Genomic DNA, 41,003 nt, shown 5'->3' with positions numbered 1-41,003 from the left:
CATCTCTTTCATTGCTTACTAAAGACGTGACCGGACTCTTTCGAGTCTTTTACGTGAAGGTAGCAGGTGCGAAGCTGCTGGGAATTAGGATTCCCTTTCTAGATGACCAGTTCAGGTCGCGCGAACTTAAGTACAATTATCGAAATTCACGCCATATCTTAAAGTTTGCCAATCAGTTTTTAGAATTTGCCAATAATGCTAGGCATCATGGCCGGCATTTTCCCGAACCAAGCGATCCTAAATATGCTGTTGAAGAAGGTGAGCAAGTGCGCTTACTAGAATACCCTTCATCGGAGTTAGCTTTAGAGTTTTTAGACTCTTTTGATTTGCCAGTAAACTCATCTGGAGAGGGACAGGGTGAAAGGTATTTTCTTCAGCAGTCAGCAAACCAGGTGAAAGTCCTTTGGACTAATCCAGATGGAAACCAACGGAGACTAGAAATTTTAAATGCAGAAAAAGCTAAAGGACGCGAGTTTGAAGCTTGCGTAGCTTTTCGGATATTTGAGAATAATGGGACATCTCAATTAGAAGAGAGTTTTCAATGGTACACATTGCTAACGCGCCCTCGCTCTCGCTTATTAGTGGTAGCAACTACAGAAGAAATAGAGAGAATTGGTAGGAGGTACTTTGAATGTTGCCAAACTATTGATGCTATTGATGCGGAACAAGCTGCTAATTGGATTACTGAATTTGCGAGTGGTGTTGACGTAAGCCTGCTCAAAGATAACCCTCAAGAAACTCAAGAAAAGTTGCTGAAAGGCTGTGACAATGGGCCTCCATACTTAGATACTTATTTTGTTTTAAATTTAGCTAAAGTTGAAAGTGAAAGTCTTTACGAATGGGAGCAAAAAGCAATCAAGAGATTGCAGAAGTATTACAATGATTTGCCAAAGGAATTAGAAAATAATACTGATTGCACTAACTCTTTAAAAGAGGAGTTAAAAAATGTTACGAGTGAGAATATTTCTCTACGCTGTTTGCTGTTACGGGCAATGAACTGTTCTTGGCAAGCAGTTGAGGAAGCGTCTGGTTTTCAACATAGTAATGAGAAGGAATATAAACGTTTAGTAGAAAGTATTGCCAAAGATTTAGAACACAAAAATTTAGTCTATGAAGCAGCGCGAGTCCGTGAGAAAATAGGGAAACCTATACCAAAACATTTTCCTTTTTCTGACAAAATAGCCAATCGTTCTGGCTCTTTGGTATCGTTACTATGTCAGGCTATGCTCGATCGCCCTTTTCCAGATGCGTTAGACAAATAGACTGAAATAATTTATTGTGAAGTGACTGTAATAGAGGTAAGTTTTGAAAATGCAAAATGATTTTGAAATAGCCGGTCAACTCGATCTTCTCTCGAAAAAGATTAGTGAGGGTATCACAGGAGCTAATAAGGTGCTTGAGCAAGTAAGAAAAGTTGAGCTAGATGTATCCAGTGCGGAAAAGGCAAAAGCGGAAATAGCAAAAGTTATTGAGGTAGAGATATCCCGTGCGACAAGTGAATTTGAGCTAGAGATATCCCGTGCGACAAGCGAATTTGAGCTAGAGATATCCCGTGCGACAAGTGAAGTTCAACCAGAGATATCCCGTGCGGAAACAGCGAAAGCAGAAATCGCAAAAGTTATAGAGGTGGGGATATCCCGTGCGAAAAGTGAAGCTCTGACGCAATTAGAAGAAATTCGTGAGCTAACTGAACAGAATGAGAGTACATACAATAAATTTTTGCAAGAAAAACTAGAGTTAAATAAGCTTTATACATTATTTGAGTCTTTAATCAAGGAAATAGGGGGAGCTGCGGGTTTAAAAGAGCTGCGCCGCGAGCTTCAGGAAGGGCGCGAGGTGGCGTTTAAACTTGAGACATATCATCAGCAAGAAAACCAGAAACTGTTGTTAGAAAAAATGGCTCAACAGCAACAGCAATTTATCAGGCAAGGAAAACTGGAGCAAGAAAACCAGAAACTGTTGTTAGAAAAAATGGGTCAACAGCAACAGCAATTGATCGGGGAAGGAAAACTGGCAATTTTGATAGTCTCAGTGTCGGTTTTGTTAATTTCACTGATTAAGTGATAGTAACTGTCGGCATTTTTCCAACAGATATCTAGTAATTAAGATACTTTAGTCCAAAATATTTTACAATAGTTGTGTATTAATTGAGTTTGTATAGGTTAAAGTCGTGGCTATAAAAATTGGTTTGCTAGGTTTGGGTACGGTTGGCGCGGGAACTGCAGAGATTTTGCTCTCCCGAGACGATCGCCATTCGCTGTTGCAGGAATTGGAAATTTATCGGGTGGGAGTGCGCGATATTTCTCGAACTCGGTCTTTACAATTGCCAGAAAATGTGCTGACAACTGACCTAGAGGCGATCGCCACTGACCCGGAAATTGATATTGTAGTAGAACTGATTGGCGGATTGGAACCGGCGCGATCGCTCATTCTGAAAGCTATTGCTAGCGGCAAACACGTCGTCACCGCCAACAAAGCAGTTATCGCCCGCTACGGTAGTGAAATCTTCGATGCGGCCAACGAAAAAGGCGTTTACGTGATGTTAGAAGCTGCTGTGGGCGGTGGCATTCCGGTCATTCAAACCCTCAAACAATCTTTAGGTGCAAACCGCATCAAAACTGTGACGGGCATTGTTAACGGCACAACTAATTACATCCTGACGCGGATGCAGAGTGAAGGTGCAGACTTTGCCGAAGTGCTGGCGGACGCTCAGCAATTAGGTTATGCTGAAGCTGACCCTACGGCGGATGTGGATGGATTGGATGCGGCTGATAAAATTGCTATTTTAGCCTCGCTAGCTTTTGGCGGACGCATCAAATTAGCAGATATTCACTGCGAAGGTATCAGACAAGTTAGTGCGGCTGATATTGACTATGCCGACAAGCTAGGATTTGTGATTAAGTTGTTGGCTATTGCTGAAGAAAAAAGCCAAAGAAAAGAGCAAAACGGGGATGAAGAAGGCGAACTGCTTTCTATTCGGGTGCATCCTACTTTTGTGTCGAAGACTCATCCGCTGGCGAGTGTCAACGGTGTTTACAATGCAATTTTAGTCGAAGGAGAGCCGATCGGGCAATTGATGCTGTACGGGCGCGGTGCGGGGGCGGGCCCCACAGCTAGCGCGGTGGTATCGGATATTTTGAATGTGGCGGCAATCCTGAAAACCGAAACTGTTCCGATTCCCCATCCTTTGCTGAGTTGCTCTCATCAACATTACTGCAAAATTGCTCCAATGCAGGAACTTGTGACTCGCTTTTACGCCCGTTTTTTGACGGGGGATAGTCCGGGGGTAATTGGTAAACTCGGGACTTGTTTTGGCGATCGCAAAGTTAGCTTAGAATCAATTGTGCAAACGGGGATTCACGGCAATTTAGCAGAAATTGTGGTGGTGACTCACGATGTTCGGGAAGGGGATTTTCAGCAAGCGCTTGATGAAATTCGGGCGATGGAAGCAGTCGATAGTATTGCTAGCACGCTGCGAGTTTTGTAATGATTTCACAAGGTTCGATTGTTCGGACTTTAGTCCTTCTTTTTCTGAGGATTAAAGCACAATTAACTAGCCGTAGGGTGCGTCAGTTGGAAAAAAATAAATTTTTGGTAGCAACCTGAAGACTGACGCACCCTACAAACTACTACAATTAACTAGCCGTAGCGTGCGTCAGTTGGAAAAAAATAAATTTTTGGTAGCAACCTGAAGACTGACGCACCCTACAAACTACTACAATTAACTAGCCGTAGGGTGCGTCAGTTGGAAAAAAATAAATTTTTGGTAGCAACCTGAAGACTGACGCACCCTACAAACTACTACAATTAACTAGCCGTAGCGTGCGTCAGTTGGAAAAAACTCAAATTTTTGGTAGCAACCTGAAGACTGACGCACCCTACAAACTGCGAGTTTTGTAAGGATTTCACAAGGTTCGATCGTTCGGACTTTAGTCCGCAAGAAGAAGGACTAAAGTCCGAACAATCGAACCTTTTTTAGATTGTTTTTAGTTTAGTATGGATCGATGAAATTGGATTTTGTAGATCGCCCTACAGGAAGGCACTTGCTAGATTACATCTACGAAAAGTTTGCCAAACCCCAACTGCACGATACTTTCAAACCCACCAATCCCTCAATTTATGTTCGGCACGGAGAGGGGCAAGTTGTTGATGGAAATTATACGGTAGAAAAAGTCTTTGAAGACTCTCGTACTGGTTTTTATGCAGAAAGTCGGCTTCGGGTTTCTGGCAATAATCCGGCGGTGCTGGTGATTCGCGGATACGGTTCGTGGTATCCTTTCGATCGCGTTTTGGAAGATACGCCAGATGTATTTATCGCCAAAGTAGAACGCCAGTTAAAATCGGCGGAAACTTCAGGTGCTATTGATTGGATTAAGCAGCAATTTACCAGCGGAAATCCAGCAGATGTAATCGGAGAAAGTTTGGGCGGCAAAGTTGCTCAGCAAATTGCAGCAAAATACCCGGATTATATTAGCTCCACTGTTACTTTTAATTCTTTGGGCGTTTCGGAAAAGTTAGCTGAAACTTCCACCGCTAAGAATGTTTTTCACTACTTTACTTTAGGCGAAAGGTATGCTTTCTGGGCAAATGAAGGTGATTACATTCCGGGAAAGATTTTTGTGATTTCTGGGAAAGGGAAAAACTGTTGTTATAAAGTAGAAGAGGCGATCGTCCGAACGGCTCATTTTGAACGCAAGTTTCGCAAAAGACGAGTCCTGCTGCTAATATTGGCTCAGTGGCTGTTGTTAAATCGGCATAATGCGATCGTCCTCAACAAGAAAAAGCCGATAGTCGTTGAGATCGATCGCGCGCAACTCCAAATTTTCCGAAAAAGCCGCTTTGTTTAAACTCACACAGAATTGCTTCAGCTAGCAGATGGCTGATTTTCCCGCGCTGCGGCGGCGAGTACGAGACAAAGTGCTGCGATCGCTTTTTCCCATTCTTCCTTAACTGCGGGGGGTTGAACCTCATCGAAGGCGCTAACTAAGCGAGGAATCGATCGATCTAATGCCTGTCTGGGAATTGATTTGTGCAATTCAACTAAACGAGTTAAACTTTCTTCATTGTTCAAAAAACCCACTACCCATTTTGTGGTATGTTCTGGACTATCTGGGACATTTTTAATTCCCAATTCTGTTTGCAACCAATCATAAAAAGCTGGTAGTTTTTGGGATAATACAGTTCTAGCAGTAGGCAAACTTTCTTTAAGCAAAGCAGTATCAAGACTTCCCAAGAGTTGATTGAATTCCGGTAAATCCAGCAAACTGGTTAATGGAAGTGAAAGCAGGGCTTCGGAAGCATCAGGGGATAAATTTAAAGTCCGCGAAAATGTTGGCAACATTGGAAAGTCTCTCAGAAAGATGATGCTTTCACTATGCCAGTAACGCACTGCAATGAATATGAGCTACCTCATATTAGCTGAATAGGTTCGATCGTTCGGACTTTAGTCCTTCTTTGTTGCGGACTAAAGTCCGAACGATCGAACCTATATAGGAAGCTATATTTGAATATTTTAAACAAATTCTCCTTTCGCCACCATCACTACTTTACCTCCCACCAAAACTTCTATTTCTTCATGATTTTTTTGAGCTTTCAACAACAGCAGTGAAGGTCTACCAATTTCATAACCTTGTTCGACTCTCACATCAATTTTTGCTTCCCCGCAATCAGCATATTGTACCAAATATCCAGCCAAACAGCCATTGGCACTCCCCGTCGCCGGATCTTCGGGAATTCCTAAGGAATGGGCGAAAACTCGGACGTTCAAATCATTAATGTCGCTGTAAGTTTCTGGGCAGAATATCAAAATTTCTTTGGCTTCGGTGGTATTAATTAGTTCAAAATATTTATCTAAGTTGACTTGAGCTTTTTTGACGGCTGCGAGGGTTTTTAACGGTACAATGATAAACGGCACTCCCGTAGAAACTTCTTGAATAGGGAATCTAGAATCTATTTCATCTACTTCTAAATTCAGCACGCCTGCGAGAGTTTCGGTTGGCAAAACTTGACCTAATCTTGGCGGGTTTTGTCGCATCCATAAAATATCTGCGAATTCGTTGCGATAATTAAAAGTAACTGGAATTTGACCCACGGCTAAATTGAGAATTACTCGATCGACCTTTTCGCCAATTATCTCTTGCTGCAACACAAACGCAGTCCCCAAAGTCGGATGACCGGCAAACGGCAATTCCTTCTTGGGCGTGAAGATACGCACGTCGTAGCCGTTATTTCGCGGCTCGGGCGATCGAATAAACGTGGTTTCCGAATAATTGATTTCCTTCGCTATCAGTAGCATTTCTGCCTCTGAGAGTTCGGCAACTCCCGCACCACAAAATACAGCTAGCTGATTGCCAGCATATTTTGACTCGGCAAACACGTCAACTATATAAAAATTCATAATTTTCTCCTTTAATCATAGTTTGCAGTCAGGACTTTGGTCATTGCGATCGCTTCGCTTCCCTCGCAATGACTACAAAAATGGTTTGTAGTCAGGATTTTATATTTATTGGTGTCCGCTTAAGACTAAAACCATTTTGATCTCTCGTTTGTAGCCGAGGCCCGATCCCCCTAAATCCCCCTTAAGAAGGGGGACTTTGATAACTTCCAGTCCCCCCTTAAGAATGGCGACTTTGATAACTTCCAGTCCCCCCTTAAGAATGGCGACTTTGAGAAGACTCCAGTCCCCCCCTTCTTAAGGGGGGGCTAGGGGGGATCGGACCGAATCCTCATAACTTGCTACTTCAAACAGCGAATTGCCTGCAACATTCCCCTGGCTTTATTCAGAGTTTCTTCATATTCCATTTCTGGGTTAGAATCAGCCACCAAACCAGCACCGGCTTGCACAGAAACCGAATGTTTATCACCACCTAAAGAACGAACAACCATAGTCCGAATCGCGATCGCACTATTCAACTGTCCCTCAAAATCATAATACCCGTAAACCCCAGAATACGGGCCACGACGGCAACCTTCCAACTCGTGCACAATTTCCATCGCCCGAATCTTCGGAGCACCGCTAACCGTACCCGCAGGAAAACCAGCTTTCAACAAATCCCAAGCCGTTTTATCCTCAGCCAATTCTCCGATTACATTGCTCACAATGTGCATCACATGAGAATAACGCTCAATTCCCATCAATTCATCAACTTTGACAGTACCGCTGCGGCAAACTCTGCCTAAATCATTTCTGCCCAAATCAACTAACATCACGTGTTCCGCAATTTCTTTCGGATCTTGCAGCAATTGAGCCGCCAAAGCATCATCTTCTTGAGGAGTTTGGCCGCGGCGGCGCGTACCCGCAATCGGCCGCAAAGTTGCGATCTTTTTGCCATCAGCAGTATTTTCTGCCTTCACCATAATCTCTGGACTAGAACCGATAATCTGCCAATCTCCGAAATTAAAATAAGCCATGTACGGCGAAGGATTGATCAAGCGCAAAGAACGGTAAAGTGCAAAAGGATCGCCGCTGTATTCAGCCTCCAGCCGCTGGGAAATCACAACCTGAAAAATATCTCCCGCTTTGATATAATCCTTAGCTTTTAAGACATTGGCACAATATTTTTCAGGTGTAATATTGCTGGTGTAAGCCAATTCTGTATTGTCTGTTGTGGGAGGGGCATCTTGTGTGGAACGGGCATCTTGCCCGTTGCCGGGAGGAGTCCATTTTATCAGAGTTGATTGCTGGGAAAGCGGCGATTGCAGCTTGTTGACTAACTGAGAAACACGATCGCACGCTTGGCCGTAAGCATCAGCCAAATCAACGCCAACCTCCCGCAAATCCGCATAAGCCACAGCCCAAATTTTCCGTTTCACCTGGTCAAAAATCAGCAAATTGTCAACCTGCATCCACAACCCATCCGGCAAATCTTTGTCTCCAGCCGGATACACAGGAACTCGCGGTTCTATCCACTTAATTAACTCATAACCCCAAAAACCGAATAACCCGCCAATTCCTGACGGCAACTGTGGCAATTTCACCGGTTTGTAGGGTTCCAAACACTCAGTCAAAACCGCAAACGGATCGCCCGTAAATACTTTTTGGGAACCGTCGCGGTAAACTTGAGTTGTACGATCGCCCCTAGCCTCCAAAATCCACAGCGGATCGCACCCTAAGAAACTATAACGCCCGAGTTTCTCCCCACCTTCCACCGACTCCAGCAAAAAACTGTAAGGTTGACCGGCACACACCCGATACCACGCTGACACCGGCGTATCCAAATCAGCAACCCATTCTTGATACACGGGGACAAAATTGCCTTGTTTCGCCAGTGAAGAGAATTGTGAGAAATCGGGAAACATCATATATATATAACTTAGCTATACAATCAATAAACAAAAGACGGAAACCAGCATCCCTCGGGCGATTGGTACTCGCCAACAGCCATCACCGCCATCGGCTTGACGGCGCGCAGCCCTTGTTGCAAACACCAGCGAAACAAACTTCCATACCTCAGCGGCAAGTGAAAAGCTAGCACTTCATCGGAACTGTACGCAGCAGCCCCCAACAGCAAAACCTGCATATCTGCCTCGGTTTTGGCGGCGCTGTGACCCAAAGTGGACACCGCACAAGTATAAGCCACAATCCGACCTTGCTGGTACGCAACTAACGGACAATAATTATTTAGGGCGTATTCAATGTCGGAAGTTCGATCGCACCCACACAGTTTTTCGCACAAAGCCACACATTCGCCCACATCCTCTCTAGCCATCGGCCGCACCTCAAACCCTGACTGTGGCGGGCTGTGAAACTTCCCCTCCATTAACACGAAAGGTTCCTTCACCTCAAAACCCAGAGAGGCGTAAAGCGACAGCGCAGCCAGATTAAAAGATTCTTGCACCAAACGGATGCCCAGAGCGTCCTGTCCCCGTTCCAGCAAAGCTTTCATGATTTGCCGTCCCGTCCCTTTTCCTTGAAAAGTGCGATCGACACTCACAGGGCCAATCCCGCGAATCGGGTTGCGTTCGTCCATAAAACCGCAGCCGACAACCGCACCGTCACTCTCGGCTACGATGCCAAAAAATGACGGGCTGTCGATCAAAATATCGGTAATTTCTGTGGCAAAATCCAGTGTGGGAAAATCTGTCGGGAACTGATGGCGATCGGAAATACCTTTAAAAGCTTCATAATTAATGCGAGCGCAAACATCGATATCCCGATGAGTTGCTCGCCTGATTACCAGATTCATGGTTAATCTAATTATTAATTTTTATTAAATTTTAATTGTATTTGAAGTTTGCAGTGGCGATTGGGCGATCGAGAAAAAGCTTCTGCCGTCCAAGCGCTACTACAAACTAAAAAATGCAGGCTGAGCTTTTCAGGAAATACTACCCGAAAACAGCTCAGCAATTCGCTAAAAACCTAAACTTCGTAGGTCTTTTTACCGGTAAACTTCACCTTGATCGGATCGGGATTGCTGCCAATATTGCGGTCAATCTTACCGTTGTAAGGACGACCTTCGTTCACCTTCTCGGGGAACACGCCATCCTTGGGATGCAGGTACTCATTAGAACCGTCGGGAAACACGCGGTAAATTTTGTAGTTCGAGATTTTGAATTTCGCCCGCAGTTGCTGGCCGCCCAAAGCGATGCACTGCTCCTTCCGGGGCAGATACAGCAAGTTGTCGCCTTGACGCATAATTGCAGCGCCACCCGTCGGCATTTCAAACACCTGCTCCTTGGGGCTAGTCCAAGTGATAGCATACTTCTCTTCAACTAGCGCCTTGGTCAGCAAGCCGCCGGTGCTGCCGCCGAAGATTGGGGGTTGTCCAGTCAGTTCTTCTGCCATAGATATATCCAAAGGATTTTTAGGGCATCCTATCATCCAGACTGCACGCTGTTCTCGAAATTGTAAGGAAAATTAACAGTTTGTTGGCGATCGATCTTTTCTGATAATTGCTAATTAGTATTTAATAATTGATAATTGGTAACTTTCACCCAACGCCAGAAAACAGAATAAACAAGCAGGAATCAATAAAAAAGCAGCATAAAAAACAGCTTTTCGTTGGGTGGTTGTGGCGCACCTTACCCCCCTAAGTTAAGAACAGGCTCTCCGGCCTGTTCCACAAAATCGACTTCTTCCTTCTTGCTTCGGCTATAAGTCCTAAGTCAAGAACCAATTAGGATCGTAGCCGCGCGGAATTTTACTCAAAGCAGTCCAAGTTTGTCTGTTGACAATCCCCTCAGCCGGAATCCCAAAGCTTTTTTGAAATGCCCCAACAGCAGTCTCCGTCAAACTATAAAATTTGCCGTCAATTTTGCCGTTGTAGTGCTGGGAAACCGTAAGAACTTGCTGAACAGTAGTGACTGCTTCCCCAGAACTGCCGAATCTGAGTACCGGCATATTAACTGGAGAGTTGGTATAAAGCCCCTGCCAAGTCAGCGGCCCGACAATGCCGTCCGGCGACAAAAAAACCCGAAACTGAAACAGCTTCACAGCAAATTCAACTGCTTTGTTAAAAATTCCTGCTTCAGGCTGCCGATAAACCCGCAACTTGGTTAGCAGTTGTTCGAGTTCCAATACCGCTTGACCTTGAGAACCTAATTGCAGTTGCGGATTGTTGGCGATACCTTCGCTATAATTCATCTGAGTTGTAAGTGACATAATCAATTTCGTAACCTCTAGGTTGGAGTATTCTATTTGCAAATAAGTTTTTCCGGGCGAAACATTTGCATTCTCAACTTTTCGCGAATCAACACTGGCGCCTGCTGTGTCTCAACAGATTCGATCGACTTTTACCATCTCAAGACCTATGCACCTTCTGACTTAATTCTCGCAAGCTATCCCTAGCGCCAAACCCTAAATTTTGCCTAAACACTGGGTTTGACATAGCAAGCGCGTCCTGAATCTGCTTCGATACTTTCAATCCTAAAGCCGAACACCGCCCGACCGCATCACCTGTAAGGTCGATCTGATAGGGTGAGGGTTGAGGGTGAGAAGATGGGCGCAGGCGAGGTGGGTTCTGCGCTGAAAACTTTTCTGCGTTAAGTAGCTTTTGGGGTGCGGATACATTAGACTTCATGCAAAAATAGTTAGGATCGACTAGAAGCCATCCCACAAAAATCTTTTTTTCTTGTGGGACCTTGTTCTGAGCATCGTCCCAAAATTTGATTAAAAGCGCGATCGACTTGTAGGGTGCGTCAGACTGGGTTATTGAACGATTATCGAGGATTGGGGTCTGACGCACCCGCTCTTGACTACTTAGTAGGATCGTGAATTAAATAATTTACACATCCCACAAGAACAATAAAAATGGTAAGTTATTTAATTCTCATGCCTGGTGCGTAAGTCGTGAAAAAGAGTTTTTAGGTAAGTAATTTCCCCAGGGTGCATCCAACAGCGAGAGTTTACACGTAAGTAAAGTGTCCAGTTCGTACCCGACAATCAGATTTTTTTATGCAAGTAAACTACGCGCGATCGACTCGTACAAAAACAAAGTATTTCTGCGATTGCTTTCCCAAACTCGCAATTACCCGGTATTTACAGCGTATTCCCTGTAGATGAAGTACACGCTGTCTCCTAGCCTGGTTTCTTTACAGTTATCGCCCCTCAACTGATGGGTGTTCAAAAAACCCGGTTTCACGCGTACTGCATCTACAGGGAATATTCTGTATCTACTCGGTAACTTTTTCTGATTAATTTTTAATGAGCTTAATTCACGGCGATCGGCGCGATGTTGTAATTTTTGATTTTAAGCCTGTAAAATTTACACCGCAGAAACCAAAAATCAAGGGTGTCAATTGCTCAGTCGATCGACTTATAACAAAAACTGTAAATACGTAAGTAGTTTTTAAATTGTGCGATCGATCGCTACATCGCTCAAACCAGCTTGTTGTCTGCTGGGCGATCGCCATTCATCTTCGATCGAGATGTATAATTAGAGAATAGGGACTTGATTGTAAACTAGGAAGGAGCGACTATGCTGACAACTTCAGGAATTTCTGGTTACGACTTACAAGAACTGATTCACCAAGGAACTAACACAGTTATTTACCGAGCAAAATCCACCTCTGAAAAACAGCCCGTCATTCTCAAAATCTTAAATATTGACTGTCCTACAATCGAACAGATTGCCCGTTTCAAACACCAATATCTGATCGCACAACATCTCGATTCTCAGTATATTATCAAAGCTTATCGACTTGATACTTTTCAAGAGCGCTTAGTATTAGTATTAGAAGATATTGGAGGGGTCTCCCTAAAAAAATGGATAAACACCCTAGACTACCGATTAAAATCTGCTGACAACAAAGCAAATAATCCACCAGCGACGGCCACCAATTACCAATTATCTATTCGCAAATTTTTAAGCACAGCCGTGCCTTTGACCAAAGCTTTGATATCTTTGCATCAAAATCAAGTCATTCATAAAGATATTAAACCTGACAACATTATCATAAATCCCCAAACAAAGCAAATAAAAATTGCTGATTTTAGCATCGCTTCGCGGTTAAAAAAAGAACAAACAGACTTAAAAAATCCCGATCGCCTAGAAGGAACCCTAGCATATATGTCGCCCGAACAAACTGGGCGCATGAACCGCGCCGTAGACTACCGCAGCGATTTCTACTCTCTCGGCGTCACCTTTTACGAACTGCTGACAGGACAATTACCGTTTACCAGCAGCGATCCCTTAGAAATAGTACACTGTCACATTGCCAAACAACCCCTTCCCCTGCAGCAATTCAACCCACAAATTCCCCCTGTTTTAATCCAAATAGTGGCAAAACTCATGGCAAAAAATGCCGAAGACAGGTATCAAACAGCCACAGGATTGTTAGCAGATTTAGAACGCTGCCAAAATGAAATCGAAAATTCAGGGACAATTTCCAACTTTCTTCCCGGACAACTGGATACCCTCAGTCAGTTGTCAATCCCTCAGAAACTCTACGGACGAGAAACGCAAATAACACAACTATTGCAAGTGTTCGATAAAGTCAGCAAAGGCAGCGGTCAAATTGTCCTAGTCAGCGGCTATTCCGGCATCGGTAAATCTGTATTCGTGCATGAAATCATCCCCAATATAACACAGCAGCGCGGCTATTTCATTTCGGGTAAATTCGACCAATTTAAGCGCAATGTTCCCTACGCTTCTTTCACTCAAGCTATGGGTAACTTAGTGCAGCAAATTTTGATGGAAAGCCCAACTCAGCTAGCAGAATGGCAAAAAATATTACTCAACGCTTTGCAGAAAAATGCCAAAATTGCGATCGATGCCGTCCCGGAACTAAAGTTGATTTTGGGCGAGCAACCAGACGTACCCGAACTCGGCGCTATTGAATCTCAAAACCGCTTCAACCGAGTCATGCAGCAGTTAGTTCAAGCAATTGCCACTGTTGAACATCCCTTAGTAATGTTTCTTGATGACTGTCAGTGGATGGATGCTGGAACAGTCAATTTGTACAAAAAAAATTGCGTCGAAAAAAACCCTTACTTGCTGCTAATTCTTGCTTATCGAGATAATGAAGTAAGTCCGACGCATCCGTTTATGCTGGCGAACGAGACAATTCGGAAAACTGGAATTAGCCTGACAAGTATTGAGCTTAAGCCCTTAGCAATTGATGATATAACTCGATTAGTTTATGAGACATTGAATAGTTCTGTTCTAAAAGCGACATCTTTGGCTGAATTGCTGCGAGAAAAAACTCACGGCAATCCGTTTTTTGTAAAGCAATTATTGAGATTTTTGCATGAGCAAAAATATCTGACATTTAACCTAGATTCTGCCGAGTGGGAGTGGGACATTCCAAAAATTAAGCAGCAGGATATTTCCGAAAATGTGGTAGATTTAATGGTCAGAAAAATTCAATATTTGTCAGTAGAAACTCAGCAAATTTTACAGTTTGCTGCTTGTATTGATAACCAATTCAGTCTGGATATATTGTCAGTAGCGAGCGAACAATCTTTGAGTAAGACAGCACAAAATTTGTGGGAAGCGCTGGAAGTAGGCTTGATTTTGCCTGTAGGCGATGCCTATCGAGTACCGCAAGTATTTGAGCAGCAGGAATTAAAAAAATTGCCAAAAATAGCTGACAAAGTGCGCTACAAATTCTTGCACGATCGGGTTCAACAAGCCGCTTATGTGATGATTCCTGACTCGCAAAAACAATCCGTGCACTGGAATTTGGGACGTTTGTTGTTGCTTTCTAGCAATGAATCTGAACGTCAAGAACGAATTTTTGATATTGTCAATCATTTGAACTTTGCTCGCGAGTTGATTGTTAAAATTGAAGAAGTTTATGAATTAGCAGAATTAAATTTCCAAGCAGGGAAAACGGCTAAAGCTGCTTCGGGTTTTGAAGATGCGCTTACTTTTTTCAAAGCTGGGTGCGACTGTTTGCCAGTGTCGAGTTGGCAAGATAATTATGCTTTGAGTTTGAAATTATATTTAGAACTGGGTGAAGCGGAATATTTAAATGGCAATAATGATGCAGCTTTAGCAATTTTTGACTGGATTTGGCCGCAAACTCAAACTTTGTTAGAACAGTGTTCGATCGCAGAATTAAAAATAACTTGTCTGCGGATGAAGAATGATTTATCTGCGGCTTATCAGTTAGGGATTGAAACTTTAAATTCTTTGGGGATTGAAATTGAACCGTACCCTGATGATGATTTTCTAGCCCGAGAATTAGCGGAGACGAAGAGGATGATTGGCAGATCGATCGACCGATTGGCAGGTTTACCTGAACTTACCGATTCGCTGCAACTCGTCGCCCACAGGCTTTTGAAAGAACTTTTCCCGATCGCCTATTTTACCAGTCCCAACGCTCAATATCTCTGCGCGATGAAGTTTGTGCAAACGAGCATTCTGTACGGCAATTCCCAATTTTCTGCCTTTGGTTACACTTTGTACGCCTTTACTTTGGTGAATAAATATCGCGAAATAGAGGCTGGCTGCGCCGCCGGGAAACTGTCGCTCAATCTTTACGAACGCTGGGACAATAAAGAGTTAGGTGCTTGTATTTTCCATATGTGGGGGGCTTTAACTTTACATTACATGAAATATATTGATGAGTGCAAGCCTTTTATGCTAAGAGCCTTCACTAGCGGTTTAGAAACAGGTGCTTATCAGTGGTCGGGATATGCTTCGATTAATTATCTGTGGGTCAGCTTTTTTGGCAACGAATCTTTGGCGAAAGCTGCGGAAATTGCTGATAAATTTATTCCCGCGATCTCAAAGGTCGATCGCAATATGTTAGCTTATCACTTGCTGACCAAAAATGCGATCGCCCAACTCACTGCCCCAACAGAAACCGCCCCACAGCCGGAAACCTTCATCGACGAACACCAGCTTTTAGAATTTGCCAGATCCTCTGCCGATCTCACCACGGCTTTTGTAATTTATCTTTACAAGCTCGCCCGGGCTAATTGGTTTGGCGAGGTCGATCGGGCATTAGAATATGCTCTGACAGGCGCGGAATTTTTGAAAGGCGGTGCCGGTCATTTTGTCAATCCGGTTTTTTGTTTCCATCACGCGATCGCTTTAGCTGCTGCTTGTACAAATGCGAGCGATATCGAGTCCAAACTCTACCGCAAACAGCTCAAAATTAGTCTCGACAAGTTTCGAGATTTGGCAGAACATTCCCCAGCAAATTATCTGCACAAATATTCATTAATTCAGGCAGAAATCGCGAGGTTGTCAGGAGACAGCTACACAGCAGCAAAACATTATGATTGGGCGATCGCCTCCGCCCTCAAATATGGCTTCGTCCAAAATGCTGCCCTAGCAAATGAATTAGCTTCCCGATTTTATTTAGCAGAAAATCGTTACAATCTAGCCAAAATATATCTCAATGACGCTCGCTTTTGCTATATCGAGTGGGGTGCAACTGCTAAAGTTCATCAATTAGAACAATCTCATCCAAATTGGTTTAACGCGATCGGCAACGATCAGATAACGATAGCTACAACTGCGAGTACAGCGACTGATGCCAATATTTTTGATTTGAGAACAGTAATCAGAGCCTCCCAGGCTATTTCTAGCGAAATTGTCTTAGAAAAACTGTTAAAAAAACTGCTGAATATTATTTTAGAAAATGCAGGTGCCGAAACCGGGTGTATTCTTTTAGAACGAGACGGGTACTTGTTCGTTGAAGTGTCGGATAGCGACTATCATAATTATGCAAAACTTGAACAATTGCCCCCAGTCAACAATAACAGCCAAGTTCCTCTTGCTATCGTCAATTACGTGGCGAGGACTCAGGAAGCGCTGGTACTAATCGATGCAAGTCAAGAAATACTTTACCAATTTGATAGCTACATTCAAAATTATCAACCGAAGTCGGTTTTGTGCGCGCCAATTATTTATCAAGGCAAGTCGATCGGTATAGTTTATTTAGAAAACAACTTGCTGCCAGGAGCCTTCACTTACGAAGGCTTGAACCTTTTGGAAATGTTAACCGCACAAGCAGCAATTGCCATTGCAAATGCGCGTTCCTACGCGGGGGAACAAGAGAAATCCCACCAGTTAGCTGAATCCCTAGAAAATCTACAAAAATCCCAAATCGAACTCGCCCAAAAAGAAGAAGAGTACCGCACTATTTTTGAGAGCGTAGCAGACGGACTTACCTTAGTAGATTTGGAAACAGGAAAATTTGTGGCAGTCAACCCGGTAGTCTGCGAAATGTACGGTTATTCTGGGGAGGAGTTTTTGAGCTTAAGTTATCTCGCTCTCCAGCACCCAAATTACGTACATCTGTTCGATGAGTTTATCGAAACCATCATTTCGCGCCAGGAATTTTATTGTCAAACTGTGGTGCGGCGAAAAGACGGTACAGAATTCGCTCTCGAAATCAGAGCAAAGTTTTTTGAATACAAAGGGAAACCCCATGCTTTGTCAATTGGTCGCGATATCAGCCAGCGCAAGCAAGCGGAACAAGCTTTAAAAACCTCAGAAGCTCGACTGAGAGAGAAGGCGGAAAATTTAGAAGCGATACTGATCGAACTGCAACAAACTCAAGCACAATTAGTTCAAACTGAAAAAATCTCGCAACTCGGACAACTGGTTGCTGGAGTTGCTCACGAAGTGAACAATCCTATTGGCTTTATTTCAGGGAACTTGCACCACGTTGAAGAATATATTGCTGATTTAATTAATTTGGTGAATCTTTATCAAAAAACTTTTCCCGAACCGGGAGCTGAAATTGAAGAGGAAATTGCAGCCATCGAGTTAGAGTATCTATTAGCTGATTTGCCCAAAACTGCGAAGTCAATGAAGATGGGAATAGATCGCATCCGCGACATTATGCAGTCTCTCCGCAACTATTCGCGCACCGACAGTGTGGAAAAAAAAGCAGTTGACATCCACGAAGGTCTGGAAACTACTTTAATGATTTTGTCTCACCGGCTCAAGGCAAAGCATAACAGACCGGCGATTAAAATTATTAAAAATTACGGTAATTTACCAAAAATAAAATGCCATCCTGGGCAAATTAATCAAGTATTTATGAATTTGATTGCTAATGCGATCGATGCTTTGGAAGAATCCAATGCGGGCAAAACTTACGCAGAAATTGAAAAAAATCCGAATACTATTACAATTTCTACGCTGGATCTTTGCCAGAAACAACCGGAAATCGCCGACAGGATTGTGATTCGGATTGCTGACAACGGGCTGGGAATGGCGGAATCAGTCAGAGAAAAATTGTTTAGGGCATTTTTTACAACGAAAGCAGAAGGCAAAGGTACGGGATTGGGACTGTCTATTTGCTATCAGATAGTGACTGAAAAACATGGGGGAACTTTGGAATGTTTGTCATCGCTAGAATGTGGCACTGAGTTTGCGATTAGTCTGCCGATTTAGGGGAGTCATGAATCATTGGTCATTAGAAATGAGAATTAAATAACTTACCATTTTTATTGTTCTTGTGGGATGGGCTATAGAGCCCATCCCACAATTATGTGTAAATTATTTAATTGGCGATCCTTAGTTATTGGTGATTAGTTATTGGTGATTAGTATCGTGGATTAAATAGGGTTTGGTGATTTAACCAAAAACCTAGATAACTCAATGGATCGAGAGGGATCACAAGTGTAGGAGGTGCAAGGAATAAGCTTTTAAACCATCAAAAGTCAATCACTTTCAACTTTGATTACTGACTATTCTTACCTTCTATAATTCCGACTTCTGACTCCTGACTCCTACCCTTAACGAAAAGACTTTTTCACCAAGCCCTAAATAATTTCCATTTTTCCTGTGGGGTGGGCGAGACGCCCATCCCACAAGAACAATCACCCATTGCAAGATCGGACGTACTGTTTCAACCGCCCGGTCTTCTAAACAATTGGAATAGTAAAATGAAATTCGCTTCCTCGGTCTTTTCCTGGGGAATCTACCCAAATTTTACCGCCCCAGCCGGCAACAATTTGCTTGCAAATTGCTAATCCCAAACCGGTACCGCCGGCGCTGCGCCGCAATGCTCCTTCTTCTTGATAAAATCGATCGAACACTACTTTCAAACTATTGGCCTCGATTCCCCGCCCCGTATCCGCTACGAGCACTTCCACCATCGCAGAACCGTTGAAGAACGCTCGCACTGTGACGCTTCCGGGCGGTGCGGTGAATTTGCAAGCGTTGTCTAGCAGTTTGGACAGTACCTCCACCAACCATTCGCCGTCTGCTTGGACTAATGGCAATTCTGCAGACACTTCGGTGATAATTTCCGGTAACTGCCGATCGAGTCCGCTGCGGGACCGCACGCTGCTGAGGGCAAAGTCAACGCATTCTTGCAGTGTCAGCGATTCTACATTCCATTTAACTCGCCCGCTTTCTAAGTGAGAAAGTGTTAAGAAATCCTGCACCAGTTTCCGCATTCGATCGGCATCGCCTAGGGCTGTTTCTAACATAATTTGTCGCAATTCTTGGGGCATATCTGGCTCCGAGTTCAAACTTTCTAGACAGACTTGAATGGTTGAAAGTGGTGTGCGGAGTTCGTGTCCTGTGATGGCAATTAGATTGCTGCGAGTGCGGTCTAATGCTTCTAATTGTTGGTTGAGTTCTTCTAAGTGAGCGTAGGTTTCGGCTTGAATTAAGGCTGCTCCGAGTTGGGTGGCGATCGCCTCTACGAGAGCAATTTCGTCTTCTTCCCAAGGCGAAGTTGAGCGGCACTGCTGCATTTCCACCATGCCCAACACCCGCCCCTGATAAAGCACCGGCACCATTAACCAAGAGACAATTTGCCAATTTGTGACAATTCTATCCAATAATTTTGTATTGACAATCAGCGAGTTTTGTGATGTGTCTTGGATGTAAACTCGTTCTTGCCGCGCTACCGCGTCGCTCCATATGGGATTTTCTTGTAAAGGCCAAGTCTGATTTAGTAGAGAACTAGTACCCGGACGCAAAAATTCGCGATCGATTTTTGCCGACACATCTGTGGCTTTGCAGCGATAAATCAAACAGCGGCTGGCTGACAAAGCTGTTCCCAGTTCTTGTACTGCGACTTCGACGATTTCTTGCGGGTTGAGAGACTGCCGCATTGCCGTTGTAATTAAGTTTACCAGGCGTTCTTTGCGTTCTTGGGCGGCGATCGCGCTGTATGCTTTCAGAAGTTTGTGCTGGCCTGCTTGCAAGTAGGTTACCAAGCGTTCGGCAAAAGCGTCGCTCAATTTGGGATTGGGAATTTTTGAGTTTTTTGGCGCACTTTTGTCGGGTTTTGCGCCTTTTTCAGCGGCGGATTTCCTCGTTTTTTTCGGTGTTTTGACGAGCTTGTAAGTTGTGCGCGCTCGATCGATCTTTTCGGCCAATTCCGGGCGATATTTGACAATTTTATCGAGCAACAATTCCGCCGCTTTGCTGCTGACCTCGCGATCGAACGTCCAAATTCCCTCAAATCTGCGAGCTTGATCCATCAACACTAGCTCGAGATCGTCCTCGTTTTCCAGAGGCACAATTTTTTCTTGACAAATCAGACAAGTTGAGTAGTGTTGCCCCAGCACCACTAAATGCCACTCTTGGCTTAACCCATCTTCCGGCGCAAACGCCACATTTTCGTGACATTCCGAGGAATTTTCAAACTCAGTTTCCGGTGCTGCGAGCACGTATACCTGAGAAGATCGATCGGCAATTAGCCGGTAGCGGTGAGCTTCCTGGCGGTAGAATCGCTCTCGCTGAAAGCTAGCAATCACTAGCGGTTCGTCGTTGGAGTCCGCCAAAACCAAATCTTCCATCGCGTGAGACAGCGCTGTCATGGAAGATTTGAAATAAATTTGTGCCCGCAGGTGGGGCAAAGCTTGCAGAAGTTCTGTTAGTAGCGAAATAGGGACGATCATCTAGCCTTAAGCGTGCATTTTTGCCGATGACAAAACCGGAGCGATCCACCATAAGTTGAGATCGATCCCTTTCCAGTATCTCTCAAAAGTCGCTACTAATTGGCCGTTAACGACAAACTAACCGCCAATTATTTTTTCAGGGCGATCGCCCGCCAGTATAAATGCTGCGAATGTGATTAAATCAGGCCAGTTCGCCCCCTTCGTCGCTGCCGCCCGGAGATGATTTGTAGAGAGCATCTAATTGTTCGCGGGCGTCTTGCACAGTCAGCGAACGCATCACTAACAGCGGCTCGTTGACAACGTTTCCGTATTCGTCTAAAAGTTCTGGATGAGGTACAGCTTGAGAGCGAGAATAGGATGCGTAGCGATTATTTGCCCTGAATTGTTGAGGGCGCTGCGACTCCATACCTACCGTAACTAGACTGCGGATTAAGTTACCGACTGCCAGAAAAGCCAGAACGGTGAAAGCTAAAATATAAAGCAGATGTAACATGATATTTTCCTCCGGGCTAAACAGCCACACAGCAGTTTACAAATGTGTTTCAGCAAGTAGTAATAACTTATTAACTGGAAATCTGTTTGAACTTGTCAAGCGGCCCGCGACATTTCCTGATGTTTCGGATTTAGCTCTAAGTTTAACTTGAACTCGCTTCCTTATTGTTTAGGAGGAGTTGACTGCCACGAGCGAAATCGCGCCGATACTTGCCAGCATTCGGCGAGCAGTCTGTGCCACGGCATCAGTGCTGCGGTTTCAATTGCAACTTGACCTCCGGTGGCAAGAAATAGAGCTTTAGCCGCGCCTACTTCTTGCTGAGCCTGTTTGACTCGCGCCAGCAAGTCGGATTGATCTTCGTCGCTCAGAAAATGAATTTCCTCAGTTTCTAAGAGTTTGGTCGATCGGTCAAACCAGTAATTGAAATCCTCTAACAGCGGTTCCAGTAGGGATTTGAGCAATTCTGACTCTGGCATATTAGAATCAAGCATGAGTTAAAATTGGGTTATTTATTTATTCTAACCTTAAACGTGCTTTACAATCTGTAACATATTTTTGCACAAAAATTCCAGGATTTAACAAAAATTAGCAAGTTAGTGTCAAGAAATTTAACAGTGTCAGCAGTTATTTTTGAGTCAAAATCCGCAAATTATGTCAAATTAGTTGGCGATTGGGTAGTTAGAAACCGGGTTTTTTCACGCAATATCTCGTTACAGCCCGCAGATTCGGTAAAAAACCCGGTTTCTGAGCCTCGCAATGCCTCCCGGAGTCAACTTGTCACCATCAGCGCCATTGCTGTAATTTCTAGGAGTTAGATTGTAGGGTGCGTCAGCGGGCTGAATGTAACTACCCCAGACTAAAGACTTTGCCCCGCTGACGCACCCTACGGTTAGTTAGCACTCCTGTAACAGTGTCCCCAGCCGTCCGTCAGCGGTTGCAGTCCCAATCTGAGTAAGATAGAAGCAACTGCAACTCTCATTAATTGCTAATTCAGCCGATGTCTAGCTCAGAATCCATGAACGCTCCACAAGAGTCCGTTAAAATTGAGTTGCCCCGTACCAGCGAGTCGGAGGCACTAAAAAAAATTCGCCACACCACATCCCACGTTATGGCGATGGCGGTACAGAAGTTATTTCCCAAGGCCCAAGTAACCATCGGCCCTTGGATTGAAAACGGTTTCTATTATGACTTTGACACTCCCGAACCTTTTACGGAACAGGATTTAAAAGCCATCAAAAAAGAGATGATCAAAATCATCAACCGCAAATTGCCTGTAATTAGGGAAGAAGTCAGCCGCGAGGAAGCCGAACGCAGAATTAAGCAGATTAACGAACCTTACAAATTAGAAATTTTAGAAGGTTTGACCGAACCAATTACTCTGTACCATTTGGGCGACCAATGGTGGGATTTGTGCGCCGGGCCTCACTTGGATAATACCAGTGAATTGAATGCAAGGGCGATCGAGCTAGAAAGTCTCGCCGGCGCATACTGGCGCGGCGACGAAACCAAAGCTCAGCTACAGCGAATTTACGGCACAGCTTGGGAAACACCCGAACAATTGGAAGCCTACAAACACCGCAAAGAAGAAGCCCTAAGACGAGATCACCGCAAACTCGGCAAAGAATTAGGCTTATTTATCTTCGCCGATGCAGTTGGGCCAGGCTTGCCTTTGTGGACACCCAAAGGCACTATTCTGAGAAGTATTTTAGAAGACTTCTTGAAACAAGAACAAATCAAGCGCGGCTACTTGCAAGTTGTGACTCCCCACATCGCCAGAGTCGATTTGTTCAAAATCTCTGGACATTGGCAGAAATACAAAGAAGATATGTTCCCGCTGATGGCAGAAGATGCAGAATCGGCAGCAAACGAACAGGGTTTTGTGATGAAACCCATGAACTGCCCTTTTCACATTCAAATTTACAAAAGCGAATTGCGTTCCTATCGAGAACTGCCGATGCGCTTAGCAGAATTCGGCACAGTTTACCGCTACGAACAATCGGGAGAATTGGGCGGTTTAACCAGAGTGCGCGGCTTTACAGTGGATGATTCCCACTTATTCGTGACACCGGAACAATTGGATGCAGAATTTTTGAGCGTAGTGGATTTAATTCTATCAGTATTCAAGAGCCTGCAACTGAAAAATTTTAAAGCCCGCTTGAGTTTCCGCGATCCAGAAAATTTAGAGAAATATATCGGTTCCGATGAAGCTTGGGAAAAAGCTCAAGGTGCGATTCGCCGCGCGGTGGAAACTTTGGGCATGAATTATTTTGAAGGAATTGGAGAAGCGGCTTTTTACGGGCCGAAACTCGATTTCATTTTCCAAGATGTCTTGGATAGAGAATGGCAATTGGGAACTGTTCAGGTAGATTACAATTTGCCCGAACGTTTTGATTTGGAATACGTTGCTGAAGACGGCACTCGCCAGCGTCCGGTGATGATTCACCGCGCTCCTTTCGGTTCTTTGGAACGCTTGATCGGGATTTTGATCGAACAGTACGCGGGGGATTTCCCGCTGTGGTTAGCGCCGATTCAGGTGCGATTGTTGCCTGTCAGCGCCGAGTTTTTGCCGTTTGCTAAGGAAGTGGCGGCGAAGATGCGGGCGCTGAATATTCGCGCTGAAGCTGATGAGAATAGCGAGCGTTTGGGTAAGTTGATTCGCAATGCTGAAAAGGATAAAATTCCGGTGATGGGTGTTGTGGGTGCGAAGGAGGTTGAGGCGAATAGTTTGAATATTCGGACTCGGGCTGCTGGGGAGTTGGGGGCGATTTCGGTTGATGAAGTGATTGGGAGGTTGCAGGGGGCTATTAGCAGTTACGGCGATTTTTAGGGGAGTTTTTTAACCGCAGATGCACGGGGATTAACGCAGATGATAGTTTGATATTGTCTGCGTTTTTCTAATCTGTTTGCTAAAATGATAGTAATCAACGGGAGGTACGATTATGCCTAATCCTTTTCCGGGGATGAATCCCTATTTAGAACATCCTGACTTTTGGCCAGAAGTTCATCACTTGCTGATTAGTGCGATTAAAGAGTCACTAACTCCGCAATTACACCCAAAATACCGCGTCGCTATTGAAAAGCGAATTTATGAAATTCCAGGTGAAACTTCTCTATTGGTAGGGATTCCTGATGTCTCTATCCAACAGAAACGCTATCGAACAAATCCAGTATCATCTAATGTTGCTGTCGCTTCCCGAACTGTGGAACCTCTAAAAGTTAGAATCCCAGTGTCGGAAGAATTTCGGGAAGGATATTTAGAAGTAATCGACATGGCAACAAAGGAAGTTGTTACCGTTATTGAAGTGCTTTCACCTGCAAATAAACGCCGAGGGGAAGGTCGAGAAAAGTATGGCAGTAAGCGCAAGAAAATATTTGATAGCGGTACCCATTTAGTCGAAATAGACTTGTTGCGAGGTGGGGAACCTTTGCCAGTTTTGGGAGATTTCCATGAAAGCGACTGTCGCGTTTTAGTCAGTCGCAGCAATCAACGTCCGATCGCAGATTTATACTTATTCAACCTTCTCAATCCAATTCCTGCATTTCCCTTGCCTTTACGTCCAGAAGATGTAGAGCCTGTTTTGGATTTACAGGCGCTGATTAATCAAGTATACGATCGCGCCGCCTATGATTTTAGAATAGATTATACGACAGAACCCGTTCCTGCGCTGTCGGAACCGGATGCTGCTTGGGCGGATGCTTGGTTGCGGGAGAGGGAATTGAGGGGATGATAACAGTGGCTGGACGCATCAAAATCAAAGAAACCGGGTTTTTTGCGGTTTTTGCGGGCTGTAACGAAGTCTTGGAACAAAAACCCGGTTTCAGGCTACCCCTTCACAAGTCCTAAGTAGGTAAATTAACAGAAGTTAAATCAATGCCTAATCCATTTCCGGGGATGAATCCTTATTTAGAAAGTCCTGACTTTTGGCCAGAAGTACATAATCGGTTGATAGTGGCGATCGCAGATGCTTTGGTTCCGCAAGTGGTGCCAAAATATCGAGTGGCGATTGAAAAGCGCATTTATGAACTCAAGGGAGAACAATCTCTGTTAGTCGGGATGCCTGCTGATATATCTATCCTGTGCAATCCCGTTTCCCGAAATCCAAGTACATCGAATGTGGCTGTCGCTACACGAACTACTGAACCTTTGAAAATCAGATTGGCGATGTCTGAGGAGGTGAGAGAAGGGTATTTGGAGGTGATAGATATGGCAACTAAGGAAGTTGTGACGGTGATTGAAGTTCTTTCACCTGCTAATAAACGTCCGGGAAAAGGGCGCGAAATGTATGAGGAAAAGCGGGATAAGATATTCGGAAGTCGCACTAATTTTGTGGAGATTGATTTGTTGTGGGGTTGGGAACCTCTCCCGGTTTTGGACAATGATATTGCAGCTCATTATCGGGTTTTGGTGAGTCGGAGCAATCAAAGACCTGGGGCGGATTTATACGTTTTTAATCTACAGGATGCGATTCCTTGTTTTCCTTTGCCTTTGCGCGAAGGCGATGTGGAACCAATTGTAGATTTGCAGGCGCTGTTGAATACAGTGTACGATCGCGCCGCCTATGACATTACTCTCGATTATACGGCCCAGTTAATGCCTGCGCTGTCCGAACCCGATGCTGTTTGGGCCGATTCTGGCGTTGCGGGAAACCAGCCTCCTGCCGTCTGAAACCTAAAAAATTCTACACAAAACGTTACATTTTTGTTACCATCGTGGCGAGTCTGTCCTCAGCAGTCGCCCTTTTAACTTTCAAAACTAACCGTTATGGATCAACCTTCCTCAGTAACTCCCGCCTCCGAAGAGCTCGCCGCCGAAACTCCGACAGCGCCGACAAACAATGCGCCTCCACCGAGTTATGTCAAGCTGGCGATGCGGAATATGGTTCGCAAGCGGGCGACTTCTCTGTTTCATTTTGCTTTGACGGCGGCTGGACTTTTGGGCGTACTCGTCGGTTTGGCTTTTGTCGATCGATATTTCAACTCTTAGTTATTGTAGAGTGCGTCAGGTGAGAAGGTGGCGGTACTGTCTCGGCGATTGCCAAAGCTAACGCTAAAAAGTCGCCACGACAGAAATACCTGTCCCCGAGTGTTCGCTATTTTTGATCTTTCTCAATCACAGGTTAAGCTGATTGTGTTCCCGATCGGTTGCAATCTTCGACAGATTATTGTAATCTGCCTGCTAAAAGCAAGAAGTCGATTAGCCCGATCGCCCAATTGGAAATTGTCAAAAAAATTGAATATATTGCTTGACAAGAAATGCTGAAAATGCTAATCGAGGTGAACGTCGAAGACTGTTATCGGCTAGCCCAAGCCTCCGCCGACGGTGCGAACCACCCTGAGAGTTCAGCCAGCGGGGAGATAGAAGCCGAAACTTGGGAAAATTGGTTTAGCGTTTGGCTGGAAAACCAAGAGGCGGATTTGCCAGTGGCCCCGGGCTACGAAGTCAGCCTGCGTTTAACCGCCGATGCCGATATCCAAGCCCTCAACTCCCAGTACCGCCAGCTCGATCGACCGACCGATGTACTAGCTTTCGCAGCTTTAGAGGTAGACTGTCCTCAAAGAGAGGAAATACAGTCATCTGAACCCTTATACTTGGGTGATATCGTCATCTCGATCGATACAGCTCAGCGACAAGCTCAGCAGCAAGGACATCCCCTGAAAACCGAACTAGCTTGGCTCGCAGCCCACGGTTTTCTGCACCTTTTGGGCTGGGATCACCCGGATGAGGAGAGTCTGACTCAAATGCTAGACAGACAAGAAACACTGCTGCAGGCGATCGATCTTGAGATTGGCGGCAGCATAACTGAAACTTAAGTTGATGGTTACTTAATAAATCATCTCAAGCCCAACATAACTTTCTGAAACTATACCAAAACTTTAGTAAAAACTTAGGAAAGTTAACTAGACTTGATAAAGTTAATTTGAAAAGTCTAGCTTTCATTCATTTCTGTAACTTAAAGTTGGTTATTTATGACACTAGAGCGACCCTCAATTTCATCAAACATTCCACAGCTTGCGGTCGTGCCTCAAGAGTCTTCGGGTTCCACAGTCCACGAGCCTAAAAAAGCCTTGAAATACAAGCGAGAACTGTCCTGGAAAATAGCATCTAGCTTAGCTACGAGTTTTAGATACGCTTGGGGAGGCCTGACTTATGCTTTTGAAACTCAGCGAAATTTTCGGATTCACACTGTTATAGGAACTTTGGCGATCGGACTCGGACTGTATTTGCAACTGAAACCTGTAGAAATATCTGTAATCGGCGTTACCATTGGCATAGTTTTAGCAATGGAACTTTTGAATACGGCGATCGAATCGGTGGTAGACTTAACCGTCGGGCAATCATACCACGAACTAGCCAAAATCGCCAAAGACTGCGCTGCCGGAGCAGTTCTGGTATCCGCAATGGCCGCAGCCATCGTCGCTGCTGCACTTCTGCTTCCTCCGCTGTGGGAAGTGGTTCAAATTGCGATCGTCGGTTAGTAACACCATTTTCGATTTTCGCATTGAAGATTTTCGAGGGGGAAATGACTTATGACTATCATGTTTTGAAGTTTGCCCGCAGTTGCATCCTTTTTTGAAACTGCTATAAGTTATTGAGCGAGGTAAATTTGAGGTTTTGGATGACCAAAGTGAAGTTTTTAGTTTGATTGTTACATATTCCAGCTATTTAAATCTTGACCGTATCTCTAAAATTTTCATTCCTATTGCATTCAAACAGCCAGTCATATCAAATCCGATTCTATCAGAATGATAACTAATAGGTGGTAATATCGAATTAACCGCGAGGCACGCGAACGCGAAGTCAGAGAAAGAAGAAGATGTACGTCCTTCCTAACGCACTACAAGCGTCTTCGCCGTTAGATCGTTCCGATGTTACCGGATTTGATATCAATCTAAAATCTCAAATCTCCCACCTAAAATCCCAATTAACCCGTGATTATAGTCATCGATAACTACGACAGTTTTACATACAACTTGGTACAGTACCTAGGAGAACTAGGTGCCGAGTTCCCCGTAGCCAGCGAAGTGCAAGTCTACCGCAACGACCAAATTTCCTTAGCAGAAATTCGCCGATTGCAGCCCGCAGCCGTAGTAATTTCTCCAGGCCCGGGGCGGCCGGAAGATGCAGGAATTTCTCTGGAATTAATCAAAGAATTGGGGCCGACTCTGCCAATCTTAGGCGTGTGTCTCGGACATCAAAGTATCGGTCAAGTATTCGGCGGCAAAATTGTTTTTGCACCAGTGTTGATGCACGGCAAAACTTCTCAGGTAGAACACGCAGGAGTCGGAGTTTTTCAGGGCGTGGAATCGCCGACAATCGCAACTCGCTATCACAGTTTGGTAATAGAAAAGCAGAGTTTTCCAGAAGTTTTGGAAGTTACGGCTTGGGTTGAAGACGGAACGATTATGGGCGTGCGGCACCGGGAATATCCGCACATTGAAGGCGTACAGTTTCACCCGGAAAGTATTTTGACGACTTCGGGAAAGCAGTTATTGCGAAATTTCTTGGCAAGACTTTAGTTGAATTTATCTGAATTTGTAGGGTGCACCGCAGCGCACCTTACGTAATAGTAGAGTGCACATTTGGCACCGGACGACGGTGTTTTGTGGTATAACAACGAACGACCAACACCCGACAACCTCAACCACAAGATGAAACGGCGACAATTAATACGTTACGCACAGACGGGTTTGCTAGCCGCTATAGCAACTGGTTTACCATCTGGATGGGAAAGCTATCAAGCTCAAACTGCTGATTCTTTGTCGGTTCAGTGGTTGGGCCACACTTGCTTCTTGTTCACTGGTGGCGGTGCGAGGGTGCTGGTGAATCCTTTTCGCCCACTGGGCTGTACGGCTGGCTATCGCTCTCCTAAAGTGCCAACTGATTTGATTCTGATTAGCAGCAGATTGCTTGATGAAGGGGCGGTGGACGGATTTTCGGGCAATCCCGGCCTTTTGTACGAGCCTGGGGCTTATCGATCGAACGGGCTGAGGATTCAAGGAATTCGGACGGAAAAAGACCGCGAGGGTGGAAGGCGATTTGGGATCAATGTGGCTTGGCTGTGGCAGCAAGCTGGTATTAAGATTTTACACTTGGGTGGAGTCGCTGGCCCGATCGGCATTGAAGAACAAATCTTGATCGGGCGCCCGGATGTGGTGCTGATTCCCGTGGGCGGAGGGCCGAAATCTTACACCCCGGCGGAAGCGAAGCAAACTTTGCAGCTTCTCAAACCGAAGATGGTAATTCCGACACATTTCAAAACCCAAGCCGCCGATGCTGCTGCGTGCGATTTGGTGCCGCTAGATGAATTCTTGGCGCTGATGGATGGTACGTCGGTGCGCCGATTGAATAATGACACGATTTCGATTAAACCTGCTGACTTACCCCAAACCGGTTCGGTGATTGAGGTTTTGAGTTACAGATTTAGCGGTTGACGCTTTTTCGCTAAGTTTACGTTATATTAAGGGAGTTTTGGTGCGATCGAAAATCCCAGAAAATTTTCTCTATACGTTAGCCTTCGCAACCCAATCTTTTCTGGTAATTTGGCTAACACAATTACTCATGTTCACTCTTTTATTCTCATAAGGAAATCTAGGCACCATGAAAAATCAAAATGTAACTAGCTGGATGAAGCAACTCACAGGTTTTGCAGGAATAATCGGCGCTAGCGCGTTGATTGGTTTCCCGGCTGCGGCTCGCATCAACTCCCAAACAATTGTTGCTAATACAACTCAAACTCAACAAGTTGCAGGAAATGCGAAAACCCCTGCTTCAGCCGCACCAATGGCCGCTACTAAGGATATTGTTGCTATTGCATCTGGCGACACTCAATTCAAGACATTGACAAAGGCTTTGGGAGCAGCCGGTTTGGTGACAACTTTACAAGGAAAAGGCCCTTTCACTGTTTTTGCACCGACAGACGCCGCATTTGCTGCTTTGCCAAAAGCAACTTTGGATGATTTGCTCAAACCAGCGAACAAGGCCAAACTTACTAAGATTTTAACTTACCACGTGGTTCCTGGTTCGGTTTTATCTACTAGCCTCAAGTCCGGCGAAGTTCCAACTGTTGAAAAAAGCAAGCTGAAAGTAGTAGTTAGCGGTGGCAAAGTTACCGTGGGTGGCGCTAATGTTGTGAAGGCTGATATCAAAGCTAGCAACGGCGTGATTCACGTAATTGATAAGGTTTTGATGCCGCCCGATGTCAAGTAGGACTAGCGTTTTTTGCATCAAATGATATGAGGAATTGCATTCCCCACTACAAACAAACTAACTGGTTTGTAGTGGGGAATGCAAGTTTTTTATTCAAACAAACTAAAATTGCTGCCAACCCTCACCCCGATAGCCAAAATCAAAGATTTCGGGAGCGATAATTTCTGCTAAAATTTCTAAAGAATCAACTAATCTTGGCCCAGATCGATTAAAGTAAGAGTTGCCGTCAGTTATGTATACTTTCCCGGTTTTGACTGCTTGCAAATCTTGCCATTCTGTGTATTGAGTTATCGGCATTGCTTCGGTGCGAGTGCGATTTAAATCAAAGCCGCAAGGCATGAAAATAATGATATCGGGATTAGCTTCAACCAGGGATTCCCATTTTAACCAGGGGGAATGTTGCCCGATTATTCCAAATAGCGAATTGCCTCCCCCCATTGCTACTAATTCGGGAATCCAATTTCCCGCAGCCATTAAAGGTTCAATCCACTCGATGCAGGCTACTGTGGGTTTAACGGTTAATGTTTTGGTTTTTAAGATAATAGCATCAATGCGGGATTGCAAAAGTGCGATCGTACTTGTGGCATCGACACCCAAAGCAGCAGCAACTCGCCCAATATCCGTCCAGATTTCTGCTAGCAAATTCGGCTGCAAAGAAATAATTTCCGGCTGGCTATGCACCAGGGTACTTACTGCTTGTTCAACCTCTGTCAGAGAACAAGCACAAACTTCACATTGAGCTTGAGTAATGATGTGAGTTGGCTGCAATTTTTCCAAAGTATCTATTTCTACTTTATAGACGCTGAGCGCATTTTGCAACAATTCTGTGACGCGGTTGTGAATTTCGCTGCTAGTTCCTTCGGGATTGAATTTAGGCTGAGTGCAAACAGGTAAATTTTGGATTTCTGGCGGATAGTCGCATTCGTGGGAACGGCCGACAAGGGCATCGGCCAATCCTAAAGCTGCTACAATTTCGGTGGCGCTGGGAATGAGAGAGACGATTCTGAGTTGGTTCATTGGTTTTGTTTTTTTACCGATTTGCTAGCACGCGCAAGATGCCCGTGCCACAATCGAAGGGTTTGTTTTTTGTAAGCACGGGCAAGATGCCCGTGCCACAATTCAAGGTATTTTTAAATTTTTAGCTTTTTTGTAAGCACGGGCAAGATGCCCGTGCCACAATTCAAGGTATTTTTAAATTTTCAGCTTTTGTATGTATTGCAAATCTTGCCATGCTTGAATGAGATTGCCTTGCATTAGAGTGGCTAAACCGTTTAAGACTCTAATTTCGGGTAGGTTGGGGTTGAGGGCGATAGCTGGTTTTAGGGCTGTTTCAGCGGCTTTTGGATGCCAACCGTATAGCTGGACGAAAGCGAGATAAGCATAAGCATAAGGGTTTTGAGAGTCTAGTTCGGTAACTTTTTCTAAAGCTACGATCGCACTTTTGACATTCTGCTGCAATACGCGAGAAAATGCCAAAGCATAAGCAAATTCTAGATTCTTGGGTTCTTGCTTCAACCTATATTCTAATGCTTGTTCGGCTTGCAGGGTATAATCTTGAGTTGGATCGTATTGATTGATGCGCCCAATTTGCTCGAACACGGGTTTTAAACCGGGCAATCCTTTCGGTAAATTAACTGCCATAGCCCGCAATTGAGTCACCAAATCTAACTCCGGCTGATTCTCGTTACCAGCAATAGTCGGGACTATTTTCGACTTTTGAGTATTCTTGTTGCTAGGAACAATCTGGGAACGGATCTTTAGAGGATCGGCGTTGATTTTAAGTGTTACTGGTGGCACTTTGATTGGATAAGTTTCGCCTGTTTTTCGGTTCAGATAAGTAGCTTCCAGACTGTAACTTCCCGGTGCAATATTAGCAGGAGTCAGCATCGCCGTGCGATCGACAACTCGAAACCCTACAGCAAATTTATCGGCTTCCAGAATTCCCGGATGCAAAGTCCCCTGGGCGATCGCGCGATCGTGTAAAATCCTTAAAGCTTGTCCCGACTCTAGAATATCACTAGCTAGCCGATGTTTCCATGTTACCAACACCAAACCAGACTGCAATTGCTGCCAAGACCCAGACCAAATGTAAGTAATCGGCAGCGCGACTCCGGGAAGTGCTTTTCCGGTAACAGTAACTTGCTCTAATTGTACTTGCGATCTGGCTTCATTCAGCGGCTGTATTTCAACGGGATACCGTCGCTTGCGGTAAAGATTTAGATTAGTATTATCAGGCAAAACCCAAGCTTTTTCTAACTGAAAATATTCACTTTTTTCAATTGTAGCCACCGCTGCATTTTGAGCTTTTTTTATCCGTTCTCGAATCGAACCTTGTGGGCCAGTTTTGGTGACAAACCAAGAGAGCGATCGCACATCTTGTGGTACTTCTTTTAAGTTCGTTCCCACCTGCCGCCCGTAAACCTGAAAATTCGCCAAAGCACCGTAATAATTTAGATTGTGCTGATTAATTTCCGGCGTGGAAGGCAACACGCCTAAAGTAGATTGCAAATAAGGTTCCGCAGCAAGAATTTCTGCAATAACCTCTCGGTGCGGCCACTCTTTCCCCAAGTAAGGATAGTTAGAATTACCGGGGCTAACAAGTTGAACGAAGCTATGTCCAAAAGCACCGCCCACCGGCCACATATGCAGCAGCATCGTCAAACTTGCCAAACCAATTGTACCCCAGCGAATTTGTCGTCCCCAACGCGGAGGCCACAGCGTTAAACCCCAGGCTAAGAAAATAGATAATACTGGCAAATAAGGGATCACATATCGGTCGTCTTTGTTAATATTTAGAGAATTAATTAAATAAGCTCCTGCCCAAAAAACAGCTAGCCACCGACAGGAGTTGAGGTAAGAGATTGACGAACTATTTTGTCGGCGGTGCCAATAAAGTAGCAATCCAACTAAGGGAATCAGTAACAAAGGCCAAGAAACCTGTTCGGGTAAGTGCTGACCGTAGTAAATCCAAGCGTCGATCGTATTGAGGCCGGGATCTCCTTCGGCGATCGCAGAATCCACCGTTGCCCGTTTTCCCCCCGTCAAAATTAACAGCCAATTGGTTTTTGCCCAAGGCCCAAACACCGCCACCGACAGCAACAAAGCACCAGCTAATTGACCTAATTTTCCCCAAGCTTTTTGCCACACACCACCAACAGCCAACCACACAATCGGGGCAAACAGAAATAATACAGTAGTGTGTTTAACTAATATTGATAAGCCTAGAGAAATACCAAAGGCGATCGCCCAAAAGAAAGAAGAGAGGGGGAGAGAGGCTGGGGGAGATTGGGAAAATCCGCTGTTTTCCTGCTTCCCTGTTTCTGCGGCACTTTTCCACATTGTCAAACAATAGAAACAAAAAGTAATCGCAGCAGCGAGGGGATAGTCGAGCAAAAATTGCAAGCGGAACCGATAAAGTCCCGGCAACAAAACACAAATTGCAGCGGCCCACAAACCGACTTGTCTGTTAAATAATTGGACGCCCAGATTGTAGACTGAGGCGAGTAGAATTGCACTAAATAATAAATGAACGAGGGTTGCCCGATCGACCCCAGCACCGAAAACCTTCAAAAACGGCACCGTCAAGATGTACGCCAAGGGTGGAATTTTTGTCGAAAGCAGCCAGAAGTTTGTCCACCAATCCCCCGAAAACCACTGAGGATGCTGCAACGCCTGCAAGTAATCCAGGGTGCTGGTGAGGTATTCTGCCTGATCCCACGCCGGGACAGAGCGATCGAAGGCAAGCCAGAGGCGATCGCTAATTGCCCCCAACAGCCAAATTGTCCCCAAGACAAGCAGACTCTTACTCCCGCTGTCCCGATGTTGCTGTGCCATGACGATTTTTGGATTTTAGGTTGCAGCTTTTAGCTTACAGGCGGGCGGTTCCCGGCGAGCGAAAAATTATTTGGGAAAGTGCTTGCTAAATTGTGTAAGTGTCTGCTAAGATAGTAAAGCGCGAAAAAACAAGCCGGGATAGCTCAGTTGGTAGAGCAGTGGACTGAAAATCCACGTGTCACGAGTTCAAGTCTCGTTCCTGGCATAGCTTTCTAAAAAATATACTTACGCTGTTGAGGATTCAAGGTTTACAGCAAAAATCAAGAATGAAACAACGGGGTAGGCACGGGGGCACTACCCCTACAAAATGATGTTTTTGGTGAGAATGAAACAACCTTGTCCTCTGCTGGGACTTCATTTATGCAGTCGCGGTTTCAACCGCCAACTCCCTAAACCCGCGTTTGACTTTGCAAAATTTCCTCCAACAGCCTCTCTTGAGTTTTCGCAGGTTCCTTGCAAGTCAAACACTCGCAAACTAACCCGACAATTCCTACAGGTAAATCAGCCTCAATCTGACAGACAGCAGTCGGATAATACTGCGAAATCAACCCAGAAATCAGCTCAGGAGTCGTGCGAATTAAAGTAGAATGCTGATACCAATCGATCGCCGAAAGTAGACTCGGACAAGCTTGGGGAGCATCTAGGACAATACTGCTGAAAGCTTGCAAACCTTGTGCGGCGCGATCGAGATATTCCAAATTTTGGCCCAGCAGTGCCAAGCGCACCAAAGAGGCGATCGCAATTCCATTCGCCGCCGGAGTTGCATTGTCTGTATAACTGCGTTCCCGCACCAACAAATCACCGCTAACATCCTTAGCAGTATTGTAATATCCTCCCAATTCCACACTCCACAAAAACTCATCAAACTCTTCTTGTACCTGCACAGCTTTCTCCAACCAAAATTGAGAATTCTGCAATTGCTGTGTTGCTTCCCCGTTTCCTAAAATCAAACTCGCTTGATGCAAATCCAACAAAGCTTTCACAAACAAAGCATAATCCTCCGACTGCGCCGCCACAGCAGATTGTCCGTCATAATTCAACCGCTGAAACCGCCCGTCTTTCCACTGATTATCTAACATAAAATTAGCACTTGTCACAGCTAATTCCAGATATTCCAAATTTGCAAAAACAGCGGCAGCGCGCGCCAAGCCAGAAATCATTAAACTATTCCAAGCTGCAATCATTTTCGTGTCAGTAACTGCGGGAATTCTACCCGACCAACTGTTGTTTTTGGCTTCTTGATTGTTGCGGGCTGGGGGAAAAGTTTTCACAGTATCAGGATTGTCGCCGTAGCGAACAGCAAAAAGTTTACTCAAAGCCGTTTCTACCGTTGCGCTGAGTTTTCCCGGCTGATAGCGCTGCAATACATTTTTACCTTCAAAATTGCCGCCGCGAGTCACAGTAAACTGTGCTTGAATTTCTGCCAATTCCTCAGCAGTTAACAGTTGTTCGAGTTCGGCGAAACTCCAAACATAAAATGCTCCTTCCTCCGGTTCAACTTCCTCTGAAGTGTTAAAACTGTCAGCATCCTGTGCCGCGTAAAAATAACCTGTCGGCGCGGTCATTTCTCTCTTCAACCATTGTACTGTCCGGGCGATCGCACTTTCAAAAGCCGGTTCTTGGATTCCCGCACTCCACAAGTTAGCCAAATATTCCACAATTTGACCGTTGTCGTAGAGCATTTTTTCAAAGTGCGGCACAGTCCAAGTTGCATCAACCGTATAGCGGTGAAATCCGCCGGCTACATGGTCGTAAATGCCGCCCAATGCTAAGTCTAATCCGCGCTGAGTGCAGACTTCTTTGCTGTCGTATTTTGAATCAAAATTAAAGCGCGTTCCCCGGAGTGCTAGCTCAGCGTAAGGCATCATTGGAAAACTCGGTCCCGGATTGCTGCCGGCAATAATTCCGGTGTTGAGTTCCCAACCTTTTTGGAATATTTCGCGATTTAGTTCTGCGGTTCCTGCTGACAGCAGCGCCGACTGTTGGAGGTTGTCTAAAATCTCTGCTTTGAAGGCTTCTACTTTGCGTTTTTCTGTGTCATAAAAGCGACGAATTGCTTGCAAAACTTCTAAAAATCCGGGGCGTCCGTAGCGCGGTTCTACGGGGAAATAAGTGCCGCCGTAGAAGGGAATTCGCTCGTCGGGAGTCAGAAAAACGTTGAGCGGCCAACCACCTTGGCCGGTCATCATTTGCAAGGTTTGCATATATATGCTGTCGATGTCCGGGCGTTCTTCGCGATCGACTTTTATTGGTATAAACTGCGAATTCATGTATTGGGCGATCGCGCGATCAGAAAATGCTTCCCCTTCCATCACCGTACACCAGTGGCAGCTAGAATACCCAATTGAAAGGAAAATCGGTTTATTTTCGCTCCGGGCCGTTTCTAAGGCTTCGTCGCACCAGGCCCACCAGTCGATCGGATTTTCGGCGTGTTTCCGCAGGTAAAGGCTTTGGGATTGAGCAAGACGGTTCACCATAATCAAATATACTTTAACTCGTACTCAGTAAGCTTGTCACTTCTTTAGTAGTTTAGCGCGAGATGTTTTAATTGAGTTGTTGCTGATAATTATGTTTTAATATTATTGCTGATTATCTCTATCTAACATGAGTTTATCATCTCGCAGAACCTTCAATCAACAGCTAGGACAATTTTTGCTGAGTGCTGCTGTTCCTCCTGCTGTTCTCGAACTGGGAAAAACGGCATCTTCGGATCGAGCTTTATTAGAAACCAATCTTAACAATTTTCTGGCAAAAGCAGACCCAGAAATAGAATTATTAGTCCCGACCTTTTTAGGTAACGACAAGCGCCGGTTTTACGGCAGAGGTGTTCCGAAAAGCTTGAAGTTAATCGACAAATTTCCACTCGGTAGCGGTCGGACTTTTTTGGGAAGGCAGTCTGTAGTTTGGAGCGGCGCTGGTTGGACTGGACAGCCGACAATTACCAGAGACCGGGGGAAAACTTATTTAATTATAGGTGCTTTCGACCACAATTTGCGAAAAATAGATATGGCTACCAATAAAGAAGTTTGGCGCTATAAATTTGATGATATAATCAAAGGTTCATCAACAATTTATATCGATGAAAAAGCCAGCGCCGAAAACAGAATTGTGATTTTGCAAGGCAGCCGCAGCGGCGGTGGTGGTAAAAGTGTCGTGCCGAGTTTTAGGGCAATATCTTTTAGAACTGGCAAGGAACTTTGGAAGCTGGACATCAGGAAAACAGCTACAGCCGCGATAACGATAGCAGCGCTTTGGATATCGGCGGCGGCGTGTTGTTCAATGCGGGGGAAAATGCGATCGGCTATTTCCTCGATAGTTCGACCAGCAAAGCCAAAATCAAACAAGGAATCAAGCAGCCCGATATCTTGTCAGAAGTACAACTTTATGCAGCAGCAGATATCGGCAAGCACGGCGGCAACTTGGTAGCGGAATCATCGCCATCTAGGCTCAAAGATCGAATATTTATAGCGGCTGGTTCCGGTCACATTTACGGTATTAGCATTGCTAGTAAAAAGATTGTTTGGGATTTTTATACAGGTTCAGATTTGGATGGAACTGCTGTAATTTCTAAATCTGGAAAACTGTTTTGTGCTATAGAAAAACAATATATTCAGGGCAACGGCGGAGTGCTGAAACTGAATCCGAACAAGCAACCGAATGCCAGCGTCGAATGGTTTTTACCGACTGGAAACCGCCGATTTTCTAGCTGGGAAGGCGGGATAATCGGCTCGGTAGCGTTGAATGACGAGTACAATTCCGGGGAGTTTCCGGCGATTTTTGCGACAAATGCGATCGACGGCAATTTGTACATCGGTTCCCAAAACATGATTACAGGTAAAAAAATTGCTGTACCTTGGCGAAATCAGTCTTACGATACTCCGGTAATCGTATTTAAAAAAGAGATTGGTTCTTCAATTTCAACTCCAATTTTTACCGATGGCAATAAACTGATAAGTGCGGGATACAACGGTGTTTATTTGTTCAATTTGAATTGGGAACAAGCGAAGTCTGGCGATAAAAATGCTTTGAGAAATGCTAAAGGCCAGTTTTACCGTTTGAAAGTAGTAGAATCAGGGAGATTTAAACCGGGTTTGTCATTTGAGGCGACGCCTGTAGTTTGGGACGGAATTGTGAGGATTTGCGCGCGGGATGGCTGGATGTATACTTTGGGTTAGGATTGGTATTTCTAACCTGTATCAGGAACAGGCAAGATGCCTGTTCCACAAGAGAATTGACTTATTGTGGAACAGGCATCTTGCCTGTTCTTAAAAAGGTGTTGAAATCCGCCACAGTCCCTACCTGCGGTTTGACTGCGGTTGTATGTATGATAGAAATAATTTCGGAAATTATAGGAAACTCGTTATGACGGCAAATGAAAGTCAAATAAGTCAAATTTACGGTTCAGAGGATGCTCAAGGTATTCTGCAAATTGCGATCGCCCGCCGACAAGATGAAGGGGAATTATCCAGAGTGCAGTTGTTCGAGATTGCAGCGGAATTGGGCATCTCCGAACAGGATATTGTGGTGGCGGAACAGCAGTGGTTAGCAACTAGAGGAGAAGTTCAAGAAAAGTTGGTTTTTAACGCTTACCGCCGTCGCAAATTGCAGAAAAATGTGACAAAGTACGGCATAGTCAATAGTTTTTTAATTTTGTTTAATCTAGCAGGATCGCACGAGCTTTCTTGGTCGCTGTTCATTTTACTAACCTGGGGATTGGGATTGTCCCTGAATGCTTGGAATGTGTATCAAACTGAAGGCGAAGATTACGAAGAAGCGTTCCAGCGGTGGCGTTTGAAGAAACAAGTCGGAGAGTCTATTGGTACTGCGACGAATAAGTTTATGAAGTGGTTGCAATCTTGATCAGTTCATGTTCGATCGCAAAAATACTCGGTTTTCACATACTGTCTGATTACTGGCGATAGAGTGAAAAGCGCTTGATTATCCTGTTCTTGTTTTTCTATTAAGGAGTGCCATCCCAAAGATTGCAGCGCATTGAATAACTCGGATGGCGATAATTGCACTTTCAATAGCAATTGGGAAATTGAAACTGATTCGATTTCATTCCCCATGCAGCACATCACTTGTTTCTCTAACTCGGATAAGCGATCGCACTGCTGCTGCAATCTTGCTTTCAATTCTTCTGGCAAGAATAGCAGATCGTATTGTAAGAATTGGGCAACTCTGCCGCTAAATAATTCTTGAATCATGGCTGCCACTATTTTTAACCACAAGGGATTGCCTCGGTAAGTGTTAATTAAGGTTTCCCATTGTTGTTCGTCAAGTAAACCTTTTTCTCGGAGTAATTCGCCGGCTGCTGCATCTAAACCGTCGAGTAGTAAGGTGCGAACGCGGGCGTTTTCTCTGGTTAATGCGACAATTTCTCTAGGTGGTTCCCAACTATTTATAATTAAGCAACTGTTGTGGCAAGTTTCGCCTATCCGTTTGAATAAAGTGCTGTAATTATCATATTCATGTCGATAGTTGCCTGCTATTTGTCGGCTGCTGAGAATTGTTTGTACGTCGTCTAGGATGATGAGACAGCGGTGCGATCGCAATTTTTCCATTAACAGTGATAGCAGTTCATCAGTGCTGACTGGCAATTCGGTTTCTGATAGATTAGATAAAAATTTAATTAGGTTTTTCAGGGTAGTTTCGAGAGTTGGGGATGCGCCCAAACTTCGCCAAATTACATAGTCAAATTGATGCTGAATTAGTGGGAGAATGTGAAGTGCGAGATCAGTTTTGCCAATGCCGCTGATTCCTAATATTGCCACTAGGCGGCAGCGTTCCTGTAATATCCACTGTTGTAGGGTGGCGAGTTCGGATGTGCGGCCATAAAATGAGCTGATATCTGGTGCATCTCTTAAGTCTTGGCGTATTTGGGGTTGGGTGTTTTCTGGGGTGGAGGTGGAAAAGGGCGATCGGGTTTTTGGAACTTTTGGGGAGTGTGAAGTATCTCCACAGACATTTACATTACCAATTTGTACAGAGTTTTTCTCAACAGTTGATGAAACGATGGAGATGTGCAACCTTTTGAATGTGGATTTAAAATTTGATTTATTAACTGCTTCACCTAATACATCTGAGAGTATCTTCCATAATTCCGAGGCAACATCCCTAGCATGACCTTCGCTACAATGAGCTTCCTCTGCTATTTTGGGGTATTTCTGGCCTTGCCAACTACCTCGCAATATAGCCTCTTGCACGTTGTCGAGATGTTTTCCAGTTTTGGTGAAAACTAGGTTGTCGGCAAATTTTAAGATTTCTTCAACGTCCATCAAGTTGGTTGGTGTGGGGGTTTTAGCTATTGTATCCTACAATTTCCGACCGTGCCGACATTTTTCGACATTCTCCGACCTGCGAGAGCGGAAAAGTTATGTAAAACTACCGATATTTTCCGACATTTTCCGACTAGACAAATCTTAGATTTTGCTCAATAATAAATAATGAAATCACAATACTTTGGAGTTTAGACTAAGCAGGTCAAAAAGTGCGATAGCCCTCATATCGGCAAACGTCCATACTCCAACGGCAACGGTCGCTGGCGAAAAGCTATGAGACTCAACCATAAGAGCGGTACCAGCGACCGTTGACGTTCTCTTTGAGGTGGCGGATGCTTTCTCAAAAAAAACTGTCTGCGATAGTTTCAACAGACAGCATCAGGGTAGAAGATTGAGTATTCAGCTAAAAATCTCAAATCTACCTGCCATGAAATTAGAACAATTACAGGAATTTCGTCAACTAGCTTATGAATGCCTCGGCCAGGCAAAAGATGCCACCTTTGAACTAGCAGACGCGGTAATGACGACCCGCCACGTCTCATGTTTAGGAGATTTTGCCCTCAGTCCTTTATTTCGACGTGAGTGGTCAAGCGTCTACGAGGCGCTGCAAGATTGTAGACCAGATCGAACAAAATTGATGCAACTATATATCGAACAAATGTCACAAGTGGAACGGCCAGTATTGGCGATCGATCATACAGCATGGTTAAGACCCCATGCACGTACCCTCAAAGAACGTACTTATGAACACCAACCCACAGCCTTACCTCACGGTATACCTGTCGGCATCGGTCAAGGATATAGTACGATCGCACTAATACCCTCAATGAGCGGGAGTTGGGCGCTGCCTTTAAGACACGAACGTATTACCAGTTGGGACAACCCGATCGGTTTTGGGGCCGGGCAATTGGCACAAGTGTG

30 protein-coding genes and 1 tRNA gene are annotated in these 41,003 nt (G+C 44.8%); 18 read left to right on the top strand and 13 right to left on the bottom strand.

Annotated features, from left to right (window positions below; genetic code table 11):
- The 4 genes from IQ270_RS09120 to IQ270_RS09105 all read left to right on the top strand — a co-directional run.
- Positions 1 to 1,262 (top strand): hypothetical protein (locus tag IQ270_RS09120; RefSeq protein WP_228056196.1); only part of this gene is annotated, 1,262 nt, incomplete at its 5' end.
- A gap of 49 nt (positions 1,263 to 1,311) precedes the next feature.
- On the top strand, positions 1,312 to 2,064 hold the full coding sequence (locus tag IQ270_RS09115) for a hypothetical protein (RefSeq protein ID WP_193972897.1): 753 nt from the start codon (positions 1,312 to 1,314) through the stop codon (positions 2,062 to 2,064).
- A gap of 106 nt (positions 2,065 to 2,170) precedes the next feature.
- Positions 2,171 to 3,487, top strand: coding sequence for a homoserine dehydrogenase (locus tag IQ270_RS09110; protein WP_193972896.1), 1,317 nt, complete (start codon positions 2,171 to 2,173; stop codon positions 3,485 to 3,487).
- Between the two features lie 517 nt (positions 3,488 to 4,004).
- Positions 4,005 to 4,847 (top strand): alpha/beta fold hydrolase, encoded by an 843-nt coding sequence (locus IQ270_RS09105; RefSeq protein WP_193972895.1) that lies wholly within the window; start codon positions 4,005 to 4,007, stop codon positions 4,845 to 4,847.
- Between the two features lie 17 nt (positions 4,848 to 4,864).
- On the opposite strand, the gene IQ270_RS09100 is transcribed toward IQ270_RS09105, so the two are convergent.
- From IQ270_RS09100 to IQ270_RS09075, 6 genes are all read right to left on the bottom strand, one after another.
- Positions 4,865 to 5,341, bottom strand: a complete 477-nt coding sequence (locus IQ270_RS09100; RefSeq protein ID WP_193972894.1) for a hypothetical protein — start codon at positions 5,339 to 5,341, stop codon at positions 4,865 to 4,867.
- Positions 5,342 to 5,512: 171 nt separating this feature from the next.
- The gene (locus IQ270_RS09095; protein WP_193972893.1) at positions 5,513 to 6,397 is read right to left on the bottom strand and encodes a PhzF family phenazine biosynthesis protein; all 885 of its coding nucleotides are present in this window, start codon (positions 6,395 to 6,397) and stop codon (positions 5,513 to 5,515) included.
- 338 nt (positions 6,398 to 6,735) lie between these two features.
- On the bottom strand, positions 6,736 to 8,301 hold the full coding sequence (locus IQ270_RS09090; RefSeq protein ID WP_193972892.1) for an anthranilate synthase component I family protein: 1,566 nt from the start codon (positions 8,299 to 8,301) through the stop codon (positions 6,736 to 6,738).
- Between the two features lie 23 nt (positions 8,302 to 8,324).
- Positions 8,325 to 9,185 (bottom strand): GNAT family N-acetyltransferase, encoded by an 861-nt coding sequence (locus IQ270_RS09085; RefSeq protein WP_193972891.1) that lies wholly within the window; start codon positions 9,183 to 9,185, stop codon positions 8,325 to 8,327.
- 173 nt (positions 9,186 to 9,358) lie between these two features.
- On the bottom strand, positions 9,359 to 9,784 hold the full coding sequence (locus IQ270_RS09080) for a photosystem I reaction center subunit II PsaD (protein ID WP_193972902.1): 426 nt from the start codon (positions 9,782 to 9,784) through the stop codon (positions 9,359 to 9,361).
- A 315-nt stretch (positions 9,785 to 10,099) separates the two neighbouring features.
- Positions 10,100 to 10,600, bottom strand: coding sequence for a peptidoglycan-binding protein (locus tag IQ270_RS09075; RefSeq protein WP_193972890.1), 501 nt, complete (start codon positions 10,598 to 10,600; stop codon positions 10,100 to 10,102).
- 1,315 nt (positions 10,601 to 11,915) lie between these two features.
- Between IQ270_RS09075 and IQ270_RS09070 the strand changes: the two genes are divergently transcribed.
- A complete protein-coding gene (locus tag IQ270_RS09070) occupies positions 11,916 to 17,798 on the top strand; it encodes an AAA family ATPase (RefSeq protein ID WP_193972889.1) in 5,883 nt (1,960 codons plus the stop codon).
- Positions 17,799 to 18,271: 473 nt separating this feature from the next.
- On the opposite strand, the gene IQ270_RS09065 is transcribed toward IQ270_RS09070, so the two are convergent.
- The 3 genes from IQ270_RS09065 to IQ270_RS09055 form a co-directional block, all read right to left on the bottom strand.
- Entirely contained in the window at positions 18,272 to 20,266 is a 1,995-nt protein-coding gene (locus IQ270_RS09065) for a DICT sensory domain-containing protein (protein WP_193972888.1), read from the bottom strand.
- 181 nt (positions 20,267 to 20,447) lie between these two features.
- Positions 20,448 to 20,759: a DUF2973 domain-containing protein gene (locus IQ270_RS09060; protein ID WP_193972887.1), complete on the bottom strand. Its 312-nt coding sequence runs from the start codon at positions 20,757 to 20,759 to the stop codon at positions 20,448 to 20,450.
- 161 nt (positions 20,760 to 20,920) lie between these two features.
- Entirely contained in the window at positions 20,921 to 21,250 is a 330-nt protein-coding gene (locus IQ270_RS09055; protein WP_193972886.1) for a DUF2605 domain-containing protein, read from the bottom strand.
- Between the two features lie 506 nt (positions 21,251 to 21,756).
- Here IQ270_RS09055 and thrS point away from each other — a divergent pair.
- The 9 genes from thrS (at position 21,757) to IQ270_RS09010 (ending at position 29,967) form a co-directional block, all read left to right on the top strand.
- Positions 21,757 to 23,586, top strand: a complete 1,830-nt coding sequence (thrS, locus tag IQ270_RS09050) for a threonine--tRNA ligase (protein ID WP_193972885.1) — start codon at positions 21,757 to 21,759, stop codon at positions 23,584 to 23,586.
- A gap of 112 nt (positions 23,587 to 23,698) precedes the next feature.
- Entirely contained in the window at positions 23,699 to 24,487 is a 789-nt protein-coding gene (locus IQ270_RS09045) for a DUF4058 family protein (RefSeq protein WP_193972884.1), read from the top strand.
- Positions 24,488 to 24,630: 143 nt separating this feature from the next.
- Positions 24,631 to 25,425: a DUF4058 family protein gene (locus IQ270_RS09040; protein WP_193972883.1), complete on the top strand. Its 795-nt coding sequence runs from the start codon at positions 24,631 to 24,633 to the stop codon at positions 25,423 to 25,425.
- Positions 25,426 to 25,521: 96 nt separating this feature from the next.
- The gene (locus IQ270_RS09035; protein ID WP_193972882.1) at positions 25,522 to 25,743 is read left to right on the top strand and encodes a DUF3285 domain-containing protein; all 222 of its coding nucleotides are present in this window, start codon (positions 25,522 to 25,524) and stop codon (positions 25,741 to 25,743) included.
- A gap of 278 nt (positions 25,744 to 26,021) precedes the next feature.
- Entirely contained in the window at positions 26,022 to 26,570 is a 549-nt protein-coding gene (gene ybeY, locus IQ270_RS09030; RefSeq protein ID WP_193972901.1) for an rRNA maturation RNase YbeY, read from the top strand.
- A 156-nt stretch (positions 26,571 to 26,726) separates the two neighbouring features.
- A complete protein-coding gene (locus tag IQ270_RS09025; RefSeq protein ID WP_228056195.1) occupies positions 26,727 to 27,236 on the top strand; it encodes a diacylglycerol kinase family protein in 510 nt (169 codons plus the stop codon).
- Between the two features lie 453 nt (positions 27,237 to 27,689).
- Positions 27,690 to 28,277: an aminodeoxychorismate/anthranilate synthase component II gene (locus IQ270_RS09020; protein ID WP_193972881.1), complete on the top strand. Its 588-nt coding sequence runs from the start codon at positions 27,690 to 27,692 to the stop codon at positions 28,275 to 28,277.
- 132 nt (positions 28,278 to 28,409) lie between these two features.
- On the top strand, positions 28,410 to 29,192 hold the full coding sequence (locus IQ270_RS09015) for an MBL fold metallo-hydrolase (protein ID WP_193972899.1): 783 nt from the start codon (positions 28,410 to 28,412) through the stop codon (positions 29,190 to 29,192).
- 166 nt (positions 29,193 to 29,358) lie between these two features.
- Positions 29,359 to 29,967: a fasciclin domain-containing protein gene (locus tag IQ270_RS09010; RefSeq protein WP_193972880.1), complete on the top strand. Its 609-nt coding sequence runs from the start codon at positions 29,359 to 29,361 to the stop codon at positions 29,965 to 29,967.
- A 102-nt stretch (positions 29,968 to 30,069) separates the two neighbouring features.
- Here the strand turns inward: IQ270_RS09010 and IQ270_RS09005 are convergent, their stop codons facing one another.
- Entirely contained in the window at positions 30,070 to 30,984 is a 915-nt protein-coding gene (locus tag IQ270_RS09005; protein ID WP_193972879.1) for a cobalamin-binding protein, read from the bottom strand.
- A gap of 174 nt (positions 30,985 to 31,158) precedes the next feature.
- Entirely contained in the window at positions 31,159 to 33,801 is a 2,643-nt protein-coding gene (locus IQ270_RS09000; RefSeq protein ID WP_193972878.1) for a phospholipid carrier-dependent glycosyltransferase, read from the bottom strand.
- A gap of 132 nt (positions 33,802 to 33,933) precedes the next feature.
- Between IQ270_RS09000 and IQ270_RS08995 the strand changes: the two genes are divergently transcribed.
- A tRNA-Phe gene (locus IQ270_RS08995) sits at positions 33,934 to 34,006 on the top strand.
- Positions 34,007 to 34,190: 184 nt separating this feature from the next.
- Here IQ270_RS08995 and IQ270_RS08990 read toward each other — a convergent pair.
- Complete coding sequence (locus tag IQ270_RS08990) at positions 34,191 to 36,278, bottom strand: thioredoxin domain-containing protein (protein WP_193972877.1); 2,088 nt, start codon at positions 36,276 to 36,278, stop codon at positions 34,191 to 34,193.
- A 720-nt stretch (positions 36,279 to 36,998) separates the two neighbouring features.
- Here IQ270_RS08990 and IQ270_RS30840 point away from each other — a divergent pair.
- The gene (locus tag IQ270_RS30840; protein ID WP_228056194.1) at positions 36,999 to 37,976 is read left to right on the top strand and encodes a hypothetical protein; all 978 of its coding nucleotides are present in this window, start codon (positions 36,999 to 37,001) and stop codon (positions 37,974 to 37,976) included.
- 187 nt (positions 37,977 to 38,163) lie between these two features.
- Positions 38,164 to 38,661, top strand: coding sequence for a 2TM domain-containing protein (locus IQ270_RS08980; RefSeq protein ID WP_193972876.1), 498 nt, complete (start codon positions 38,164 to 38,166; stop codon positions 38,659 to 38,661).
- Between the two features lie 5 nt (positions 38,662 to 38,666).
- On the opposite strand, the gene IQ270_RS08975 is transcribed toward IQ270_RS08980, so the two are convergent.
- Positions 38,667 to 40,079, bottom strand: coding sequence for an NB-ARC domain-containing protein (locus IQ270_RS08975; protein WP_193972875.1), 1,413 nt, complete (start codon positions 40,077 to 40,079; stop codon positions 38,667 to 38,669).
- Positions 40,080 to 40,509: 430 nt separating this feature from the next.
- On the opposite strand from IQ270_RS08975, the gene IQ270_RS08970 reads away from it, so the two are divergent.
- Positions 40,510 to 41,003, top strand: a 494-nt coding sequence (locus IQ270_RS08970) for a transposase (protein ID WP_228056193.1), incomplete at its 3' end; no start/stop codon positions are given.

Source organism: Microcoleus sp. LEGE 07076 (assembly GCF_015207455.1).
Lineage (GTDB): Bacteria > Cyanobacteriota > Cyanobacteriia > Cyanobacteriales > Microcoleaceae > Microcoleus.
Note: the sequence above shows the minus strand (reverse complement) of the source record. Positions and strands in the feature narration are given on the sequence as shown.

Bases quoted from the DNA above. Each gene is read 5' to 3' on its own strand.
- IQ270_RS09115 (WP_193972897.1), top strand. From the start codon at position 1,312: ATGCAAAATGATTTTGAAATAGCCGGTCAACTCGATCTTCTCTCGAAA.
- IQ270_RS09105 (WP_193972895.1), top strand. From the start codon at position 4,005: ATGAAATTGGATTTTGTAGATCGCCCTACAGGAAGGCACTTGCTAGAT.
- IQ270_RS09100 (WP_193972894.1), bottom strand. From the start codon at position 5,341: ATGTTGCCAACATTTTCGCGGACTTTAAATTTATCCCCTGATGCTTCC.
- IQ270_RS09095 (WP_193972893.1), bottom strand. From the start codon at position 6,397: ATGAATTTTTATATAGTTGACGTGTTTGCCGAGTCAAAATATGCTGGC.
- IQ270_RS09090 (WP_193972892.1), bottom strand. From the start codon at position 8,301: ATGATGTTTCCCGATTTCTCACAATTCTCTTCACTGGCGAAACAAGGC.
- IQ270_RS09085 (WP_193972891.1), bottom strand. From the start codon at position 9,185: ATGAATCTGGTAATCAGGCGAGCAACTCATCGGGATATCGATGTTTGC.
- IQ270_RS09080 (WP_193972902.1), bottom strand. From the start codon at position 9,784: ATGGCAGAAGAACTGACTGGACAACCCCCAATCTTCGGCGGCAGCACC.
- IQ270_RS09075 (WP_193972890.1), bottom strand. From the start codon at position 10,600: ATGTCACTTACAACTCAGATGAATTATAGCGAAGGTATCGCCAACAAT.
- IQ270_RS09070 (WP_193972889.1), top strand. From the start codon at position 11,916: ATGCTGACAACTTCAGGAATTTCTGGTTACGACTTACAAGAACTGATT.
- IQ270_RS09065 (WP_193972888.1), bottom strand. From the start codon at position 20,266: ATGATCGTCCCTATTTCGCTACTAACAGAACTTCTGCAAGCTTTGCCC.
- IQ270_RS09060 (WP_193972887.1), bottom strand. From the start codon at position 20,759: ATGTTACATCTGCTTTATATTTTAGCTTTCACCGTTCTGGCTTTTCTG.
- IQ270_RS09055 (WP_193972886.1), bottom strand. From the start codon at position 21,250: ATGCTTGATTCTAATATGCCAGAGTCAGAATTGCTCAAATCCCTACTG.
- thrS (WP_193972885.1), top strand. From the start codon at position 21,757: ATGTCTAGCTCAGAATCCATGAACGCTCCACAAGAGTCCGTTAAAATT.
- IQ270_RS09045 (WP_193972884.1), top strand. From the start codon at position 23,699: ATGCCTAATCCTTTTCCGGGGATGAATCCCTATTTAGAACATCCTGAC.
- IQ270_RS09040 (WP_193972883.1), top strand. From the start codon at position 24,631: ATGCCTAATCCATTTCCGGGGATGAATCCTTATTTAGAAAGTCCTGAC.
- IQ270_RS09035 (WP_193972882.1), top strand. From the start codon at position 25,522: ATGGATCAACCTTCCTCAGTAACTCCCGCCTCCGAAGAGCTCGCCGCC.
- ybeY (WP_193972901.1), top strand. From the start codon at position 26,022: ATGCTAATCGAGGTGAACGTCGAAGACTGTTATCGGCTAGCCCAAGCC.
- IQ270_RS09025 (WP_228056195.1), top strand. From the start codon at position 26,727: ATGACACTAGAGCGACCCTCAATTTCATCAAACATTCCACAGCTTGCG.
- IQ270_RS09015 (WP_193972899.1), top strand. From the start codon at position 28,410: ATGAAACGGCGACAATTAATACGTTACGCACAGACGGGTTTGCTAGCC.
- IQ270_RS09010 (WP_193972880.1), top strand. From the start codon at position 29,359: ATGAAAAATCAAAATGTAACTAGCTGGATGAAGCAACTCACAGGTTTT.
- IQ270_RS09005 (WP_193972879.1), bottom strand. From the start codon at position 30,984: ATGAACCAACTCAGAATCGTCTCTCTCATTCCCAGCGCCACCGAAATT.
- IQ270_RS09000 (WP_193972878.1), bottom strand. From the start codon at position 33,801: ATGGCACAGCAACATCGGGACAGCGGGAGTAAGAGTCTGCTTGTCTTG.
- IQ270_RS08990 (WP_193972877.1), bottom strand. From the start codon at position 36,278: ATGGTGAACCGTCTTGCTCAATCCCAAAGCCTTTACCTGCGGAAACAC.
- IQ270_RS08980 (WP_193972876.1), top strand. From the start codon at position 38,164: ATGACGGCAAATGAAAGTCAAATAAGTCAAATTTACGGTTCAGAGGAT.
- IQ270_RS08975 (WP_193972875.1), bottom strand. From the start codon at position 40,079: ATGGACGTTGAAGAAATCTTAAAATTTGCCGACAACCTAGTTTTCACC.